Source organism: Micropruina sp. (assembly GCF_047606665.1).
In the GTDB taxonomy this organism is placed as follows: domain Bacteria; phylum Actinomycetota; class Actinomycetes; order Propionibacteriales; family Propionibacteriaceae; genus Micropruina.
The window spans coordinates 1-57189 of sequence record NZ_JASGEF010000021.1 but is presented as its reverse complement, the minus strand read 5'-3'; the positions used below and the strand labels follow the sequence as shown (position 1 = coordinate 57189).

General features: G+C 69.3%; 54 protein-coding genes, 1 other RNA gene and 1 pseudogene. 22 read left to right on the top strand and 34 right to left on the bottom strand.

The window, feature by feature from the left end; all coding sequences use genetic code 11:
- Positions 1–11 precede the first annotated feature (11 nt).
- Together argE and QM619_RS04920 are read left to right on the top strand one after the other, a co-directional pair.
- Positions 12–1184 (top strand): acetylornithine deacetylase, encoded by a 1173-nt coding sequence (gene argE, locus QM619_RS04925; protein WP_415104897.1) that lies wholly within the window; start codon positions 12–14, stop codon positions 1182–1184.
- 38 nt (positions 1185–1222) lie between these two features.
- The gene (locus tag QM619_RS04920; RefSeq protein ID WP_415104895.1) at positions 1223–2509 is read left to right on the top strand and encodes an MFS transporter; all 1287 of its coding nucleotides are present in this window, start codon (positions 1223–1225) and stop codon (positions 2507–2509) included.
- 186 nt (positions 2510–2695) lie between these two features.
- Here QM619_RS04920 and QM619_RS04915 read toward each other — a convergent pair whose 3' ends face one another.
- Positions 2696–3091: a helix-turn-helix domain-containing protein gene (locus QM619_RS04915; RefSeq protein WP_415104893.1), complete on the bottom strand. Its 396-nt coding sequence runs from the start codon at positions 3089–3091 to the stop codon at positions 2696–2698.
- 62 nt (positions 3092–3153) lie between these two features.
- Positions 3154–3539: RNase P RNA component class A (gene rnpB, locus QM619_RS04910), an RNA gene on the bottom strand.
- A 134-nt stretch (positions 3540–3673) separates the two neighbouring features.
- On the opposite strand from rnpB, the gene QM619_RS04905 reads away from it, so the two are divergent.
- Complete coding sequence (locus tag QM619_RS04905) at positions 3674–4234, top strand: calcium-binding protein (RefSeq protein WP_415104891.1); 561 nt, start codon at positions 3674–3676, stop codon at positions 4232–4234.
- Between the two features lie 39 nt (positions 4235–4273).
- Here QM619_RS04905 and QM619_RS04900 read toward each other — a convergent pair whose 3' ends face one another.
- The 3 genes from QM619_RS04900 to QM619_RS04890 all read right to left on the bottom strand — a co-directional run bounded on the left by QM619_RS04900 (position 4274) and on the right by QM619_RS04890 (position 8638).
- Positions 4274–5173, bottom strand: a complete 900-nt coding sequence (locus QM619_RS04900; protein ID WP_415104889.1) for an acyltransferase domain-containing protein — start codon at positions 5171–5173, stop codon at positions 4274–4276.
- A gap of 217 nt (positions 5174–5390) precedes the next feature.
- Positions 5391–6830, bottom strand: coding sequence for an RNB domain-containing ribonuclease (locus QM619_RS04895; RefSeq protein ID WP_415104887.1), 1440 nt, complete (start codon positions 6828–6830; stop codon positions 5391–5393).
- Positions 6831–6955: 125 nt separating this feature from the next.
- Positions 6956–8638 (bottom strand): alpha/beta hydrolase, encoded by a 1683-nt coding sequence (locus QM619_RS04890; RefSeq protein ID WP_415104885.1) that lies wholly within the window; start codon positions 8636–8638, stop codon positions 6956–6958.
- Between the two features lie 45 nt (positions 8639–8683).
- Here QM619_RS04890 and QM619_RS04885 point away from each other — a divergent pair, with 45 nt between their 5' ends.
- Complete coding sequence (locus QM619_RS04885) at positions 8684–8998, top strand: hypothetical protein (RefSeq protein WP_415104883.1); 315 nt, start codon at positions 8684–8686, stop codon at positions 8996–8998.
- 214 nt (positions 8999–9212) lie between these two features.
- Here the strand turns inward: QM619_RS04885 and QM619_RS04880 are convergent, their stop codons facing one another.
- Entirely contained in the window at positions 9213–9953 is a 741-nt protein-coding gene (locus tag QM619_RS04880; RefSeq protein ID WP_415104881.1) for a zinc ribbon domain-containing protein, read from the bottom strand.
- A 108-nt stretch (positions 9954–10061) separates the two neighbouring features.
- Here QM619_RS04880 and QM619_RS04875 point away from each other — a divergent pair, with 108 nt between their 5' ends.
- From QM619_RS04875 to QM619_RS04850, 6 genes are all read left to right on the top strand, one after another.
- Positions 10062–10631, top strand: a complete 570-nt coding sequence (locus QM619_RS04875) for a histidine phosphatase family protein (protein WP_415104879.1) — start codon at positions 10062–10064, stop codon at positions 10629–10631.
- 3 nt (positions 10632–10634) lie between these two features.
- The gene (locus QM619_RS04870; RefSeq protein ID WP_415104877.1) at positions 10635–12125 is read left to right on the top strand and encodes an aminopeptidase P family protein; all 1491 of its coding nucleotides are present in this window, start codon (positions 10635–10637) and stop codon (positions 12123–12125) included.
- Positions 12126–12168: 43 nt separating this feature from the next.
- A complete protein-coding gene (locus tag QM619_RS04865; protein ID WP_415104875.1) occupies positions 12169–13230 on the top strand; it encodes a magnesium and cobalt transport protein CorA in 1062 nt (353 codons plus the stop codon).
- A gap of 22 nt (positions 13231–13252) precedes the next feature.
- Complete coding sequence (locus tag QM619_RS04860; RefSeq protein WP_415104873.1) at positions 13253–14569, top strand: TrpB-like pyridoxal phosphate-dependent enzyme; 1317 nt, start codon at positions 13253–13255, stop codon at positions 14567–14569.
- 132 nt (positions 14570–14701) lie between these two features.
- The gene (locus tag QM619_RS04855) at positions 14702–14965 is read left to right on the top strand and encodes an AbrB/MazE/SpoVT family DNA-binding domain-containing protein (RefSeq protein WP_415104871.1); all 264 of its coding nucleotides are present in this window, start codon (positions 14702–14704) and stop codon (positions 14963–14965) included.
- Entirely contained in the window at positions 14962–15387 is a 426-nt protein-coding gene (locus QM619_RS04850; protein ID WP_415104869.1) for a PIN domain-containing protein, read from the top strand. The genes QM619_RS04855 and QM619_RS04850 overlap by 4 nt, the downstream gene beginning before the upstream one ends.
- A 74-nt stretch (positions 15388–15461) precedes the next feature.
- Here the strand turns inward: QM619_RS04850 and QM619_RS04845 are convergent, their stop codons facing one another.
- Complete coding sequence (locus QM619_RS04845) at positions 15462–15866, bottom strand: DUF2752 domain-containing protein (protein ID WP_415104867.1); 405 nt, start codon at positions 15864–15866, stop codon at positions 15462–15464.
- Positions 15867–15963: 97 nt separating this feature from the next.
- On the opposite strand from QM619_RS04845, the gene QM619_RS04840 reads away from it, so the two are divergent.
- Positions 15964–17106 (top strand): RDD family protein, encoded by a 1143-nt coding sequence (locus QM619_RS04840; protein WP_415104865.1) that lies wholly within the window; start codon positions 15964–15966, stop codon positions 17104–17106.
- 641 nt (positions 17107–17747) lie between these two features.
- Here the strand turns inward: QM619_RS04840 and QM619_RS04835 are convergent.
- From QM619_RS04835 to dapA, 7 genes and pseudogenes are all read right to left on the bottom strand, one after another.
- A pseudogene (locus tag QM619_RS04835) lies at positions 17748–18248 on the bottom strand (general stress protein); the annotation flags it as partial.
- Positions 18249–18561: 313 nt separating this feature from the next.
- On the bottom strand, positions 18562–19716 hold the full coding sequence (locus QM619_RS04830; protein ID WP_415104863.1) for an Mrp/NBP35 family ATP-binding protein: 1155 nt from the start codon (positions 19714–19716) through the stop codon (positions 18562–18564).
- Entirely contained in the window at positions 19611–20339 is a 729-nt protein-coding gene (locus QM619_RS04825) for a dTDP-4-dehydrorhamnose 3,5-epimerase family protein (RefSeq protein WP_415104861.1), read from the bottom strand. The genes QM619_RS04830 and QM619_RS04825 overlap by 106 nt, the downstream gene beginning before the upstream one ends.
- A gap of 71 nt (positions 20340–20410) precedes the next feature.
- Positions 20411–21001, bottom strand: a complete 591-nt coding sequence (locus QM619_RS04820) for a DUF1003 domain-containing protein (protein WP_415104859.1) — start codon at positions 20999–21001, stop codon at positions 20411–20413.
- Positions 20988–22259: a magnesium transporter MgtE N-terminal domain-containing protein gene (locus QM619_RS04815; RefSeq protein WP_415104857.1), complete on the bottom strand. Its 1272-nt coding sequence runs from the start codon at positions 22257–22259 to the stop codon at positions 20988–20990. Before QM619_RS04815 ends, QM619_RS04820 begins: the two co-directional genes overlap by 14 nt.
- A gap of 268 nt (positions 22260–22527) precedes the next feature.
- Positions 22528–22914: a sec-independent translocase gene (locus QM619_RS04810; RefSeq protein ID WP_415104855.1), complete on the bottom strand. Its 387-nt coding sequence runs from the start codon at positions 22912–22914 to the stop codon at positions 22528–22530.
- A 142-nt stretch (positions 22915–23056) separates the two neighbouring features.
- Positions 23057–23938, bottom strand: a complete 882-nt coding sequence (gene dapA, locus QM619_RS04805; RefSeq protein ID WP_415104853.1) for a 4-hydroxy-tetrahydrodipicolinate synthase — start codon at positions 23936–23938, stop codon at positions 23057–23059.
- 230 nt (positions 23939–24168) lie between these two features.
- Here dapA and QM619_RS04800 point away from each other — a divergent pair, with 230 nt between their 5' ends.
- A complete protein-coding gene (locus QM619_RS04800) occupies positions 24169–24738 on the top strand; it encodes an O-methyltransferase (RefSeq protein WP_415105069.1) in 570 nt (189 codons plus the stop codon).
- A gap of 165 nt (positions 24739–24903) precedes the next feature.
- Here the strand turns inward: QM619_RS04800 and glgC are convergent, their stop codons facing one another.
- Positions 24904–26121 (bottom strand): glucose-1-phosphate adenylyltransferase, encoded by a 1218-nt coding sequence (glgC, locus tag QM619_RS04795; protein WP_415104851.1) that lies wholly within the window; start codon positions 26119–26121, stop codon positions 24904–24906.
- Positions 26122–26282: 161 nt separating this feature from the next.
- On the opposite strand from glgC, the gene glgA reads away from it, so the two are divergent.
- A complete protein-coding gene (gene glgA / locus QM619_RS04790) occupies positions 26283–27467 on the top strand; it encodes a glycogen synthase (protein WP_415105067.1) in 1185 nt (394 codons plus the stop codon).
- 81 nt (positions 27468–27548) lie between these two features.
- On the opposite strand, the gene QM619_RS04785 is transcribed toward glgA, so the two are convergent.
- From QM619_RS04785 to dapE, 5 genes are all read right to left on the bottom strand, one after another.
- Positions 27549–27722 (bottom strand): DUF3117 domain-containing protein, encoded by a 174-nt coding sequence (locus QM619_RS04785; RefSeq protein WP_298131522.1) that lies wholly within the window; start codon positions 27720–27722, stop codon positions 27549–27551.
- Between the two features lie 127 nt (positions 27723–27849).
- Positions 27850–28188, bottom strand: coding sequence for a DivIVA domain-containing protein (locus QM619_RS04780; protein ID WP_415104849.1), 339 nt, complete (start codon positions 28186–28188; stop codon positions 27850–27852).
- Between the two features lie 13 nt (positions 28189–28201).
- Positions 28202–28942 carry a TIGR00730 family Rossman fold protein gene (locus QM619_RS04775; RefSeq protein ID WP_415104847.1) on the bottom strand — a complete coding sequence of 247 codons (741 nt, stop codon included), beginning with the start codon at positions 28940–28942 and terminating at the stop codon, positions 28202–28204.
- Between the two features lie 87 nt (positions 28943–29029).
- Positions 29030–29941: an LCP family protein gene (locus QM619_RS04770; protein ID WP_415104845.1), complete on the bottom strand. Its 912-nt coding sequence runs from the start codon at positions 29939–29941 to the stop codon at positions 29030–29032.
- A gap of 201 nt (positions 29942–30142) precedes the next feature.
- Entirely contained in the window at positions 30143–31198 is a 1056-nt protein-coding gene (gene dapE / locus QM619_RS04765; RefSeq protein WP_415104843.1) for a succinyl-diaminopimelate desuccinylase, read from the bottom strand.
- 57 nt (positions 31199–31255) lie between these two features.
- Between dapE and dapD the strand changes: the two genes are divergently transcribed.
- Together dapD and QM619_RS04755 are read left to right on the top strand one after the other, a co-directional pair.
- Entirely contained in the window at positions 31256–32185 is a 930-nt protein-coding gene (dapD, locus tag QM619_RS04760) for a 2,3,4,5-tetrahydropyridine-2,6-dicarboxylate N-succinyltransferase (protein WP_415104841.1), read from the top strand.
- Between the two features lie 4 nt (positions 32186–32189).
- A complete protein-coding gene (locus QM619_RS04755) occupies positions 32190–33035 on the top strand; it encodes a hypothetical protein (RefSeq protein ID WP_415104839.1) in 846 nt (281 codons plus the stop codon).
- Between the two features lie 53 nt (positions 33036–33088).
- On the opposite strand, the gene dapC is transcribed toward QM619_RS04755, so the two are convergent.
- Entirely contained in the window at positions 33089–34189 is a 1101-nt protein-coding gene (gene dapC / locus QM619_RS04750; RefSeq protein ID WP_415104837.1) for a succinyldiaminopimelate transaminase, read from the bottom strand.
- Positions 34186–34506 (bottom strand): ferredoxin, encoded by a 321-nt coding sequence (gene fdxA / locus QM619_RS04745; RefSeq protein WP_415104835.1) that lies wholly within the window; start codon positions 34504–34506, stop codon positions 34186–34188. The genes dapC and fdxA overlap by 4 nt, the downstream gene beginning before the upstream one ends.
- A gap of 72 nt (positions 34507–34578) precedes the next feature.
- Between fdxA and QM619_RS04740 the strand changes: the two genes are divergently transcribed.
- On the top strand, positions 34579–35055 hold the full coding sequence (locus tag QM619_RS04740; RefSeq protein ID WP_415104833.1) for a hypothetical protein: 477 nt from the start codon (positions 34579–34581) through the stop codon (positions 35053–35055).
- A gap of 24 nt (positions 35056–35079) precedes the next feature.
- Here the strand turns inward: QM619_RS04740 and QM619_RS04735 are convergent, their stop codons facing one another.
- The 5 genes from QM619_RS04735 to sppA all read right to left on the bottom strand — a co-directional run bounded on the left by QM619_RS04735 (position 35080) and on the right by sppA (position 40448).
- Positions 35080–35409, bottom strand: a complete 330-nt coding sequence (locus QM619_RS04735) for a hypothetical protein (protein ID WP_415104831.1) — start codon at positions 35407–35409, stop codon at positions 35080–35082.
- On the bottom strand, positions 35406–35657 hold the full coding sequence (locus tag QM619_RS04730; RefSeq protein ID WP_415104829.1) for a GNAT family N-acetyltransferase: 252 nt from the start codon (positions 35655–35657) through the stop codon (positions 35406–35408). Before QM619_RS04730 ends, QM619_RS04735 begins: the two co-directional genes overlap by 4 nt.
- Before the next feature lie 98 nt (positions 35658–35755).
- Entirely contained in the window at positions 35756–36616 is an 861-nt protein-coding gene (locus tag QM619_RS04725) for a bifunctional 5,10-methylenetetrahydrofolate dehydrogenase/5,10-methenyltetrahydrofolate cyclohydrolase (RefSeq protein ID WP_415104827.1), read from the bottom strand.
- Positions 36617–36741: 125 nt separating this feature from the next.
- Positions 36742–38463 carry a VanW family protein gene (locus QM619_RS04720; RefSeq protein ID WP_415104825.1) on the bottom strand — a complete coding sequence of 574 codons (1722 nt, stop codon included), beginning with the start codon at positions 38461–38463 and terminating at the stop codon, positions 36742–36744.
- Positions 38464–38729: 266 nt separating this feature from the next.
- A complete protein-coding gene (gene sppA / locus QM619_RS04715; protein WP_415104823.1) occupies positions 38730–40448 on the bottom strand; it encodes a signal peptide peptidase SppA in 1719 nt (572 codons plus the stop codon).
- Between the two features lie 140 nt (positions 40449–40588).
- Here sppA and QM619_RS04710 point away from each other — a divergent pair, with 140 nt between their 5' ends.
- Positions 40589–41209 (top strand): hypothetical protein, encoded by a 621-nt coding sequence (locus QM619_RS04710; RefSeq protein ID WP_415104821.1) that lies wholly within the window; start codon positions 40589–40591, stop codon positions 41207–41209.
- Here QM619_RS04710 and QM619_RS04705 read toward each other — a convergent pair.
- The 7 genes from QM619_RS04705 to QM619_RS04675 all read right to left on the bottom strand — a co-directional run bounded on the left by QM619_RS04705 (position 41187) and on the right by QM619_RS04675 (position 53269).
- Positions 41187–41672 (bottom strand): peptidoglycan-binding domain-containing protein, encoded by a 486-nt coding sequence (locus QM619_RS04705; protein WP_415104819.1) that lies wholly within the window; start codon positions 41670–41672, stop codon positions 41187–41189. The genes QM619_RS04710 and QM619_RS04705 overlap by 23 nt on opposite strands.
- A gap of 101 nt (positions 41673–41773) precedes the next feature.
- The gene (gene tkt, locus QM619_RS04700) at positions 41774–43846 is read right to left on the bottom strand and encodes a transketolase (RefSeq protein WP_415105065.1); all 2073 of its coding nucleotides are present in this window, start codon (positions 43844–43846) and stop codon (positions 41774–41776) included.
- Between the two features lie 182 nt (positions 43847–44028).
- Positions 44029–45351 carry an MFS transporter gene (locus tag QM619_RS04695; RefSeq protein ID WP_415104817.1) on the bottom strand — a complete coding sequence of 441 codons (1323 nt, stop codon included), beginning with the start codon at positions 45349–45351 and terminating at the stop codon, positions 44029–44031.
- Positions 45352–45542: 191 nt separating this feature from the next.
- Positions 45543–47813: a glycoside hydrolase family 3 C-terminal domain-containing protein gene (locus QM619_RS04690; RefSeq protein WP_415104815.1), complete on the bottom strand. Its 2271-nt coding sequence runs from the start codon at positions 47811–47813 to the stop codon at positions 45543–45545.
- Between the two features lie 195 nt (positions 47814–48008).
- Positions 48009–50693 (bottom strand): pullulanase-type alpha-1,6-glucosidase, encoded by a 2685-nt coding sequence (gene pulA / locus QM619_RS04685; protein WP_415104813.1) that lies wholly within the window; start codon positions 50691–50693, stop codon positions 48009–48011.
- Positions 50694–50782: 89 nt separating this feature from the next.
- Positions 50783–51175: a YbjQ family protein gene (locus QM619_RS04680; protein ID WP_415104811.1), complete on the bottom strand. Its 393-nt coding sequence runs from the start codon at positions 51173–51175 to the stop codon at positions 50783–50785.
- 285 nt (positions 51176–51460) lie between these two features.
- Entirely contained in the window at positions 51461–53269 is a 1809-nt protein-coding gene (locus QM619_RS04675) for an ABC transporter ATP-binding protein (RefSeq protein WP_415104809.1), read from the bottom strand.
- Between the two features lie 199 nt (positions 53270–53468).
- Here QM619_RS04675 and QM619_RS04670 point away from each other — a divergent pair, with 199 nt between their 5' ends.
- The 5 genes from QM619_RS04670 (at position 53469) to QM619_RS04650 (ending at position 57181) form a co-directional block, all read left to right on the top strand.
- Positions 53469–54740: a citrate synthase gene (locus tag QM619_RS04670; protein WP_415104807.1), complete on the top strand. Its 1272-nt coding sequence runs from the start codon at positions 53469–53471 to the stop codon at positions 54738–54740.
- Entirely contained in the window at positions 54737–55330 is a 594-nt protein-coding gene (locus QM619_RS04665; protein ID WP_415104805.1) for a GNAT family N-acetyltransferase, read from the top strand. The genes QM619_RS04670 and QM619_RS04665 overlap by 4 nt, the downstream gene beginning before the upstream one ends.
- Before the next feature lie 153 nt (positions 55331–55483).
- A complete protein-coding gene (gene ychF / locus QM619_RS04660) occupies positions 55484–56557 on the top strand; it encodes a redox-regulated ATPase YchF (protein ID WP_415104803.1) in 1074 nt (357 codons plus the stop codon).
- Positions 56558–56590: 33 nt separating this feature from the next.
- Entirely contained in the window at positions 56591–56872 is a 282-nt protein-coding gene (locus QM619_RS04655; RefSeq protein WP_415104801.1) for a type II toxin-antitoxin system RelE/ParE family toxin, read from the top strand.
- Between the two features lie 9 nt (positions 56873–56881).
- Positions 56882–57181 carry a HigA family addiction module antitoxin gene (locus QM619_RS04650; RefSeq protein ID WP_415104799.1) on the top strand — a complete coding sequence of 100 codons (300 nt, stop codon included), beginning with the start codon at positions 56882–56884 and terminating at the stop codon, positions 57179–57181.
- The last annotated feature ends 8 nt before the right edge of the window (positions 57182–57189 follow it).

Here is a 57189-nt window from a genome sequence, read left to right as displayed (position 1 = left end):
GAGCGAACACCGTGTCCCGTCTACCTACCGACGCCGCGCTGAACGAGGTCGTCCGGCTGATCTCGCTGGATACCACCAGCCGCAACAGCAACCTGCCGCTGATCGATCATGTCGTCGAGTTGCTGAAGGGTGTCGGGATCGAGCCGACATTGGTGCCGGACGCCGAAGGCACCAAGACCAACCTGCTGGCCAGCTTCCCGGCGGCGGACGGCAGCGTCCAGGGCGGCATCGTGCTGTCGGCGCACACCGATGTCGTCCCGGTCGACGGCCAGCCGTGGACCAGCGACCCGTTCGCCGCCGAGGTGCGCGACCAGCGGCTCTACGGACGCGGCAGCACCGACATGAAGTCGTTCCTGGCCGTGGTGCTGACCAAGCTGGCCGACTTCGTCGCCCAGCCGCTCAGCGAGCCGATCCACCTCGCGCTGTCCTACGACGAAGAGGTGGGCTGCGTCGGCGCCGTCTCGCTGGTCGACCGGATCGTGGAGCTCGGTCTGAAGCCCCGCGGCTGCATCGTGGGCGAACCGACCAGCATGCAGATCATCCGCGGCCACAAGTCGATGAACACCATGTCGGTCCACTTCCGCGGCGTCGCGGCGCACTCGTCGCTGACCACGGAGGGCGTCAACGCCATCGCCTACGCCGCCAGATTCGTCGACTTCGTCGAGCAGGTCGCCGCCGACTTCCGCGCGAACGGACCGTTCGACGACGCCTTCCCGGTGCCGTTCACCACCACCACCGCCAACATGATCAGGGGCGGCATCGCGATCAACACGATCCCGGCCGACTGCGTCGTCGACTTCGAGTTCCGTGGCCTGGTCGCGGTCGACCCGGACGAACTGATCGCCCGTTACCGGGCCGAGGCCGACCGCCTGGACGGCCTGATGAAGCAGGCCAACCCGGCCGCCGGCGTCGACTTCCAGGTGATGTCGTCGTCGCCGGGTCTGGACGGCGCACTCGACTCCGAGATCGTCCGGTTGGCCACCGACTGGGGCGGCGAGCCGAGCGAGGGAAAGGTCACCTACGGGACGGAGGCCGGCCTGTTCGCCCGCGCCGGCATCCCCACCGTCGTCTGCGGCCCAGGCGACATCGCCCAGGCGCACACGCCGAACGAGTTCATCGACCTCGAGCAGATCGCCCGCTGCGAAGACTTCATCGACCGGCTGATCGCGCACGCTCGCGGCTGACGACACCCCGCGCCACCCCACGCCCCAATGGAGGATCAGTGACCACAACCGCAAACCCCGACATCACCCCCGAACGCCTGCTGGCAGCCAAGAAGGCGGTGATCAGCAGTTCGATCGGCGCTGCGCTGGAATGGTTCGACGTGATCGTCTACGCGTCCTTCGCGACCGTGATCTCGAAGAACTTCTTCACCTTCGCCGACGCCCCGCCGGCGATCGGCTTGATCCTGACCTTCGCGACCTTCGCGGTCACCTACCTGATCCGGCCGATCGGCGGCATGGTGCTGGGCAGCTACGCCGACCGCAGCGGACGCAAGAAGGCGCTGACCCTGACCTTGACGCTGATGATGGTCGGCACCTTGATCATGGCGCTCGCCCCGACCTATGCCGCGGTGGGCTTCGCCGCACCGGTGATCATCCTGATCTCGCGGCTGATCCAGGGCTTCAGCGCCGGCGGCGAGTTCGGCACCGCCACCACGTTCCTGGTCGAGACCGCGCCGCACAAGAAGAACTTCTACGCCTCATGGCAGATCGTCAGCCAGGGCGCTTCGATGTTCCTGGCGTCCGCCTTCGGGTTCGCACTGAACACCTGGATGACGCCGGAGGCGCTGACCGCGTGGGGATGGCGGATCCCGTTCTTCGTCGGCCTGCTGGTCGGCCCGGTGGGCCTGTACATCCGCGCCCGGCTGGAGGAGACCGAGGAGTTCGTCTCGTCGGCCAAGGAGCACTCGCCGCTGAAGACCCTGCTGGCCCAGCACTACGGACGCGTGCTGGCCGGCAGCGCGGTGATCGGGGTCGCCACCATCACCACCTACATGATCCTGTACATGCCCACCTTCGCCGTGACCAACCTGCACATCCCGCCGACGGCCGCCTACCTGGGCGGCGTGGTCGCGGGCGTGATCAACATGGTGGCCGTGCCGTTCATCGGCAACCTGGCCGACCGGGTGGGTCCGGCCAAGGTGATGACCTGGGCCGCCGTGGCCGCCCTGGTGCTGGCCTGGCCGCTGTTCCAGATCATGGTGACGAACCCGACGGTGCCGGTCCTGGTGCTGGTGATCGCCGTGCTCGGCACCCTGATGGCGTTCTACTTCGGCCCGCTGCCCGGCATGATGTCGTCGCTGTTCCCGCCCGCGGTGCGCGGCTCCGGACTGTCGGTCGCCTACAACGTGGGCGTCACCCTGCTGGGCGGCATCGCGCCGCTGGTGCTCACCTGGCTGCTGAACGCCAGCGGCTGGCTGCAGGTGCCCAGCCTCTATTACATGGTGATCTGCGCGATCTCGCTGGTCGGCCTGTACGCGGCGCGGGTGCGGTACCGGCAGCCCTGAACCGGCCGTCGGGCATTGATGGTGAAGCGCCCGCGCACCGGCTGACAGGTTCCCGACAGCCACGGGCCGGGGGTGGTGCCGAGAAACGCGGCGATGGTCGGACCCACGTACCACCGATTCCGGGGAGTTCTCATGCAATAGTCATCCCCGATCAAAACTACAGAATAGGAGCACTCGGGTGTGGGATCATCGCTCTTCGCCGCCGTCGGGCCGCACAACCTTGACATCGCCGAAGACCGTAGCCCCGGCGATGTTCACCGACTGATCATCCGCGCTGGCGTCGCCGACCGTGCTCGACAGGCCGGTCACCTGCTTGTTCCCCTCCCCCAGGATCGCCTGCGTCACCGGACCGTGCGTCCAACCCATGATCTGCTCCTGCCGACCGATCAAGTAGCCGACCGTGCAGTTGAGCGCTGTGGCGAAGACCCGCAGCCTCCCCAGGGATGGCTCGACCTCGCCGCGGAGGTACTTGCCCAGGCTGTCGGCGGACACACCCATCACGTCGGCCAACTCCTTGCGTGTCAACCCGTTGGCGACCATCTCGGCCTCGATTGCTCGTCCGAGCGCTTCCGCGTCGTTCATCACGATCTCCTATCGACGACGGCTGATTCTTCCATGACGCTCCGACAACCATCTTCAGATGGGGGACGAGCCGGCCTGTAAGCCGGATTCTGTGGTCCGAAGACCGGTGATCATCCATCTGCGACCGCCGTTGCCGGCGGCCTTCGCCCCTGATGGGGCGTGCAACCTACCCGGACGCCTCGCGCGGGCAACGCTCGAACGGCGTCCGCGAGCCGCCCGGAGACGGCCCTTCTTGGTCTTGCTCCGGGTGGGGTTTGCCGAGCCACCCCAGTCACCTGGGGTGCTGGTGGTCTCTTACACCGCCGTTTCACCCTTACCGCCGTCGCCGGCGGCGGTCTGTTCTCTGTGGCACTTTCCCGCGGGTCACCCCGGGTGGGCGTTACCCACCACCCTGCCCTGTGGAGTCCGGACTTTCCTCAGCTCTCGCCGCGATCACCCGGCCGACTCGTCCGGGGCAATGGTAGACCGCGTCCTGCGGATGAGGCGATCCTCATAGAGGAGTCACCGAGGTCTCATCGGCGCTCGATTGACTGGTCGCAGCAGACGGGCACTCGGCCCGTTCCCCGAGCAGAGGAGCACCTCATGTCCGACTCCACCATGTTGAAGCGAATCGGTCGCTGGGCCGTCCTGCCCATCGCCATCGGAATGGGCCTCAGCCTGAGCGCGTTCAGCGCCTCGCCCGCCGAGGCCGCCGCCTACTACTGCAACGGCTACAAGGCCACCATCGTCGGCACCAGCGGCCACGACGACATCGAAGGCACCAGCGGACGGGACGTCATCGTCGGCCTGGCCGGCAGCGACGAGATCGACGGCAACGGAGGCAACGACATCATCTGCGCCGGCTCGGGCAACGACGAGGTCGACGGCGGCTCGGGCAGCGACTACATCCACGGCGGCTCGGGCCATGACTCGATCGAGGGCGGAAGCGGCAGCGACCGGATCTACGGCTCCAGCGGCAACGACCACGTCGAGGGCGAGAGCGGCAACGACAAGGTCTACGGCAACTCCGGCCACGACCTGGTCGAGGGCGGACCGGGTTCCGACAAGGTCAGCGGCGGTTCCGGCAACGACACGGTCAAGCAGCGCTACGCCAGCGAGCGCGAGGAGGACCGCTGGGAAGACCGCTACGGGTACGACGACTGATCCACTATCACCTCAGCACGCCTTCTCGGGCGGTCAGCGCTACGGCTGGCCGCCCGAGAAGCTCGTTTGAGCGATCCGGCCGCGTCGAATCGTCCAGTGTTCGCCGAGTTCCAACCGGGACGCCACCGCCCGCTCGAGCCTGGTCGTCCGGGGTAGCCGGCGCGGATCGTAGGGCGGACGCCGAGCGAAAGTAAAGTACACCGCGTCGTCATCGCCGTCATCGACCTGGTCGTCGATGTCCCAGCGCTGCTGGAACGCCGCGATGTTGGAGCCCGGAAGCGCCGCGGCGAGTTCCGGCGCCAACAGCCAGCTGCGACACCAGAAATCCGTCGTCGGCAGATCGGGAAAGTGCTCCGCGTAGTAGCGGGCGGCCTGCGCGAACGACTCGTCCACTGCCTCTGGGGTGAGCGCACCGGAGCCCTCAGAACCGCGGCGCGGAATGTGCGTCGACAACACCCACTCGCCGCCGCGCAACCGCTGCAGGTTGAACTGCAGGCGCCCGATCCAGGCGAACGCCCCGGACCAGACGATCCGGAGCCAGCCCTGGTTGTGCAACCCGAAACGGCCATGGACAAGCCGGTGCACCCACACCTGCTGACCGAGGTCGGCGAGATTGCGCCACGCCTGTTCCTCGGCGACACCGCGGCCGACCTGGTAAGCCACCACTTCGGGAGCGACGACGAGCAGCGCCAGCAACGGCAGCAGCCCGTCATCGGACACATCGGGACGGTCCGCCCAGGGATCCGGTCCATCCACCGCCGGGCGTCCGATGCCTGCCCGCAGCCGCTCGCCGCACTCGGCCAGTTCAGCGGACCGGCCGGCATCGGCCAGGACATCCGCCGCCACCGGAGCAAGGTCGAGCAGATCCGCCTCGCGAAAGCTCAGCCGACGGGCATGTCCCACCACGGTCGCCACGACGTCCTGGAGATCGTTGCCCACCCGGCCACCCTAGGAGTTCCTGACGGCCGTGTATTGCGGCGTGCAATCGCAGGGCTACTCGGCAGGAGTCTGAAATCGGCACCAGAGTGGTGAGGAAACCGGCCCAAAACGGCAGCGCTCCGCCGAGAGCACCTCGGCACGCTTCACCACTGTGGTGTCGATATCAGACTGTCCGTCGATATCTCGCCCGTAGGTATCCCACTCGACTCCGACCGGCTCACCCCGCGAAGACGCGGAAGTCGACTCGGCCGTTGACCAGGTCGGCGGCCACCAGGGTGGCGGTGATCTCGGTACCCAGCCGCAGCCGGCGTCCGCCCTTCACCCGCGCTTCCACGGCCGGGTCGGCCAACTGCAGCCGTCCCGCGTGCCGATCGGGGTCGACGTCGATCAGCAGGCCGGTGAACTCCTGCCCGATCCGCGGCGCCAGCAGCATCGCCTCGACCAGATCGACGATGCCGCGCTCGTAGCGGCCGGCCCGTCGCGACGACCCTTCCAGCTCGGACGGCAACGCCTCCAGAGCGGTCAGCACCCAGTCCGGCACCGGTTCGCCGGCGCACAGCGCGACGCAGATCTCGCCGGCGTAGCGGTCGACCAGCCGCCGCAACGGGGCGGTGACATGGGCATACGGTGCGGCGATCGCGGCATGGTCGGCGTCCCGCGGCGCGCCACCGGTGAACGAGTCGTAGCCGGCGCCGCGGAACAGCGTGGTGCAGGCGTTCAGCATCGCCGCCTCGCGCGGCACCGCGGCGTCCAGGCCACGGACGAAGTCGGGATAGCCGACCCGCCGCGGCCACGAGATGCCGAGCCCTTGCGCGGTCCGGCGCAACCGCTCGATCGCGTGGTCCTCGGCCGGCGGCAGGGTGCGCAGAATGCCGACGCCGGCGTCCAGCATCATCCGGGCGGCCACCATTCCGGTCAGCAGCGAGATCTGCGCGTTCCAGCCCTCGCACGGCAATGTGGTGCGGTACTCCAGCGTCCAGGTGCCGTCGGCGGCGACACAGACCTCCTGTTCGGGGACGCCCAGGTTGATCCCGCCGCGAGCCACCTCGGCCGCCTCGCGGAGGCGTCCGACCTCGGCCAGCAGCACCAGCACCTCCTCGGCCTGGCCGGCGTCGAGCAGGCGTTGCACCTCGCCGTAGGAGTGCCGGCGCCGGCTCTGCACCCGCGCACGGGCGACCGAGGCGGCGGTGGGCGCGCCGGCGGCGTCCAGCCGGATCTCCCACACCAACGCCGGCCGGACCACGTCGGGCAGCAGGCTGGCCGCGGCCTCGCTGAGCACCTCCGGGTGCAGCGGCGTCCGCTGGGTCGGTGCGTACAGGGTCTCCACCCGCTGGTGGCATTCGACGTCGATCGCCCCGCCCGGAGCGACGAACGCGGCCACGTCGGCGATCGCGTACCGGACCAGGTAGCCGTCGCCGTCCCGCTCGATCTGCAGCGCCTGGTCGAGATCCATCGAGCCCTCGGGATCGATGGTGACGAACGGCACGTCGGTCAGGTCGCGATCAGGCAGCCGAACACCGGCCACCGCGGCCTCGGCGGCGGCGATCACCGACCCGTCGAAGTCGTCCGGGACGCCCAGCGACTCGCGCAACTGGGCGATTCCCTGCCGCAGCGCCGCGGGCACCCGGTCGAGGAAGGCAATGGTGCGGCCGGGCATCGGTGACCTCCGTTCGTCGTTCGACTCACCCTAATGGCCGCACCCCGCTCCCCCGTGCAACCCTCGTGCTCCCCGAACTTGGCCGAGTTCAGCGAGCGCCGAATGGTTCGGGGGAGCGCGAGAAATCAGGATGCCGAATTGCCCGAGCCGGTGAGGCTATTGGACGCCTTCAGTCCCTCGACCGAGGCGCGGATGGCGGCGGTGATCGTGGTGATCGGGGCATCGGCGCGGCCCAGCACCGCGGCCCAGGCCGGTACCAGTTCGTCCTCGTAGATGTGTCCGTGACCGGCAGGGGTGTCGAGGCTGGTCAGCATGTCGGTGGTGATCTGGAACCAGGTGACCAGCGGCCACCAGCGCAGCGAGGTGTTGACGTCGCTGCCGGCCCGTTCCCGCATCCAGTCCGGCTCGCGCCAGGCCAGTTCGGCGTTGAACCGGCACATCGGGTCGGACGCGTGTTGCAGGTAGACGACCCGCGGGACGTCCCACTCCCCCAACGGACGCCCGTAGGCGTCCGCCACCAGTTCGGGGGGCTTGGTGGCGAACCGGATGTGCCGGCCGTTGTCGATCACCGGGGTGATCTCGGGCGAGCCGCGCATCCGGGAGCGGGCGATCGTGCGGGCCAGCTCGGTGATGCCCGGCGTGCCGATCCACAGCGCGCCGTCCACCTTGGCGAGCATGTCATCGGCGTCCGCGAACGCGCCATGGCCGCCGTAGGCGCCGAGCGATTCGCCGCTGGCGTAGATCTTCGGACGCCGCCCGGCCGGCAGATCGTGAATGGCCTCCTCCAGCGCCGCGAACAGAGCCCGCGCACAGGCCCGCGGCGTCTCCGGGTCGGCGAGGAAGACAAAGGCGCTGGCCAGCTTCGAATATTGCACCGACACCGTCGCGCAGTCGCCGCCGGTCAGGTATTCGACGGCCTGGACGGAGAACTCGTCGACCCAGCCCCGTCCCGCCGGCGTGTCGATCACCAGCGTGCCCCGGTCGAGGGCCCCGGTGCGGCGCACCTCGGCCATCGCCATCTCCACCGCCGCCTCGATGGCGCCGTCGCCCAGTGACGCGTACACCCGGATCGGCTCCGCGGACGGCCCGCCAAGCACCGCAGCGATGTCGGCGGCGGACGGCCCGCAGGAGGTGAAGATCTGCCCGCGCCGGCCCAACTCGGCCCAGGGCTGGCCAGAGCCGGCCGAGCCGCTCCGGGTCGGCAACTGCGGAGGCTGCAGGTTGCGCGGACGCCGCCGGTCGAGCTTGTCGGCCTGCCGCGAGATCCGCTCCAAGGCTTGCTGGAACACCATCCGGTTGACCATCCGCACCACCGCGAGAGCGATGATCAGCGCCACGACCACCGACAGCACCGACGGCAGGAACAGGTCCAGGCCCTGGCTGACCCAGGCGGTAAACAGCACCACGGAACGGATCAGCACCATCAGCAGCACCATGGTGGCCAGGGCGACCGCGGTCGCGGCGATGTCCCGCCAAGGCGGCTGCTCGGTCATGCCGACCAGCCGGGCGGTCTCGCGATGCTCCCGCACCGACCACCACCAGCCGACGATCACCACCACCACGCCGAGCATCGCGAGAATCCAGATGCCGCCCGGCAGATGCCAGCTGACCTGCACATCCAGATCGACCAGCCGCATCACCGCGTCCACGGTCATCTCCAGCAGGAAGCCGACCAGGTAGCCGGTGGCGGCGCTGAAACCGCCCACCAGGCCCTGCAGCAGCCAGCGGCGCGGCAACAGGCTGGGTGCGAAGCTGACCAGGAACATGACCAACCCCAACACCAGACCCACCGCGGACCAGGCGCCCATCGGGACTCCTCTCGCCGGTTGCGGAATCACCCTACGCTTGGCGGTATGAAGCCCGCCAAGGACGTGAACACCGCAGCAGTCACCGCCGTCGGCCTGATCGGCGGCTGGTTGACCGCCCGCGAATCCGGCATCCGCCCGCTGGGTGGCGTGCTGCTCGGCATCGCCGGCGGCTGGGCCGCCCGGACCTGGTACGTCCGGCACGGTCTCGGCACCGCCGCCGGGCTGTCCGCGCTGTACCTCGCCGCCTTCGGCGCGTCCCATCCGCTGGCGAAGCGGATCGGCGCCTGGCCGTCGGTGCTCGCGGTGACCGCCGTGGTGACGGGCACCGCCCACCTGGTCTCGGACGCCGAGAGGGAGTAGTGCCGCTATGCAGATCCCGGCGTTCGCCGGGATGACGTTTGTCCACCGTTGCTCTCGTCAGATTACGTCCGATTTGAGGGGGGACTCGCCTCCGGTGCCTCAGACTCCTCCGGATCGGACGTAATCTGGCGGACGCCGGTGGCGTCCTCGGTGCTCGGACGGCTCCGATCCTCCGGCCCACTGCCCTGGAGCGGCCTCTGCGACAGCCGCGCCGTCACAGCCCGGATTCGGCGGTGCGGACCAGGATGCGGTTGCATTCCTCGCAGCGCAGCACCTCGTCGGGCGGCGCGGCCCGGTAGCGGGTAAGGTCGGCTGCCGTCGCCTCCAGCTGGCAGCCGGAGCAGCGGCGGCGGACCAGCGCGGCGGCACCGGAACCGCTCTTGGCCCGGATCCGGTCGTACAGCGCGAGCAACTCCGAGGGAATCTCGGACGCCACCCCGGCTCGTTCGGCGTTCCGCTCGGCGAGTTCGGCGTCCAGCACCGTCAGCTGCTCGTCACGGGCAGCCAGCAGAGCACGCAGCTCGGTCTCGCCCTCGGCCCGGGTGGCGACGACTTCGTCGCGGGTGGCGGTTGCCTGCTCCAGGCTCTCCATCAGTTCCAGCTCGACATCTTCGAGGTCGCCAATCCGGCGCTTCAGGTGCTCGATCTCCTCCAGCAGCGCGTTCAGCTGCTTGGGGTCGGTGACCGCCCCGGAGTTCACCCGCTGCTGGTCGCGCTCCAGGCGCTGGCGCACCGGCACCAGGTCGTCCTCGGCCTTGGCCACCTCGAGCTCCAGGTCGCTGACCGCGGTGTTGGCGGCGATCAACTGCTCGCCCTGCCGGCGCCGCACCTGCTGCTTCTCGGCGATCTGAGCGAGCTCTGGCAGGCTGCGACGGCGATGCTCCAGCTGGGCGATCGCCGTGTCGACGGACTGCAATGCCAGCAGCCTCGATTGAGCGGTGGCAGCAGCCTGCATGGCGACCTCCTGGAGTTGTGGCCTCCGACTCTAGTGGACCATCTCTGTGCGCGGGCACGACGGCGTCCGGACTCCCCACACCGGCGCCGGACACGGTTAGATGGCGGCATGACCATGACCCAGCTGTACCTCGTCCGTCACGGACAGACCGAATGGAGCAAGTCGGGCCAGCACACGTCCTACACCGACATCGACCTCACCGCCCAGGGCGAAGAGCAGGCCAAGGCGTTGCGTCCCCGACTCAATCCCGAGGAATTCGGGCTCGTGCTGTCCAGCCCGCGGCTCCGCGCTCGCCGCACCGCCGAACTCGCCGGCTTCACCGACTACGAGGTCACCGATGACCTCCAGGAATGGAACTACGGCGACTACGAAGGCATCACCTCCCTCGACATCCGCGCCCACCACCACCCCGGCTGGCGGCTCTGGTTCAACGGCGTCCCCAATGGCGAGACCGCCGACCAGGTCCGCGAACGTCTCACCCGCGTCGTCCACCGGGTCCGCGAATCGGGGGTCGAGAAGGCCATCTGCTTCGGCCACGGGCACGCCTCCCGCGTCCTGGCGCTGTGCTGGCTCGACTTCCCGCTGATCTTCGGCCAAGCCTTCCCGGTCGAGACCGCCAGCCTGTCGATCCTGGGCCGCGAAAAGGAATCCTGGGCGGTTCTACGCTGGAACAGCTGAGCCATGGCAGACGCCGCAACTCCCGCGGACAAGCGGCTGCCGAACCGGCAGACCCCGTTCTCGGAGCCGTTCAAGGCGTTCATCCCGCAAGGATGGGCGCCGTACTCCGACGAACTTCCGGACGCCCTGCCGGCGACCGCGTTCACCGCGGCTCGCCGGGCGGCGATCAGCGCGGAGTTCCCCGGCGACCGGCTGGTCATCCCGGCCGGTGAGTTGAAGCCTCGATCCAACGACACCGACTACCGGTTCCGGCCGCATTCGGCGTTCGCGCACCTGACCGGGCTGGGCACCGACCGGGAGCCGGGGGCGGTGCTGGTGTTGGAACCGACCGACGACGGCCACGACGCCACGCTCTACTTCAAGCCGCGGGCGCCGCGCACCGATCCGGAGTTCTACGCCGACGCGCGGTACGGCGAGATGTGGGTGGGCCGGCGCGAGTCGCTGGCCGAGATGGAGGCGCTCAGCGGACTGCACTGCGCGCCGATCAGCCAACTCGGCGACGCCCTGGCCAAGAACGCCGGCGCCACCCGTGTCCTGGTGGTGGCGGACGCCGATGCCGAGGTAACCGCGACGATCCAGGCACAGCGGGCCGAGGTCGGCGCCGAGGCTGATGCACTGGCCGACGAGCGGCTGAGTGTCGCTTTGAGTGAATTGCGGCTGGTCAAGGACGCCTTCGAGGCCGACGAGTTGCGTGCGGCCTGCGATTCCACCGCCGACGGCTTCGAGGCGGTGGTCGCCTCGCTGCCCGAGGCGGTGCGCCGGGGCCGGGGCGAGCGCTGGGTGGAGGGCGTGTTCGGGCTGTACGCCCGCCACGCCGGGAACGCGGTCGGCTACGACACCATCGCGGCGTCCGGCGATCACGCCAACACGCTGCACTGGATCGACAACGACGGCGATCTGCGGCCCGGCGACCTGCTGCTGCTGGACGCCGGGGTGGAGCGGGACAGCCTCTACACCGCCGACGTCACCCGCACCCTGCCGGTCTCCGGACGGTTCTCGCCGGCCCAGCGGAAGGTGTACGACGCCGTCCTGGCGGCGCAACGGGCCGGCGTCGAGGCGGCTCGTCCGGGCGCGAAGTTCGCCGACGTCCACGCCGCGGCGATCCGGGTGATCGCCGAGCACCTGCACGACTGGGGGCTGCTGCCGGTGTCGGTCGACGAGTCGCTCGACCCGGAGACCGGCGGCCACCACCGGCGGTGGATGGTGCACGGCACCTCCCACCATCTCGGCATCGACGTCCATGACTGCGCCCAGGCCCGCCAGGAGAATTACCGCGGCGGCCCCCTGAAACCAGGCATGGTGATCACCGTCGAACCGGGGCTCTACTTCAAGTCCACCGACCTGCTGGTACCCGAGGAGTTGCGCGGCATCGGCGTCCGGATCGAGGACGACGTGCTGATCACCGCCGACGGCTGCGAGATCCTCTCGGCGCGATTGCCGCGCGATGCGGACGCCGTCGAAGCCTGGATGGCGGCACTGCTTTCGTCGGGCTGAGCAGCGACGTAGCATTGCGGCGGCTCGGACAAGGAGGACCGCCATGACATCAGCCCCGAGCAACTGGGACCCCCCGGCCGCCGCCGTCGGCAGCACTCCCGCTGAGACAGGTTATGTTCCGCCGGAATGGACGTGGGCGCGCTACCACGCCGGACGCCGGCTGCCCTCGCCCGATCTGGAATCCGCAGTGGCGTCCGCCCGCGCCGGCGACGGCTACCTGTGGCTCGGCCTGCACAACCCGTCGCAACAGACCATGTCGAGGTTCGGCGAGCACCTGGGACTGCACGAACTGGCCATTGAGGACGCGGTCCACGGTCATCGGCGCTCGAAGCTGGAACGCTTCGACGAGCATCTGTTCTTCGTGGTGTCGACCGTCGCCTACCAGGAGCGGGACGCCGATGCGCCGCCCGAGATCGTCACCACCGGCGAGCTGATGGTGTTCCTCGGCGACTGGTTCGTGATGACGTCGCGGCACAGCGGACCATCCCGGATGCCCGAGGTCCGTGCCCTGGTCGAGCAGGAGTCGGACGACATGCCCCGCGGCCCGTCGCGGGTGCTGTACGCCTGCCTGTCGGTGGCGATCGACGACTTCGAGCGGGTCGCCGAGCAGATGGAGGACGACGTCGAGGACTGCGAGCAGCTGATCTTCGGCGACCGCCGCGAGCCCGATCTGGAACGCACTTACCAGATCAAACGGGAGCTGATCGAATTCCGGCGCCGGGTAGTCCCGCTCTGCGCGCCGCTGACCGCGCTCTACACCCGCGATTTCGGCCGGATTCACGCCAACGCCAAACCGTATTTCCGCGAGCTCGCCGATCGCGTCCAGGCCGTCCGGGAAACCGTGGTGGCCCTGGAGGATCAGCTCAGCAACATCATGCAGACGGCGCTGGCACGGGCCGGCTTCGACGACAACCGGGACATGCGGAAGATCTCCTCGGCGGTGGCGATCGTCGCGGTGCCCACCACCCTGGGCGCGATCTACGGCATGAACTTCGACAACATTCCCGAACTGCACTGGGGTCAGGGCTACTACGTGGTGATGGCGATGAACGTGATCGGCATGACCGTCCTGTACTTCCTGTTCCGCAAATTCAAATGGCTGTAGCGCGTCCGCTAGTGTCGCAGGAGTGACCGCACCTACGAAGACGAAGGTGGTCCTCGACGAGTCGAAGATCCCCACCCACTGGTACAACATCGTCGCCGACCTGCCCGAGGCACCGCCGCCTCCGCTGCACCCCGGCACTCGCGAACCGCTCACCCCGGACGACCTCGCCCCGCTGTTCCCGATGGGGCTGATCGCGCAAGAGGCCAGCACCGAACGGTGGATCGAGATCCCGCAGGAGATCCGGGACATCTACCGGTTGTGGCGTCCGTCGCCGATGGTCCGGGCCTGGCGGCTGGAGCAGGAACTGGGCACCACCGCGCGGATCTACTACAAGTACGAGGGCGCCTCGCCGGTCGGTTCGCACAAGACCAACTCGGCGGTCGCCCAGGCGTATTACAACAAGCAGGCCGGACGCGCCAAGCTGACCACCGAGACCGGTGCCGGCCAGTGGGGCTCGGCGCTTGCCTTCGCCTGCGACGTGTTCGACCTGGAGTGCGAGGTCTGGCAGGTCCGCTCGTCCTACGAGGGCAAGCCGTACCGGCACGTGCTGATGGAGACCTTCGGCGCCACCGTGCACTCGTCGCCGTCCGAGCTGACTCAGGCCGGACGCGCGCTGCGCGAGCGCTTCCCGGACACCACCGGCTCGCTCGGCATGGCGATCTCCGAGGCGATCGAGGTGGCCGCCGGCGATCCGAACGCGTCCTACTCGCTGGGCTCGGTGCTCAACCATGTGCTGCTGCATCAGTCCGTGATCGGCCAGGAGGCGCTGGTGCAGCTGGCCGAGTTCGGCGAAGCGCAGGCGGACGTCGTCTACGGCTGCGCCGGCGGCGGCTCGAACCTGGGCGGGCTGGCGTTGCCGTTCCTGCACGAGAACCTGGACGGCCGGACGACCACCCGGCTAGTCGCCTGCGAGCCGAAGGCGGCCCCGTCGCTGACCGAGGGCGAATACCGCTACGACTTCGGCGACACCGCAGGGATGACCCCGCTGCTGAAGATGTACACCCTCGGCCCCGATTTCGTGCCCGACCCGGTGCATGCCGGCGGTCTGCGCTACCACGGCATGGCACCGCTGCTCAGCTTCGTCAAGCACCTTGGCCTGATGGACGCGATCAGCATCAGGCAGCGCGAAGCGTTCGCCGCAGGCGTCCTGTTCGCCCGGACCGAAGGCATCGTGCCGGCGTCCGAATCGAACCACGCCATCGCCGGCGCCCTGCGCGAAGCCCGGCAGGCCGCCGAGGACGGCACCTCCCCGGTGATCGTGATCGGCGTCTCCGGCTCCGGCCAGCTCGACCTGCCCGCCTATTCGGAGTTCCTCTCCGGCGACATGCCCGACAGCTAACCCAGGGACGGTTCTCCCAGTCACCAGGGACGGTTCTCTTGATCACGCTGCGGCCGCTTTGGTAAGGAAGGCGATCCCTTGCCTTACGAACGGCTTCAAAGTAAGCTCCGAACCCCGATCGGAAGGGCGGTCATGTCAACGGCAACGCTGAGCAGCAAAGGGCAGGTCACCATCCCCAAGGACGTCCGCGACGACCTGGGCCTCACCACGGGCTCGAAGGTGATGTTCGTCAAGCTGTCCAACAACCAGTACCGGATCGTGCCCCGCACGGGCCACGTCAGCGATCTAATCGGCATGCTGCACGACCCCGGCTCCCAACCGCTCACTCTTGCTGAGATAGACGAGGCGATCGCGGACGGCGGCGCAGCCAGCGGCATGCGGGGGCTACGGCAGTGACAGCGGTAGCCGAACCACGGTCACGGCTCACCGGGATCGACACCAACGTCCTGCTTCGTGTGCTGCTGCAAGACGATCCAGTGCAGGCACCGATCGCCGCGCGGGTGTTCAGCGGCTTGACGCCCGAATCCCCCGGCTTCGTCACACAGGTGACTCTCGCCGAGACATACTGGGTGCTTGCTCGTGCGAAGCGGCTGCCGCGAGCGACCTGCCTCACTGTCATCCGCCGCCTCGTGGAGACCGACGCTCTGGAATTCGACGACGGAGAAAGCGTTGTCCGCGCACTCACCCTCGCCGAGGCGGGCGCCGACTTCGCCGACGCCCTCATCCAGGGCGCCATGGAACTTTTTGGAGTCGACGAGACCGTGACCTTCGACCGCGACGCCGCCGAACGCCTCGGCTGGACGTCACTGGACGCCTGACCGCGGGTCGCGGCGTCCGCACCGACGGCATGTGCCTTGCCTCACCCGAGAACGGACGCCGGCAGCCGTGCCGGCTATAGGTTGCGCCAGACGGCGAATACCAGCGCCACCGCGCCGATCAGCGTCCACCAGAGTCCCGGACGCCCGCGCAGGCCGCGCGGCGGACGGACGGTGCGTCCACCGAGCGCCTCCACCGTCCAGAGCAGCCCGAGGACCGTCAACACCCCCAGTCCGACGACCACGAACTGATTGCTGATCCAAGCGGCCGCCAGATCGCCGTGCAGCAGCGCGACACCTACATGGGTGCCGCCGCACAGCGGGCAGAGCAGGCCGGTCAGCGACCGAAACGGGCAGGGGACACCGATGCCCGCGGTAGCGGAGAGCACGCTCAGCCCGACTCCGGCCGCGCCGAAGGCCGCCAGCGAGCGCAGTCCGCGCCGGGCATCGAATGCCTTCACGGCGATCGTTTCGGACGACACAGCGCCATTATCTCCATCGGTACCCGGCGAGACGGCGGCGGCGGACTCGCATCGCCGTAGGATCGGGGCACCTGTTTTCAAACTCAGGAGCAACACCGTGAGCAATCAGACCTGGAACAACGACCCCAAGCCCGAGGACGCCGGCGATGGCCAGAACCCGGGCGGCTACACCCCGCCCGATCAGGCGGCCGCAGACCAGGGCGGCCAGGCGCCGGGCTACGCACCGCCCGGCTACCAGGCCCCGGCATCCAGCGGTGCCAGCGGCGCGGACGCCCCTGGCGGCTACCAGCCGCCCAACTGGGGCGCCGGTCAGCCGACCGCTCCGAGCGGGCAGAGTGCCTCGGACGCCCCGCAGGGCACTGGTTACACCGCACCCGGCTACAGCCAGGGCTATTCGGCCCCCAGCGGCAACAACCCTGCCTCCGGCTACACCACACCCGGCTACGGCCAGGGCTACTCCGCGCCCAGCGGCAGCAACCCGGCGTCCGGATACTCGGCGCCGGGCTATGGTCAGGCGCCGAGCACTCCCGACCAGAGCTTCGGCCAGACCCCGTCCTACGGCGCCCCGACGCAGGATCCCTACGGCCAGCCGCCCTACGGCAACGCGCCGCAAGGCGGCTATGGCCCGAACGCGGGCGGCTACGGCCAGTCGCCGTATGGCACACCGCCAGGTGGGTACGACCCGAGCGCCGGCGGCTACGGCCAGTCGCCGTATGGCACACCGCCAGGTGGGTACGACCCGAACGCGGGCGGCTACGGGGCATCGGGTCCGTACGGCACGCCCACCCCTTACGGCGGCTATCAGCCCAACCCGTACGCTCCGGCTGGCCCGGTGCTGGCCGGATGGGGGCAGCGTGCGCTCGGCGGTCTGATCGACTTCGTCGTCCCGGCGATCGTGGTCGCGATCATCGTCGGCCTGATCATGCCGAACGGTGGGTACGGCTCCAATGCGCTGTCCACACTGCTCGCGGTCGCATGGTGGGTGTACAACACCGGCTACCGGGTCGCCACCACCGGCTACTCATTCGGCCACAAGATCGCCAAGGTGCGCGTGGTGATGGAAGAGTCCGGCCAGACTCCGCCGCAGAACACTGCGATCGTGCGAGCCGTCGCACACCTGCTCGACGAGCTCATCTGCCTGATCGGCTTCCTGTTCCCGCTCTGGGACGCCAAGAAGCAGACCCTCGCCGACAAGATCGCGAAGACCGTCGTGATCGATGAGAAGAACGTGCAGCGCTGACCACGCTGACCGAGCTGCGATGGGCCGTCCCTGAGGGCGGCCCATCGCTGCGTCCGGAGACCTGGCGCCCGAAGACCCTTGATTCAGTACGGACGCCGTGAAACAGCGACCGATTCCGGTCGCGTTCCGCCTCAGCCGCCTCAGACCGTCACTGAATCGGTCGCCAGTTGACGAGACGGGACGCCAAGCGCAGACCTGAGAACTCGACGCGATCAGTTATCGCCGCGGGGCGTGCGTCCGTCCTGTTCGGACTGTGGTGCCTGGCCGATGCCCTCGTCGGCGTCGTAGTCGCCGTAGAGACGGTCGCCCTGATCGACGGACGCCTCCTCGGCATCGGGTTGGGCCGCGGGCTGTGGGGCCTCGGGATGACCAGGGACACCGTACGGCGGCTGCTGCACCGGATAGGGCGACGTGGCACCCGGCGCCGGCTGACCGGGATAGCCGGCCTGCGGATCGGGATACGGCTGACCGGGGTATTGCGGGACGCCCGGCTGACCGGGGTATTGCGGGACGCCCGGCTGACGGGGGTATTGCGGGACGCCCGGCTGACCCGGGTACTGCCCGGCCCACGGCTGCGCCGGATACGGCTGGGTCGCATACGGCTGCCCGCCATAGGGCATCTGGCCGGGCAGGTTGCGCGGATCGAAGGCGGCTGCCCGCGCACCGGGCATGGTGGCCAGCAGTTCGCGGGCCTGCGCGGCCACCTTGTGTTCGCACAGCACCTCGTAGCGGGCCGCGACCGTCTGGCTGATCGAGTTGAAGTCGCGCTTGCCGCGGCTGGCCGCGTAGCCGATCCCGGCGAATGCCATGCCGATCAGAATGCCGATCAGCAACGCGCCGGGCAGCAGCACGAGCGGATTGGCCTGCGGCTGCACGAACCACAGAATGAAGGTCACCATCAGACCGGTGGAGATGCCGCTCTGCGCGCCCCGCACCAGCACCGTCCGCCAGTTGCGGCGTCCGGTGACCCGCTCGACCGACTTCAGGTCGGTGCCGACGATCGCCAGGTTCTGCACGGCGAATTTGGCGTCGGCCAGGAAGTCCACGGCGGCCTGCGCCAGCTCGTAGCTGTCGTAGATGCCCACCGACTGCGGGTACTCCAGTTCGAACAGCGAACTGAGCCGGGGGTTGGGCTGGGTCATCGAATTCCTTCCATTCGCCGGGCGCCGAGTGATCGCCGGTGGGGACGCCGTCACCATTGTGAGCGCTAGGGAAGCGCTGATCAATGCTGTTCCGAGCGAGGACGTTCCCGGCGGGATGAGCTGCGACCCCCGAATCTTGTGGCCGTACTGGACGTACGGCGCAAGATCTGGGGACCGCAGATCGCCCGTCGGGTGCGCCGCAGCCGGGACATGATCGATCAGCGGTTCCCTAGGGCCACCGTAGTCATTCCCGGCGACATTCGAACCTATCCACCGCGGCTGTGCACCGGCTGGGAGGTTCCGCGGGAATCTCTTACCCCACCAGCGTCAGGTTCAGCGTGCGTCCGGCCAGCGACCGCCTGCGCGCGGCCAGCGTGCGTGCCAGTTCGGTGAGCGCCCGCGCACTGGGCTTGCTGGCGTCCGTGACCACGACCGGCATGCCGTCGTCACCGCCGATCCGCACCGCGGGGTCGAGCGGCACCTCGGCCAGCAGCGGAATCGCGTAGCCCAGCCGCATGGTCAGCGTGGACGCCACCTCGGCGCCGCCGCCGGTGCCGAAGACGTCCACCCGGTGGGTGCCCCCGCAGTGCGGGCATTCGGCGTCCAGGTAGCTCATGTTCTCGACCACCCCGATCACCTTCTGATCGAGCATGGAAGCCATCGTGCCGGCGCGCTCGGCGACCTCGGCGGCGGCCTGCTGCGGGGTGGTCACCACCAGCACCTCGGCGTTCGGCAGCTTCTGGCCCAGCGACAGCGCCACATCGCCGGTGCCGGGCGGCAGATCGAGCAGCAGGAAGTCCAGGTCGCCCCAGAAGACGTCCGAGAGCAGTTGGTGCAGCGCCCGGTCGAGGATCGGACCACGCCAGGCGATCACCTGGTCGCGGCTGGCCTTGAGCATGCCCATCGAGATCACCTTCAGGCCCATCGTGGGCACCGGCAGGATCATCCCGTCCAGGGACGTCGGGCTGGCGTTGGCCAGGCCCAGCATCTGCGGGATCGAGTGACCGTAGATGTCGGCGTCCAGCACCCCGACCGATTTGCCCTGCTCGGCCAGCGCCATGGCGAGGTTCACGGTCACCGACGATTTGCCGACGCCGCCCTTGCCGGACGCGACCAGGATCACCTGGGTGAGGTTGTTGGCGTCCGCGAACGGGATGGCGCGCTCGGCGATGCCGCCGCGCAGCTGACGCTTCATCTCGGCCCGCTGCTCGTCGGTCATCGCACCCAGGGTCAGGTTGATGCCGCAGACGCCGGGGACCGAGGTGACCGCGGCGGTCACGTCGTGCTCGATGGTGCTCTTCAGCGGACAGCTCGCGATCGTCAACAGCACGGTGAGCGACACCACGTCGTCGTCATCGACGGTCAGCGACTCCACCATGCCCAGCTCGGTGATCGGACGCTTGATCTCGGGGTCCACCACCCCGGCCAGCGCCTCCTGGACGGCGGCGAGCAGTTCGTTGTCGGGCATGCCGAGAACCCTACTCCGAGGCTCGCATGCGGCCGTCCGAGTATCGCGTCAGGCGCTCGCAGCGCCGCCAGCGTCTCGGCCAGGGTTGGCGCGGCGGCGTCCTTGGCGGACAGCTGGGCACGGTCGTCGGGGTCGACCGGGATGGGCCAGTCGATGCCCAGGGCCGGATCGAGCGGGTTCACCGAGCAGCCCGGCATGCCGGGTCGCCATTCGTTGTCGAAGCAATAGAGGTATTGATTCACGCCGTCGCCGGTGGGCTGGAACCCGTTGCACACCCCCTTCGGCACGAGCACCTGGACGCCGATCTCGATCGGCACGGTGACCACGGCGCCGACGGTCGGGGAGTCGATGCGGACGTCCACATAGGCGCCGAATACCGATCCCTGCACGACCGAGACGAGCTTCGTCATGTCCTCGCCGTGCAGACCGCGGACGGCGCCGCGCGCGGTCTCCGTGAGGTTCAGCTGCTGCCATGGACCGGCGTGCAGGCCCGCCTGCCGCATGGTCGAAGCCCGAAAGAACTCACGCACGGTGCCGCGCTCGTCATGGATCTGCTTCATGCGCACAACGAACAAGCCGGCGATAGCGGTGGTCTCGATGGTGAACTCGTCGATGCGAACCATGTGCTCACCGTACTGAGCACGGCCGGTACGAAAGGGACCGTCCCTTCGTACCACCCGCCCACTCGGACGGCTCAGCGAGGCGGGTGGGAACCGTCCCTACCGGCCGGACGCCCATCGCGGCCCCGGCCGGCGTCCCGGCTCGAGGAACGCCCGGCGTCCCTGGACGAGCCGCGGGGGCCCTCCTCGGCATCCTCCCCCTTGTCGAGTTCCTCGAGCAGATCGCGCAACTCGCCGCGGATGAAGTCGCGGGTGGCAAGGTCGCCGATCCGCATCCGCAGCGCGGCGATCTCGCGGGCCAGGAAGTCGGTGTCGGCACGTGCCTGGGCGGCCACCTCGCGGTCGTGCTCCAGGCTGACCCGCTCGCGGGCCTCCTGCCGGTTCTGCGCCAGCAGGATCAGCGGCGCCGCATAGGACGCCTGCAGCGACAGCAGCAGGGTGAGGAAGATGAACGGGAACGGGTCGATCCGCCAACTCCCGGTGGTAACCATGTTCCAGCCGATCCAGGCCACGATCAGCACCGTCATCCAGATCAGGAAGCTGGCGGTGCCCATGAACCGGGCGAAGCCCTCGGCGAAGCTGCCGAACACCTCGGCGTCCATCCGCACCCGAGGCAGCCAGCGGCGCTCCCGACCGGGCGTGTTGAGCCGATCACTGGTGGACACCGGTCACCCCCTCGCGCAGTTCGTCCAACTGAATCCCGCGCCAGTCGTTGGGCAGGATGTGGTCGAGCACGTCGTCCACGGTCACCGCACCCAGCAGCCGGCCCTCGGCGTCCACGACGGGCGCGCAGACCAGGTCGTAGGTGGCGAAGTAGCGCGACACCACGGCGATGTCGGAGTTCGGACTGAGCGGGGTGATGCCCTTGTCGACCAGGGACGCCGCCAGCGTCGACGGTGGCTCGCGGAGCAGCCGCTGAATGTGGACGCCGCCCAGGAAGCGTCCGGTCGGAGTGTCCAGCGGCGTCCGGCAGACGAAGGCCAGGCAGGCCAGCGCCGGCGGCAACTCCTCGTTGCGCATCCTCGCCAGCGCGTCCGCGACGGTGGCGTCTGGGGCGAGGATCACCGGCTCGGGGGTCATCAGGCCACCGGCGGTGGACGCGTCGTAGCTGAGCAGCGAGCGGACGTCCTCGGCCTCTTCGGGCTCCATCCGCTCCAGGATGTCCTCGGCCACCTCGGGGGCCAGTTCGGCGATCAGGTCGGCGGCGTCGTCGGGATCCATCTCCTCCAAGACGTCGGCGGCCCGCTCGGCCTCCAGCGACTGGATCACCTCGACCTGCTCGTCCTCGGGCAGCTCCTCCAGCGCCTCGGCGAGCAACTCGTCGTCCATCGCCTTGACCACCTCGGCGCGGCGCTGCGGGTCCATGTCGTGCAGCTCGCGGGCCACGTCGGCCGGCTTCATCTCCTGCAGCTCGGCCAGGATCTGGTCGGCCCCCTGACCCGGGCTCAGGGTGAAATCGGGCACCTCGTCCCACGGCACGATGGTGATGTGCGGCTTGGCGAACGGACGCCGCCGCGCCTGGTCGCGCAGCGCCACCTCACTGAGCTCCCAGTCGCGCTGCCGAGCCCGGCGAATGGCCAGGTCGTAGATGGTGAACGGCTCGGCGTTGCCGCGCCGGAACACGGCACGGTCGAACAGATCCTCGATGGCCAGGTTCTCCTGGTCGCGGCGCTCGAACCGGCGGGTGTTGACCACACCGGAGATGATCACCTGATTGACGTCGATGGAGTGCACCCGCTCCATCGGGAAGAAGATCCGGCGCAGCGCGAACAACTCGATGACCAGCCCCTTGACCCGCGGCGCCCGTTTACCCGAACGGTTCTGCAGCACCACATCGCGCACCTTGCCCACCTGGTCGCCACTGGCGTCCAGCATCGGCAGCCCCTTGATCCGGGACACGAAAATCGATGAGCTGGAGGTCACTGTGGGAGGTTACCCCGTCGGCCCCACGGACGTCCCGCACCTGCCGCACGTCGTCCTGGCGACCCTCGTCATCCCGGCGACCCTCGTGATCCTGGCGAGCCTCGTCATCCCGGCGACCCTCGTGATCCTGGCGAGCCTCGTCATCCCGGCGAACGCCGGGATCTCATCACGTGACGTCCCATCGAGCACCCGTGTCGACTCACGCCCGTGATCCCGGATCAAATCCGGGACGACATGCGAGTCCCATCCGGGCAAGATGGGAGCGAACCTACGTGGCCTCGGGGTCGAAGGGAGTCGGTGGGAGTTCCGTCGCCGGCTCGTCGGTCTCAACCGGGTCGGCCGAATCGGCGGCGATGGCGTCGTCCAGGCTGGTCCGGGCGCCGCGCACCTCGGCCGCGACCTCGTCCAGCTCGGCGGTGGCGTCGGCACCCAGATGCTTGGCGATGAAGGCCTTCGGGTTCAGATCGGACAGCTGCAGGTCGGCATATTCCGGCCCCAGCTCTTCACGCAGCCGGCCCTGGGCGTCGTTGGCGATCCTCCGGATATAGTGCAGCACCCGAGCCGCCTTGCGGGCGAGTTCGGGCAGTTTTTCGGGGCCGAACAGAACGATTGCCAACACGAGCAGCAGGACGATCTCGCTCGCGTTGAAATCCATGACTCACAGGGTAGTTCGCGCGGACCCGACTCAGCGCCCGGTGAGAATGGTGAGAGCAACGACCCGGATCGGGCCGGTCAGTCCCAGCCCGATCCGGATCCTTGTTCGCATAGTCATCACCCACCGCGCCGAGTGACTCAGTTCAGAGACCGGCGGCGTCCAGCAACGCCACGAATGCTGCTGCCTGGGCCTCGGACGCCGGCAGCAGCGGCGCGCGCAGCACCGCCGGGGTGAAGCCGCGGGCCGCGAGGCCGGCCTTGACCAGCATGCAGCCCTGTGTGGCGAAGACGCCCGTGAACACCGGCAGCAGCGCGGCGTTGTCGGCGATCGCGCCGGCCAGATCGCCGGACAGGAACCTCTCGATCATCACCTTCGTCCGCGCCCCGGTGAAGTGCGTCGAGGTGCCGACCACGCCGACACCGCCGACGGCGAGCAGCGGCAGCGTGTAGCCGTCGTCGCCCGCGTAATAGTCGAGGCCCGTCGCGGCGATCACGGCCGCCGACGCGACCGGATTGCCCTTGGCGTCCTTGACCGCGACGATCCGCGGATGGGACGCCACCGCGATCAGGGTCTCGGTCTCGATCGGGACGCCGGCCCGGTGCGGAATGTCGTAGAGCATCATCGGCAGCTCGGTGGCGTCCGCGACCGCGCGGAAGTGGGCGGCCACGGCGTCCTGCGGGGGCTTCGAGTAGTACGGCGTCACGACGAGGAGCCCGGACGCGCCGGCCTCCGCCGCCTGCCGAGCGAGCTCGATGGTGTGCCGGGTGTCGTTGCTGCCGACGCCGGCCACCACCAGGGCCCGGTCGCCGATCTCGTCGACCACGGTCGCCACCAGCTCGGCCTTCTCGGCGTCGGTGGTGGTCGGCGACTCGCCGGTGGTGCCGTTGATCACCAGCGCGTCGTTGTGCTGCTGGTCGACCAGGTGGGCCGCGAGCTTTCGGGCCTCGGCCAGGTCGATCACGCCGTCCGCGGTGAACGGGGTGACCATCGCGGTGAGCAGGCGACCGAAGCGAGGCTGGGACATGGCGGCAGTGTACTGGGGGTGTCTCGTCGGCCTACACACAGCGAGGGCTCCCGTGTCGCGGGCGGCCGGCTCGACGGCGCGCTCCGGGGACGTCCCGGCATGCCTTCGAGTCCTGGCGTGCCTTCGATAGGGTTGGGCCCGTGAGTCCTGCATCGCGTTCGGTCGCCAAGGCGACCACCCCATCCCCTTCCTGGGCATTCTCGGAATCGTTCGTCCCCGACGACGACATCATGCGGCTGGCTCGCGCGGCCAGTCGCCAGTTGGCCCTGACCCCGGCCAGCCAGGGCGTCACCTCCGCGCTGACCTTCCTGGCGCGCCTGATCGGGGCGCGCGCCGTGGTCGAGATCGGCACCGGCGCGGGCGTTTCCGGCCTCGCGCTGATCCGCGGCATGGCCCCGGACGGCATCCTGACCAGCATCGATCTGGAGACCGAGCACCAGGTCGCCGCCCGGCAGATCTTCGCCGCCGAGAGCGTCCCGCCACGGCGCGCCCGGCTGATCGCCGGATCGGCGCTCAACGTGCTGCCGAAGCTGAGCGACGGAGCCTACGACATGGTCGTGGTGGACGGCGACCCGCTGGAATACGTCGAGTACGTCGATCAGTCCCAGCGGTTGCTGCGCGGTGGTGGCCTGCTGGTGCTGCACCACGCCCTGTGGAAGGGGCAGGTCGCCGACACAGCCAACGAGGACGACGAGACCGTCATCATCCGCGAGGCGCTGCAGGCCGTCCAGGACATGCCGGAGTTCACCGCGACCCTGCTCCCCATCGGCGACGGCCTGCTGGTCGCCGTCAAGGCCTGACCACACCGCGAGGCGTCCGCCCGCTCCACGAGGCTCCGTCCGCCCGAGCCGCAAGGCCCTGCCTAACTACTTCTGCCCTCCCACATGTGGGAGGGCAGAAGTAGTTAGGCAGGGCTCTTTTCCAGCCGTGACAAGCCTGGACGCCGAACGGCCCTGTCCGAGGGATTACGGGCTGGGGATCGGGAAGCTCTTCGGCACCACGGTCAGACCGTCCTCGACGAAGAAGCCGCGCGCCCTGTCGTGTTCGGCGTCCACGCCGATCTCGACGCCGTCCGGCACGTGCACGTTCTTGTCCAGGATGGCCCGGCGGACTACCGCGTTGCGGCCGATCCGGCAACCCGGGAAGACGATCGACTCTTCGACCTTGGCCCACTTGTCGACGATCACGTTAGGCGACAACACCGACCGGTCGACGTCGCCGCCGGAGATGATGCAGCCGGCGCTGACGATCGAGTCCTCCGCCGTACCGCGCAGGGTGAACTTCGCGCCCGGAGCCTGCACCTGGTCGGTGAACATCGGCCACTTGCGGTTGTAGAGGTTGAAGTCCGGATCGACCGAGATCAGATCCATATGGGCGGCGTGGTAGGCCTGGATGGTACCTACGTCGCGCCAGTAGTTGATGTCGCGTTCGGTGGCACCCGGCACCGCGTTCAGGGTGAAGTCGTACACCCCGGCACGCCCGGCGTTGACGAAATCGGGGACGATGTTGCCGCCCATGTCGTGCTTGGTGTCGGACGCTGCATCGTCGTTGAGGGCCTCGACGAACGCCCTCCGGGTAAACACGTAGTTGCCCATCGAGGCGAACGACTCGTCGGGGCTGTCCGGCAGGGCCGGCGGGTCGGCGGGCTTCTCCAGGAAGGTCTTGATCTTCGCGTCGGCACCGGCATCGATCACACCGAAGGCGGACGCCTCCGAGCGCGGTACCCGGATGCCTGCCACGGTGCAGTCCAAGCCGGAATCGATATGCGCCCGCAGCATCTGCGAGACGTCCATGCGGTAGATGTTGTCCGCCCCGAAGACGACCACGTAGTCGGGATCTTCGTCGTTGATCAGGTTCATCGACTGGTAGATGGCGTCGGCGCTGCCCTGGAACCACTGCTTGCCGGTGCGCTGCTGCGCCGGCACCGAGGTGACGTAGCTGCCCAGCATCGGGGACAGTCGCCAAGTGACCGCGATGTGCCGGTCGAGAGAGTGCGACTTGTACTGGGTCAGCACGCAGATCTTGGTCAGGTCGGAGTTGACGAGGTTGGAGAGGACGAAGTCGATCAGCCGGTAGGTGCCACCGAACGGCACCGCAGGTTTGGCTCGATCGGCCGTGAGAGGCATCAGGCGCTTGCCCTCACCGCCCGCCAGGACGATGGAGAGAACGGTCGGGTTGCTCATGCTCCGAACATAGAGCCCGTTGCACCTCCGGGACAGCCCCGCGGGTGAAATTTCTTCGGCGCGTCGCCCGCCCGCTTGGGGAGACGCCGACGATTGTCGCGGACCCGCGAGCCCAGGACTCCCCTGGCGCGGGTGCGGTGTGCAACGATCCGTTCATGTCACTGCGTGTATCCATCCTCACTCGTGAGTATCCGCCGCACATCTACGGGGGCGCCGGCGTCCATGTCGGTCAGCTGGTCCCGCAACTACGCAAGTTCACCGAGTCCGTCGACGTCCAATGCATGGGAGAGCCGCGCGACGGCGCGACGGCGCATGCCGAGGACTACCCGGCCGGAGCCAACGCGGCCCTGCGCGTCCTGGGCGCCGACGTCTCGATGGCGGCCGCCATCCCCGAGGTCGACGTCATCCACTCCCACACCTGGTACGCCCAGTTCGCCGGTATCGTCGCCGGCCACTTCCAGGACGTGCCGCACGTGGTCACCGCCCACTCCCTGGAGCCCGACCGGCCCTGGAAGGTCGAGCAGCTGGGCGGCGGCTACCGGGTCAGCTCATGGATCGAGAAGACCGCCTTCACCCAGGCCGATGCCGTGATCGCGGTCTCGGCGGCGATGATCACGAACATCACCAACGCCTACCCGTCGATCGACCCGGCCCGCATCCATGTGGTCAAGAACGGCATCGATCCCGAAGAGTTCAAGCCGGACGCCAACACCGACGTGATCGACTCCCTCGGCGTCGACCGCGACAAGCCGATCGTCACCTTCGTCGGCCGGATTACCCGTCAGAAGGGCCTGATCCACCTGGTCCGGGCGGCCCAGCAGTTCGACGCCGACACACAGGTGCTGCTGCTCGCCGGCGCCCCCGACACCCCGGAGATCGCCGCCGAGTTCGACGGCGCGTTCGCCGAGCTGAACAAGACCCGCAGCGGGGTGAAGTGGGTGCAGGAGATGCTGCCGCGGGCGTCCGTGCGCCAGGTGCTGACCCATTCGACGCTGTTCGCCTGCCCGTCCATCTACGAGCCGCTGGGCATCGTGAACCTGGAGGCGATGGCATGCGAGATCCCGGTGGTGGCCTCGGCCGTCGGCGGCATCCCCGAGGTGGTCGTGGACGGCGAGACCGGCCTGCTGGTGCCCTACGACCCGGCGCAGGCCGGCGACCCGGAGTTCGTGAAGGGGTTCGAGGAGAAGTTCGCCGAGAACGTCAACACACTCACCCGCGATCGCGACCGGGCGCGCCGAATGGGCCTGGCCGGACGCCAACGCTGCATCGACGAGTTCAGCTGGGAGAAGATCGCACAGGAGACCGTCGAGGTCTACGAGAAGGCGATCGCCACCCACGACAGCTGAGTCCTCGGGCCTTCGCCCGGTCGACATGGCGAAGGCCCCCGGTGTGTCCGGGGGCCTTCGCATTCGCCAAGACGGTAGCGCTCAGGCAGGGTTGACGACGCCCGTCAACGCCTCCAGAAGCTCCGCCGCCTCGGCCGCGTTCATCTCGATGACCAGACGGCCGCCGCCTTCGGCTGGGATTCGCATGGCGATCACGCGCCCTTCCTTGGCCACCTCGATAGGCCCGTCGCCGGTCCGCGGCTTCATTGCTGCCATTGCTCACCCTCGTTCTGGTTGGGGACTTCCCAGCCCATTATTCCAGAACGAGATGGTCGATGCCCGGAAGCGGCCGTGGCCCGCCGCAAGGAACTCCAGGCTGCGCAACCGGGTCGTAGCATCGCTCTCAGGACTGCGGTTCCTCGGCGTCCGGGGCCCGCGTCGCCGCTGGGCCGGGGTCGGACGGCGTGACTGCGTCCGGAACCGAGCCGGGCATCACCGCGGACGCGGCATCCACCTGCCGGGCCAACCGGTCGAGCAACTCGTCCACCTGGTCCATCGAATAGCCGCGGGGGACGACGGCGAAGCGCAGCCCGCGCAGATCGTCACCGGTCAGCACGCCGGCCGGCACATGCGGCCGTGGCGTGTCGGTCACCGTGCCGGGCAGTTCGCCCAGTCGACCGGACGCCGCCACGGCCGCCAGGCCGAGCACCGCCACGGCGATCATCCACAGCACCCACTGCATGCTTGCGCTCCTCTCACGTCCCGTTGCTGGCCAAGCCGGCGCCGGTGACCCAGCGGATCGCCTCCGGGACGCTGTCGGTAATGGTCAGCAGGTCGAGATCGTCCTCGGAAATGTAGCCGTCGGTCAACACGGTGGAGCGAATCCAGTCCAGCAGCGGTGCCCAGAAGGCGGTGCCGAACAACACGATCGGGAACGAGGTCACCTTGCGAGTCTGGATCAGGGTGAGCGCCTCGAACAACTCGTCAAATGTGCCGAAACCGCCTGGCATCACGATGAAACCTTGCGAATATTTGAGGAACATCACCTTCCGAGCGAAGAAATAGCGGAAGTTGATGCCGAGCGTGACGTGCTTGTTGAGGGCCTGCTCGAACGGCAATTCGATGCCGAGACCGACCGATGTGCCGCCGACCTGGGCGGCCCCCTTGTTGACCGCCTCCATGATGCCGGGGCCGCCTCCGGTGATCGCGCTGTAGCCGGCCCGGGCCAGTGCCCGTCCGATCTCGACCCCGGCCTGCCAGGCCGGGGTGTCCTTCGGCGTCCGGGCCGAACCGAACACGCCGATCGCCGGGCCGAGTTCGGCCAGCGTGCTGAACCCCTCGACGAACTCGGCCTGAATGCGGAGAATGCGCCACTGATCGCTGTGGATCCAATTGGCGTCGCCCTTGCCGGACAACAGTCGCTGGTCGGTGGTGGTGTGCTGAACTTGGCCCTGACGCCGGATCACCGGGCCCTGGGTGCGTACGCGCTTGCTCACCTCCGTCAGCGTAGCTGGCCGGGCCCGCCGGACGCCGAACCCAGAGGTCCCGCGGGGCGGGCGAAAGCCGGTCGGCCGCGAAACCTCTCAGCGGACCCAGGCGTCCAAAGTGTCGGTGTTCAGCGCCCGCCCCAGGTCGGCGACCCGGCCGGAGTCGGGCAGCACATACCCGGTGCCGTCGGCGGCTATGCCACCGCCCGCTGTCGGGAGCTTGATACTGGCCGGACTGCCCTGGCTGGAGCGCAGCCGCAGGTCGACGAACAGTTCGATCATCGCGCGAGCGTCCAGGCTGGAATCCACCTCGATCTCGCCGGCCAACTGGCCCAGCACCGCCTTCACCGTGCCGGGATTGAGCAACGCCTTGCTGGTAAGCAGTCGCTCGACGATGCCCTGCAGGACCAGCCGCTGACTTTCGGCACGGTCCAGGTCGCCGGGGCTCGTGCCGCCCTGCCGGACGAAGGCGAGCGCCTCTTCGCCGCTGAGCGTGATCGGGCCCTTGGGGAACCGGAAGCCTTGGCTGGTCGCTTCCACCGGATTGTCGACCGAGATGCGTCCCAACAAGTCGATCAGCCGCGACATGCCCTCCAGCCAGGTCAGCGCCACATGGTCGATGCGAATGTCGAGCAGACCCTCGACCGACTTCACCACGGCCGCCGCGCCCCCCTCGGCATAGTGCCGGCTCAGCCGGCGGAGGCTCCCGTCGGCGGCCGTCACCATCAGGTTGCGCGGCAGAGACACCACATCCACCCGATTGCGGCCACCGTTGACGTGCACGATCAGCAACACGTTGGCTTCGCTTCCTACCGCATGCGAGTCGGTCCCGATCAGCAGCAGGTTGAGCGACCCCGGCACACCCGTGCTGACGATGGCGTCCCGCGCCGGCAGCAACGACGGGTTGCGCGCGATGCCGGACACCGAAAGCCACAACGAGCCGATCGCGGCACCCGCCACGATGGCAGCGGCAAGCAGGCCTGCGAGCACCCCGGTGCCCACACGCATAAGCAGTCGGACTATCGGCCTGCGCGGCCGCGTCCGGGAATAGACAAGAAGTTCGCTGATGGTCCGATCCCCCCGGCTCGGCTCATTCGTTACGCCATGGTTCCCACCCCCGAGGGAACCTTGATGAGGGCCAGCCTACACGGTGCGCCGGAAATGCGCGGAACCGGGCGGGGTAAGAGGTTCCGCGCGTGCCCCGGAATGTCAGTTCAGCCAGCGCAGCAGGGCGTCGCGGCAGGTGAACAGGTCGGCGACCGGACAGAACTCATCGTCGGCGTGCGCCTTGGACGGGTTACCGGGGCCGAAGTTCACCGCCGGAATGCCGAGGGCGGAGAACCGGGCGACGTCCGTCCAGCCGAATTTGGCGGACGGCTCGCCGCCCACCGCGGCCAGGAAGGCGGCCGCGGCGGGACGGTCCAGGCCGGGCCGGGCGCCGGCGGCGGCATCGGTGAAGGTGAGCTGGTAGCCGTCCAGCACCTCACGGCAGTAGGCCTTCGCCTGCTCGACACTTCGATGCGGCGCGAACCGGTAGTTGACCGTGATGGTGCAACGGTCGGGAATCACGTTGCCGGCGATGCCGCCCTCGATCGCGACCGCATTGAGCCCCTCGTGGTAGCGCAATCCGTCGACCTCGGGTTGCTCGGGGACGTGGTCGCGGAGCCGCTCCAGGACGTCCGATGCGTCGTGAATGGCGTTGTGACCCATCCAGGCGCGCGCCGAGTGCGCGGCGCGTCCAGTGGTGGTCACGGTGAACCGCAAGGTGCCCTGGCAGCCGCCCTCGACGGTGGCGCTGGTCGGTTCCATCAGGACGGCGAAGTTGCCGGCCAACAGCTCCGGCCGGGTGGCGGCGATCCGGGTCAGCGAGTTCGCCGCGGATTCGACCTCTTCGTGGTCGTAGAAGATCCAGGTGAGGTCGCTGGACGGCGCGTCGAGCGCGACCGCGCAGGCCAGCATGACCGCCACCCCGCCCTTCATGTCGCAGGTGCCCCGGCCGTAGACCAGATCGTCCTCGACCCAGGACGGCAGGTTGCCGGCGATCGGCACGGTGTCCAGGTGGCCGGCGATCACGACCCGTTGCCGGCGGCCGAGGTCGGTGCGGGCGATCACGGTGTCGCCGTCGCGCAGCACGCTCAGGTGCGCGCACCCCCGCAGCGTCGCTTCGATCTGGTCGGCCAGTTCGCGCTCGTTGCCGCTGACCGATTCGATGTCGACGATGGCACGGAACAGGGCGACCAGGTCGCCGCGGGCATCGAGGGTCATGGGCCGAGCGTACCGGTGGCGTCCGACGTGTCGGAGGGCCCCGCTAGGCTGGCCGCCATGACCGACACCCGCTCCGCCTGGGGTTGGGGGCTGGCCAGTGTGCACGCCTCCGGCCAGGTTCTCGACACTTGGTTTCCCGACCCGCAGCTCGGCCCCTCGTCCGGCGCCGCCGCACCCGATCGGCTGGTGGCCGCCCAGACCCAAGACGCCGACCGTGGCGTGCGCACCGAGACCGTGCTGGTCGAGATCGACCTGGACGCCCCACCCACGTCGACCCCGGACGCCTATCTGCGGCTGCATCTGCTCAGCGCCCGGCTGGTCCGGCCCCGCGAGCTGAATCTGGACGGCATCTTCGGCGTGCTGCCGAACGTGGTGTGGACCTCGGCCGGCCCGTGTGCGGTGCAGGGCTTCGAGCAGGTCCGGCTGACGCTGCGCGTCGGACGCGGCCAACTCACCGTCTTCGGAGTCGACAAATTCCCGCGGATGGTCGACTACGTGGTGCCGTCCGGGGTGCGGATCGCGGACGCCGACCGGGTCCGGCTGGGTGCCCATCTGGCGTCCGGGACCACGGTGATGCACGAGGGCTTCGTCAACTTCAACGCCGGCACACTCGGTGCGTCCATGGTCGAGGGCCGGATTTCGGCTGGGGTGATCGTCGGCGACGGCAGCGACATCGGCGGCGGGGCGTCCATCATGGGCACCCTGTCGGGCGGCGGCAAAGAGATGGTCACCATCGGCGAACGCTGCCTGCTGGGTGCCGAATCGGGGCTGGGCATCTCGCTCGGCGACGACTGCACCATCGAGGCCGGTCTGTACGTCACCGCCGGCACCAAGGTCACCCTGCCGGGCGGCGCGGTGGTCAAGGCGCGCGAGCTGTCCGGACGCTCCGGGCTGCTGTTCCTGCGCAACTCGCTGACCGGCGCGGTGCAGGTGCGTCCGAAGGCCGGCGGCAGCTTCGAGTTGAACGCCGCGTTGCACGCGAACTGAGCCGATGCGACCCAACTGGCCCCGGATCGCCCTCGTGCTGGTCGCCATCGCGGCGCTGGTAGGCGGGTTGGTCTGGGGCGGTGCCGTGGTCTGGTCGAACGCCACCAAGCAGCCACTGCCGATGGACGACCAGTGCCGCGCCACCGCCGACGGAGCCACCGTCACGCTCACCCCCGAACAGGCGGTGAACGCGACGCTTATCGCCTCGGTGGCGCTGTCCCGCGACCTGCCGGCGCGCGCGGTGACGATCGCCCTGGCCACCGCCTATCAGGAGTCGGGCATCCGCAATCTCGACTACGGCCATGCCGACTCGATCGGCCTGTTCCAGCAGCGGCCGAGCAAGGGCTGGGGCACGGTCAAGCAGATCATGGACCCGTTCTATTCGTCGGGAAAGTTCTACGACGCCCTGGTGCGGGTGAAGAATTGGCGGACCAGCGACATCAACGACGTGGCCCAGGCGGTGCAGCGGTCCGGCTACCCGGACGCCTACCGCAAGCATGTCGACAAGGCGCAGGTGTTGTCGTCGGTGCTCGCCGGCGCCACCGCGGCCGGCTTCAGCTGCACCGTCGACTCACCCGACAAGGCCGATGCGGCCGACCTGACGGCGTTGATCGCCAAAGCGCTGAAGTCGCGGGTCGAGGTGCGGATCAGCGGTTCGACGGTGATCGTGCAGGCCAGCAGCGAGCGGATCGCCTGGGCGGTGGCGTCCCTGGCCATCGCCCACACTGAGGCCTACGGCGTGACTCGGGTCAGCGTGGGCGCCGCCGACTGGGTGCACGACCCGCACACCGTGGCGTCCTGGACCGGGATCGGCGGTGGCCGCAACGTCACCATCGCGGTGAAGTCCTGACCCGTTGGTCGAGCTTGTCGAGACCCTGCAAGCGGACTCAACCAGCGAACCGGTCAGCTCGCGGTGAGCCGGCTGGCCGCCGCCTCGATCCGCTCATCGCTCGCGGTCAGCCCGACTCGGACGAAGTCGCCCGACTCGGGACCGTAGAAGTCGCCGGGAGCGACCAGGATGCCGCGTTCGGCCAGCCAGTCGACGCTGGCCCGGCCGTTCTCGCCGCGGGTGCACCACAGGTAGAGCGAGCCCTCCGAATGCACCACCCGAAATCCGGCGGACTCCAGGGCCGGGCGCAGCAGGGCGCGCCGTCGGCGGTAGCGTTCCCGCTGCTCGGCGACGTGTTCGCCGTCGCCCAGCAGCGCCACCATGGCGGCCTGCACCGGTGCCGGGACGATGCCGCCGGCGTGCTTGCGGAGTTCGCGCAGCCCACTGACCAGTTCGGCGTCCCCGGCCACGAACCCGGCCCGATAGCCGGCCAGGTTCGAGCGCTTGGACAGCGAGTGCACCGCCAGCAGGCCCTCCAGGGAACCGCCGTTGACGTCCGGATGCAGCACCGAGACCGGCTCTGCGTCCCAGCCGAACTCGCCGTAGCACTCGTCGGAGGCCAGCACCGCGCCACGTTGGCGGCAGTACCGCACCCACGCCGCGAGCTGGGCGGCGGACAGGATCTCGCCGTGCGGGTTGGCCGGCGAGTTGATCCAGACCAGCGCCGGACGCAGCGCGGCGATCTCGGCCGGATCGTCGCACGGCACCACCTCGGCACCGGACAGCCGTCCGCCCACCTCGTAGGTCGGGTAGGCGACTCGCGGAATGACGATGGTGTCGCCGGCGCCGAGACCGAGCAGATACGGCAGAGCCGCCACGATCTCCTTGGTGCCGATCACCGGCAGCACACCCTCGTCCGCGATCGGGACGCTGCCCCAACGCGTGCTCAGGTGGTCGCGGATCGCGGCCCGTAGCGTCGGCGTCCCCCACACCGTGGGGTAGCCAGGTGCGTCGGACGCCGCGGCCAGCGCCTGGCGTCCCAACTCTGGGGTGGGGTCGACCGGCGTACCGACCGAAAGGTCGACAATGCCGTCCGGGTGTGCCAGTGCGCGGGCCTTGGCAGCCGCCAGCGAATCCCAAGGGAAATCCGGCAGGCTACGGCCGCGAACCTTCACTCGCCCTGCGGCGGCAGGCCGAGCACGTAGTCGTGGTCGGCGTCGATTGGGCCCATCTTGGCCGCACCGCCGGGCGATCCCACGGTGTCGAAGAACTGCACGTTGACGTCATAGAAGACCTTCTGGTCCGACGGGACGTCGTCTTCGTAGTAGATGGCCTCCACCGGGCAGACCGGCTCGCAGGCACCACAGTCGACACACTCGTCCGGCTGGATGTACAGCATTCGGTTGCCCTCGTAGATGCAATCCACGGGACACTCCTCCACGCAAGCCAGGTCTTTAACGTCGACGCAGGGCTGCGTGATGATGTACGTCATCTCGATCCTCTCCGAACCTTGTTGAATCGTGGAACACTCTAGCGCGCACGGCTGACAGGAGGCATGGTGCCCATGGCCGCGATGGACCGGCTGAACCCCCCGATCCGGGTCGGCGAGCGGGTCACCCTGCGGCTGGTCGACCCGGCCCGCGACCTGATCGGATTCGTCGTCGCGCTCGACCCGCTGACGCTGGAAGACCGGCATGGACGCGCCCACGTGGTGGCGGCCGGAACGGTGCAGGCGGCCCGTCGCGTCGGCGTCTCGTTGGGACGCGATCCGCGGTCCGCGCCACGGGATCTGCTGGACGCCCTCGCCGTCCGTGCCGGAGTCGACGGGGAGCCCGAGCTATTCCGGATCAGCGACCTGCTGGCCGGACGTCCAGTGCCCGCGGCGGTGTTCGCCGGACGCGGCGAGTGGTCCGAGGGCGAATGGCGGGCCCGCGTCGAGGGCGAATGGCTGACCACGAACGTCACCGATCCGGCGTTGCTGATAGAACTCGCCTGGTGGGCGACCCGGCAGAATGCCCGCAGCGTCCAAGTGCGCCGCTGAGGCTCTCGTGCTGCCGACGAAAGGTCAGCCCTGCTTGCGACGGCTCCGCGCGTAGATCAGGTTGACCATGACGATGCCGATCCAGGCGATCAGGAGTCCAGGCAGGCCGGCCGCGCCGGCACTGATCGCGGTCAGTGGGACGCCGATCGCCAGCGAGACGACGGCCAGCACGAACACCGTCTTGTCCTGACGGGGCTGCTGCGGCGCCGGCGGGTACGGATGGTGCGGCGCGTGCTGCGGAGGCGGGGCCGGCTGCGCGGGAAGCATGCCACCCCCTTGCTGGGTCGGGGCGCCGGCCGGCGGCTGGCTCCACAGCTGCTCGTTGGTCGGCTCACGAAAGTCCGCGCTGCTCATGCCGGCAAGGGTAGTCCGGTCGGATCGACCTTGCCGCCCTGGTTGTCCACCGGGTAGCCCTCGATCGCGAGGGCTCCCTGCTCCTCCGCGAACGCGACGGCACCGGTGAGCAGTTCGCGGGTGACTCCCTGTCCTCGGTAGCCGGGCCGGACCCGGAAGCACCACACGCTCCACACGTCGAGGTCGTCCACGTGTGGGATCGTCCGGTTGGTGGCGAACGCCGTCGCCGGGCGTACCTCGATGGCCATGCCATCAGCCTGCATCACCCCGCCTGACCCCGGCAATGCTCGTCGTCGGCGAGGCTCGGAACGGCCCGAGTTGCCAGGCGGAGGCGTGCTGCTGCCGCTCAGCGAGCAGCGCGCCGCTCGGCGGCCTCGACGGTGTTCCGGAACAGCATGGCGATGGTGGTCGGGCCGACCCCGCCGACCCGCGGGGTGATCCAGCCGGCCACCTCGTTGCAGGACTCGTCGACGTCAGGGAGCAGCCGTCGTCCCTCGTAGCGGACGCCGCCGCCTACCACCACCTGGCCGGAGCCGAGGTGTTCGGGCCGCAGGATGCCGGGCACCCCGGCCGCGGCGATCACGATGTCGGCGCGCCGGGTGTAGTCGGCCCAGTCCGGGACGCCGGTGTGCACCACGGTGACCGCGGCGTTGCCGCCCGGCCGCTTCAGCGACAGCAGCATCGACAGCGGCCGACCCAGGGTGAAACCGCGGCCGAGGACCACCACGTTGCGTCCGGAAACCGGGATCTCGTAGTGCAGCAGCAATGCCTCGATGCCGGCCGGGGTGCAGGGCAGCGGGCCCGGCATGCCCAGCGCCAGGCGTCCCATGTTGAACGGGTGGGCGCCGTCGGCGTCCTTGTCGGGGTCGAGTTCGGCGAGCGCCGCCTCATAGTCGAGGTGGCCGGGGATCGGGTGCTGGATCAGCACCGCGTCCACCCCGTCGTCGGTGTTGAAATCGCGGATCGCGGCGATCAGGTCAGCCTGGCTGGCGTCGCCGGGCAACTGCACGTGGCGTCCGCCGAAGCCCAGGGACGCCGCGCGCTCCTGCTTCATTCTGATGTAGCCGGCGGACGCCGAATCGTCGCCGACCAGGATCGTGCCCAGCCCTGGATTGTGCCCGGCGGCACGCAACGCCGCGATCCGCGGTTCGAGGTCGGCGAAGACAGCATCGGCAACCGGTTTGCCCGGCATCAGCACAGCACTCACAAGAGATCAGCCTATGCCGTCGATGAGTGGAGGCGGACCCGAGAACCGTCCCCAGTGACCAAGAGAGCCCATTCCGCGGAGACAAACGCAACCCGAGAAGGGGCCTCGGCAACGTGCCTGTGGCGTCAGGGTTTCTTGCCGCAGACCACCGGGGTGAGGGTGTTGTAGCGCCAGAAGAACGGCTCGGTCTTGACCAGCTTCTTGCCCTGGTAGAACAGCCGGTTGAACCGGACGTCGAAGCCGCTCATCGCGCTCTGCGACACGCAGCCGGGCGACGGGTCGTACTGGGTCGGGCCGGGTGAGCGGTAGTTGCTGCGGACCGCGGTGGACGCCTTCACGGTGTAGCGCTTGGTCGACCAGACCCGGACCGTGACCGAACCGGTCTGGCCGACCTTGCCGGTCGTCCAGGCCTGCAGCACCACACCGTAGGGCGAGTCGTTGCGGAACTTCATGTCGACGCTGACCCAGTCCAGGGTGGCCTCCCGGCCGACCGGGTAGCGGTCGAAGTACAGCGAATGCGGCTTGTGGTAGATATCTTCGAGGCCGGCGAAGAAGATCGCATTGAACGTGGTGGTGGTGGCCTGCGAGATGCCGCCGCCGTAGATGTTGGGATCGATCTTTCCGTTGGCGATGCCGCCACCGCGCATCCAGCCGGCCGCCGCCGTCCGCTTGCCCAGGGTGGCGTTCATGCTGAACGTCTCACCGGGCTTGAGGAAGGTGCCGTTGATCATCCGGGCCGCTTTTCCGATGTTGTTCACCCGGTAGGCCGAGCCCGGATAGTAGGTGGTGAACGCTCCGGTGATCTCCTTGACCCCGAGCTTCTTGGCGTCCGCGGTGGTGAACTTGGCCTTCTGCACCGTCGCCTCGACGGTGATCGAACGTCCGGCGCCCTGGTCCAGCACGCTCGCCGCACCGCTCGCGAGCGCCTTCGGCTCGATGCCGATGCCGTCCACGGATGCGACGATCTTCGGCTTGCCGCCCGCGATGGTGATGGTGGCGTCCTTCGGCCGCTTCAGCCCGAGGCCCTTGATCTGCCTGGCCGCCGCCTTGGTCAGCTTGTCGGCGTCCAGATCGGCCTTCAGGGTGCCGCCGTCCGGTTCGAACCGCAGCGCCGCGGCGATCATCGCCGGCGTCAGCTGGAACGATCCGGACGACCCGGTCCGGACGGCGATCGGCGACCCCAGTGCGGCCGTGCCGACGGTGTTGGCCACCTGGTCGGCCTCGGCGGTGCTGATCTCCGGCTCGATCTCGGCGACGACGGCCGCCACGGTCGTGCTGTCGATGAAGGCGCCGGCGATGGCGTCCGCCGTCTGCGGCTGCTGGACGGCCACGCCCGGCTTCCCCTCGGAGCGGACGATGGTGGTGCCCTTGACGCTGAGCCCGGCGTTGGTGGGCTTGCTCTCGGCCTTGGCGGCCAGCCCGCTCACCGCGGCGGTCAGCGTGGCCTCGTCGCGGGTGACCACCGGCCGCTGCTCGCCGCCTCCGGTCAGCACAGTGACGATGTCGGCCGGGTTCCAGGTGCGGCCGGCGCCCGAGCGCGCCACGGTCGCGGCGTAGTCGATGCCCAGCCCGAGGTCGGCGGCGGCGGTCCGCAGGGTCTGAGTGCCGGCGGTGACGGTCAATTCCCGGCTCAGCCGCGGACCCAGCTCAGCCTGCAGCGTGGCTGCGGCCGCGTCGGCGCTCATCCCGCCGATGCCGATGCCAGCCACGGTGGCGTTGCGGGGCGTCTTGTCGCCGGCCAGGGCATGGCCGGCGACGTAGCCGCCGCCGAGCACGACCAGGGCGCCTCCGGTCACCCACAGGGCGAGTCGACGGCCGCGCCGCACTGGCTTGTCGGTGGTGGACACAGAGGCTCCTGACGGTCTGCAACAGGTGTCGGCTCAGCCTCAATCCATCGACCGGGTGCCGCAGCGAGCGGCACCGGATGACTGCGATGGCACACCGGATAGCCGACAGCGTACCGGGTCGTCCGGCGAGCCTCACTGGCGACGTCCCTCGCCCAGGAGCAACCGGAGTTTCCCGAAAATCCCGGAGTCGATTCCGAATCAGCGGGCGACACGCCGGCGGAGAGCAATCGACCCGTGGGTTTTCGGGATCGCCGGCCTCTACTGGGTTACCGGCCCAGGCCGGCGTCCACCTCGATCGCGAACGGCAGGCTGAGCACGCCGGTCGCGACCAGGCCGAGCCGCTCGGCCGCGGCACTGATCAGCGAGTCCAGGTCGAACCGGGCAGGCGCGAAGGTCGTCGCGGCCATGATCGACTCGCTGGATTCGGCCGGCCGGAGCTGCTTCAGGAAGCCCAGCATCGACGCCGGCCGGACGACGGCGTCGTCACGGCTCAGCCCGGCCAGTGCGCAGGCCCGGTCGATCGCCGTCCCCATGCCGCCGAGGTGGTCGACCAGGCCGCGCTGATGGGCGTCGATCCCGGTCCAGACCCGGCCGTGGGCGAGCGGCTCCAGGACGTCGAGCGCCATGCCCCGGTCGGCGGCGGCCTTGCCGGTGAAGTCGGCGTAGATGGCGTCCAGCCGGCGGTCCAGCGCGGCCCACTGTTCGTCGGTGAACCGGCTGTTGGACGACATGAACGACGCCCAGGCGCCGGCGGTGACGTCGCTGAGCACCAGGCCCAGCTTCTCTTTGAGCTCGGTGGTGACGAATTTTCCGGCCAGGACGCCGATCGAACCGGTCAGCGTGGTGGGTTGCGCCACGATCTCGTCGGCCGGCATCGCCACGAAGTAGCCGCCGGACGCCGCGACGTCGGCCATGCAGGCCACCACCGGACGCCCGGATTCGCGCAGCCGGAGCACCTCGCGGCGGATCGCGTCCGAGGCGATGTAGGAGCCACCGGGCGAGTCGACCCGCAGCACCACGGCCTTGACCTGTTCGTCGGCGGCGACCGCCCGCAGATGCTGGCAGACCACCTCGGACGCCGCCGTCGGCTGTCCGCCGGCCTGGCGCTGCGGGCGTCCGGTGACGATCGCGCCACGCACTTCGACGACCGCTACGGCCGGCTTGAACCGGGCCTTGACCAGGCTTTTGGCGGCGGACACCTTGGCGTACCGGTGCACGAAGCGCAGCCCTCCGTCGGTCGCGGCCCAGGCCGCGCGGGCCTGGGCGTAGACCTCGTCGCGATAGCCGATCCGGTCGACCAGGCCCCGCTCGACGGCTTGCTCGGCGGTGAGGGTGCCGGCGTCCGCGGTGGACCAGACCTGCTCGGCGGTCCGGCCGCGGCGCTGGGCGATCGTCTCGACGGCCCAGTGCGCGATCGAATTGGCGATCTGCTGCGTCATCTCGGCGTTGGCGGCGCTGATCTCGTGGGCGGCGTAGCTGTCGGCCGCGGTCTTGAACTCCTTGCGCTGCCCGAACTGCGGCTCGACGCCGACCTTGTCGAAGACGCCGCGCAGCAGGGTGATCTGCGCCCGGACGCCGCCCAGCCCGAGTTCGCCGGAGGGCTGCAGCCACACCTGGTCGGCGTGCGCCGCCAGGGTGTAGGGCAGCAGGCCGTTGCTGAACTCGCCGAACGACTCGGTATAGGCCCAGACCGGCTTGTGCGTGCCGAAACCGGCGACCAGATCGGCCAGTTCGCAGCACTGCGCGGCGGTGATCGGACAGGTGCCGAGGTGCAGGATCAGCCCGGCCACCGCCGGGTCGCCGGACGCCGTCCGCAGACCGTCGCGCAGCGCCCGCATGGTCGGGGCGTTGATCAGCTTGAACGCCTCCAGCGGATTCGCCGGCGCATTGCTGAGCACCGAGTGATCGAGGTCGAGCTCGAGGATGACCTGGTCGCCGACCGGGGATTTGCGCAGCAGCGAGGACAGCATGCCGAGAGGATCCATGCCGCCCAGCGTATGCCGAGTGAGCCCGCGTCCACCGTTCCCGGCACCGCGCCTCGCCGTGGGCGGACACCGGAAATCGGTCGCCCATGCCGTGGCGCGTCGGGTCGCCGACCGGCGCGGCCCGGTCCAGCATGGACGATGTGACACGACACGATGGGCGCCGTGCCGGGCGCCGGTGGGCAGCAGCCGCGGTGACCGTGGCCCTCGGGGTCGACGCGGCACTCACCGGCTGCGCCAAGACACCGCCGGTTCCCGTCCCGACGCCGGGCGCACCGTCGGTCTCGGAGACCGCGTCCGAGAGCGCTTCGCCGTCCGGGTCGAGCACGACCGCGACCACCGGCACCCCGTCCACCAGCGAGACGCCGTCTCTCGCCCCGGTGGCGAAGGCGACCGGTTCGCTCACGCTCTACAGCGAGGCCAGCACGAAACTGGCCGGCACCTGCCGGACGGCCTCCGGAGCACCCACCCTGGCGGTGGCCGACCGGTCCAACGAGTTCTTCGGCACGATCGACGTCACCCTGGTGCTGAACGCGCGGAAGAACGCCGTGACGAGGCTGACGATCGCCCTGGGCGAGGACTCCGACCAGGTCACCCGCACGCTCGCCTACCGGGCCGAGCCGCAGGCCGAGGGCACGTCGGCGAAGCTGACCGGCAGCGGCTCCGGCTTCGCGGTGACCGGAATGCTGGCGAACACCGAGAACGGCAAGGCGTCCGGCCCCGTTCCGGTCACCCTGAAGATCACCTGCGCCGGCGAGTGGTGACGCCGGGCGCCGGCGTCATGTGGCGACGGAGACCGTGACCTTCTTCTCGGCCGCCGTGTAGCCCGGCCTTGCTGCCGCGGACCGCGACGCTGATCGCCATGCCCTTGTCCTTCGAGGTCAGCCGGTAGGTCGCCTTGGTGGCACCGGCGACGGCGGTCTCGCCGCGGTACCACTGGTAGGCGAGCCCGACCGAGCCCGGACCCCACGAGCCGGCGGCGGCGGTGAGCTTCTGGCCGACCTGAGCCCGGCCGGTGACCTTCGGCGTTGGGGCGTCCAAGGTCATGAACAGGGCGGCCCAGGTGCGGTCGTCCAGCTTTCCGGTGACCGGACGGCCGGCGACCTTCTGGAATGCCTTGACCGCCTCCGCGATGGCCCCGGTGAAGCCGGACGCCGTTTCGACGTTCTGTTCGGCACCGGCCAGCAAACCTGTCAATGCCCGGACGGCGTCCCGGGCGGAGATCACATCGATGGCATTTCGGCGACCACCTGACAGGGACCGGACGGCAGCGATCCGGGCACCGCCACGCGGTGCCCGGATCGCCGGTGAGGATGAGGAGCCGGGCCTCAGCCGATCAGGGCCTTGGCCTTCGCGGCGGCCGCGTCGGCGGTCACGCCGTACTTCTCGAACAGCAGCGCGCCATCGGCGGACGCGCCGAAGTGGTCGATGCCTATCGCCTCGGTGTTGGCGCCCAGCAGGTCCTTCCAACCCACCACCACGCCGGCCTCGACCACGACCTTCGGGGTGCCGGACGGCAGCACCTGCTCTTGGTACTCGGCGTCCTGGGCCTTGAACCACTCCACGCACGGCAGCGACACCACCCGTGCCGCCACACCGTCGGCCTCCAGCGCCTCGGCCGCGGCCAGCGCCACCTGCAACTCGGAACCGGTGCCGATCAGGATCGCCTGCGGTTCGGACGAGGCTTCCTTCAGCACGTAGCCGCCCCGCACGGTGTTCTCGGCTCCGGCCAGCCCGGAGCCCTCGGACCGGTCCAGGGTCGGCACGTTCTGCCGGGACAGGATCAGCGCCGCCGGACGGTTCTTCGTCCGCAGGATCTGGGCCCAGGCGTGCGCGGTCTCGTTGGCGTCGCCCGGACGGACCACGTCGATGTTCGGCATCAGCCGCAGACTCATCACGTGCTCGACCGGCTGGTGGGTCGGGCCGTCCTCGCCCACACCCACCGAGTCGTGGGTCCACACGAAGGTGGTCGGGACGTGCGACAGCGCGGCCAGCCGAGGCGTCGTCCGCATGTAGTCGGAGAACACCAGGAAGGTGGCGCAGTAGACCCGGGTGAGGCCGTCCATGGTGATGCCGTTGGCGATGTTGCCCATGGCGTGCTCGCGGATGCCGAAGTGCAGCGTGCGGCCGCCGGGGGCGCCGGTGAACTCATGGCTGGATCGCTCGGCGGGGATGAACGAGTTCACCCCGGCCATCGTGGTGTTGTTCGAGCCGGCCAGGTCGGCCGAACCGCCCCACAGCTCGGGCACCGCATTGGCCAGCGCCGACAGCACCTTGCCGGACGCGGCGCGGGTGGCCATCGAGCCGGGCTCGAAGACCGGCAGCGCGGCGTCCAGGTCGGCCGGCGCCTCGCGGGCGACGACCCGGTCGAGCAGTTCGGCCTTCTCGGGGTTGGCGGCCCGCCAGGCCTCGTAGCGCGGGTCCCACTCGGCGCGCAGCTCCTTGGCGCGGGCCGCGGAATCGGCGCGGACGGCGTCCACCAGCGCGGTGTCGATCGCGAACGGGGTGTCCTCGAAACCGAGCTTCTCCTTCAGTCCGGTGATCTCGGCGGCGCCCAGCTTGGAGCCGTGGACGCTGTGGTCGCCCTGCTTGTTCGGCAGCGGCCAGCCGATGATGGTGGTGACCTTGATGAAGTGCGGCTTGTCGGTGACCTGCTTGGCCTGCTCCAGGACGTCGTAGAGCTCGGCCACCTTCTCTTCGTAGGTGGTGAAGCCGTTGGTGAAGTCGACGTGGTAGGTGTCCCAGCCGTAGGCGGCGTAGCGGGCCTGGACGTCCTCGGAGAAGGCGATCTTGGTGTCGCCCTCGATCGAGATCCGGTTGTCGTCGTAGATCAGGAACAGGTTGCCCAGGTTCTGGGTGGCGGCCAGCGAGGACGCCTCGCCCGAGACCCCCTCCTGCATGCAGCCGTCGCCGGCGATGCAGTACACGTTGTGGTCGAACACCGAGGTGCCCGGAGTCGCCTCGGGGTCGTACAGCTCGCGCGAGCGGCGGGCCGACATCGCGAAGCCGACGGCGTTCGCCACGCCGGCGCCCAGCGGACCGGTGGTGCACTCGATGCCCTTGGTCAGACCGAACTCGGGGTGGCCGGGGGTCAGCGAGTCCCAGGTCCGCAGGCTCTCCAGGTCGCTGAGCTCCAGCCCGAAGCCGTGCAGGTAGAGCTGGGTGTACTGGGTCAGCGACGAGTGCCCGGCCGACAGCACGAAGCGATCGCGGCCCAGCCAGCGCGGGTCGGAGGGATCGGACTTCATCAGCTTCGCGTACAGCAGGTAGGCGATCGGTGCCAGCGAGACGGCGGTCCCCGGGTGGCCGTTGCCAACCTTCTCGACGGCGTCGGCGGCCAGCACGCGGGCGGTGTCGACCGCCTTCGCATCCCGCTGGGTCCACGTCAGATTGCTCATCAGGTCTTCCTCTCGGATGTCGCGCCTCACTGCGCGGGAGACGACGGAGAACGAACACGCCAACCCTATTGGCTGGGTGGCCGGGTTGGGGAGGCGCCCTCGGCAGTCTCGCATTTTGCGTGGAAACTCACGCTGGTAACCACGGAACGGACGCCTCCCCCGTCGCCCCGGCTCGACAGAACCTCTCAGGCGTCCAGTGCGCGACCGGTCTGCTCGGGCAGCGCCAGGGACGCCCCGGCGGCGAGCAGGAAGGCCACCCCGAAGACGCCGAAGAGCAGCACCGGGCCGCCGGCACCCAGCATCAGCGGGACGCTCAGCGGCGCGATCATGGACGCGATCCGTCCGAACGCGGCCGCGGCGCCGGTGCCCTTGCCGCGCACCCCGGTCGGGTAGATCTCGGGTCCGACCGCGTACAGCGCACCCCAGGCGCCGAGGTTGAAGAACGACAGTGCGCAGCCGGTGACGATGATCATCGTCTCGGTGGTCGCGAAGCCGAACGCGGCGGCCGCGATGGCCGAGCCGGCCAGGAAGGTGGCCAGCGTCGCCCGGCGTCCCCACTTCTCGATCAGCCACGCGGCGGCCGCGTAGCCGGGGACCTGGGCGAGGGTGATGATCAGGGTGAACTCGAACGAGCGGACCAGCGGGAAGCCGCGCTGCACCAGCAGGGTGGGAATCCAGATGAACGCGCCGTAGTAGGACAGGTTGATGCAGAACCAGACCGCCCACAGCGCGGTGGTGCGGGCCCGGTAGACCGGTGACCAGATCGAGTCGGTGGCGGCAGCGGACGCCGGCGCCACGTCCGGACTGGGCACCGGGGCGACGCCGGCCGACTCCTCGAAGCTGCGGACGGCGTCCTCGGCCTCGGCGACCCGCCCCTTGGCCTCCAGGAACCGGACGGATTCGGGCAGCCCCCAGCGCACCGCCGCAGCGTAGATGGTCGGGACGATGCCGACCGCCAGAGCCCAGCGCCAGCCGTCGGCGGAGGCCGGGACGACCAGGTAGCCGATCAGCGCGGACAGGATCCAGCCGAACGCCCAGAACGCCTCCAAGGCCACCACTACCCGGCCGCGGATCGCCTTCGGCGCGTACTCGCTGACCAGGGTGGACGCCACCGGCAGTTCGGCACCCAGACCGATGCCGACGACGAAGCGCAGCACGATCAGCAGCGCCACGCTGCCGGCCAGCGCGGATGCCCCGGTGGCGATGCCGTAGACCAGCAGGGTCAGCGCGAACACCTGGCGGCGTCCGACCCGGTCGGCGAGCAGGCCACCCAGCGAGGCGCCGATGGCCATGCCGACGAAGCCGATCGAGCCGATCCAGGACAGCGTGCCGGCGTCCAGTTTCCAGTGGGTGGCCAGCGCAGCCATCACGAACGAGATCAGCCCGACGTCCATCGCGTCCAGGGCCCAGCCGATGCCCGAGCCGACCAGGAGCTTGCCGTGCTTGCGGGTGAACGGCAGTCGGTCGAGGCGCTCCGAGCGAGTCAACCCGGTGTCGGTGACGGCCATTATTGGTCCCTCCTGCCAATAAATGTGGTCAGGAGTCTAGACAGTCGGCAATGCCTCGGCCATCAACGTTCGCCCTGGCGGGCGGCGTCCGGTCGGATGCCTCGCAACGCCGGCGAGGGAGTCATATCAGGAGAACGCAGCGAGGCGCCGTCCGGGCGCCGCGCAGCGGGCGAAGGTTGGTGGCCGATGCACTAGGCCGATGCCGAGAGCCGTTCCACTGCCGCGTCCAGTCGGGTCAGGTCGACGCCGAGGCTGGGGAAGGCGGCAATGCTCTGCATCGGCTGGGTGCCCATGCCCTGGATGGTGTCGGGCTCGAGCAGCCGGCTGCTGCCCTGGTCACCGCTGATCATGGCCAGCAGGTCGCGTCCGGCGGGGTCATCGGCCCACTCGAACAGGGTGGAGAGCCGGGTGAGCGGGGCGGCGACCCGTGGCGCCTCGATCTGGATCGACTGGCTGAGCACGATCTCGCGGGAGTGCCGGCCGACCTCGACCACGAACTCGCCGGCCTCGATCACCCAGCGGCCGAACCGTTGCGAGAAGAAGGCGAAGGCACGGGCGCCCAGCTCGACGCTGACCTGGCTCGACTCCCCCGCCGCGATGGCGACCCGAGCGAAGCCACGCAGCTCGCGCAGCGGCCGCTCGACGCTGCAGACCGGGTCCCGCAGATAGACCTGGACCACTTCGACGCCGTCGCGGTCGCCGGTATTGGTGATGGTGACCGCCACGGTGGCAGCCAGCGTGTCGTCAGCGGCCGAGCCGATGACATCGACGGTCAGATCGTGGTGCGCGAAGGTGGTGTAGGAGAGTCCGAAACCGAACGGGAATGCCACGTCGACGTCGACCGCGTCGTAGCCGCGGTAGCCCACGAAGATGCCTTCGCCGTAGTGGACGACGTGTTCCGAGCCGGGGAAGTTCAGCTGGGCGGGATTGTCCCGCAGCCGCCACGGGATGGTCTCTGCGAGCCGTCCAGCCGGGTTGACCCTCCCGGTGAGCACGTCGGCCAGACCGGCGCCGGACGCCTGCCCGCCCAGATAGGCCTCGACCAGGGCCGCCGCGTGCGGCATCACCGGACGCAGATCGACCGGGGCGCCGTTCACCAGCACCACGACCAGATTCGGATTGACCCCCGCCACCTCGGCCAGCAACGCCAGCTGATCGGCGGGCAGATCGAGGTGGGTGCGGTCCCAGCCCTCAGATTCGGCCTGGTCGGGCAGCCCGATCAGGACGATCGCCACGCCGGCGGCGCCGGCGGCGGCGACGGCGTCCGCGATCAGGCTGGCGGCACCGGCCGAGTTGTCGGGCTGCTGACCGGGCAGGGTGTAGCCAGGAGCGAAGAGCAACTCGGGGAATTCGGCGCGCAGGGCGTCCAGCGCGGTGTCGACCCGGGTCGGGTTGACCTCGGACGATCCGGCGCCCTGGAAGCGAGGGGTGCGGGCGAACTCACCGATCAGCGCGAGCCTGGTGCCGGACGCCAGCGGCAGCAGGCCGGTGTCGTTGCCGAGCAGCACGATCGACTCGGCCGCCGCCCGGCGGGCCAGGGCGTGGTGGGCGTCGGCATCGAAGGTCTCCTCGGCGTGCAGCACCCCCATGCCCTTGGCCACCAGTTCCAGCATGGCGCGGGCCCGCGCGTCGAGCAGCGCGGCGTCCAGCGCACCGGATTCGACGGCGGCGACCAGGGCGTCCGGGCTGTGCGGCAGCAGCGGCGGCATCTCCAGGTCGGTGCCGGCAGCCAGGGCCGCGACCCGATCGTAGACGGCGCCCCAGTCAGAGACCACGACGCCCTCGAAACCCCACTCGTCACGCAGCACCTCGGTCAGCGCCCAGCGATTCTGCGACACGGGCTGGCCGTTGACGCCGTTGTAGGAGCACATCACCGTCCATGGCTTGGCGGCGGTGATCACCCGCTCGAAGCCGGCCAGGTACAGCTCGCGGAGTGCCCGCTGGGAGACCTGGACGTCGATCCGTTGCCGGTCGGTCTCGGAGTTGTTGGCCAGGTAGTGCTTCACCGAGGCGCCGATGTCGCCGCCGGCCTGGATGCCCTCGACCATCCCGATGGCCAGCTCGCCGGCCAGCAGCGGATCCTCTGAGAAGTACTCGAAATTGCGTCCGCACAAGGGGGAACGTTTGAGGTTGAGGCCCGGGCCGAGAATGATCGAGAGCCGCCTGCAGCGAGCCTCCTGGGCCAGCGCGGCGCCGATCTCGCGCAGCAGCGCCGGGTTCCAGGTGGACGCCAGCGCCGACGCGGTCGGAAAGCAGGTGGCGGTCAGGTCGGCCTCATTGGCGAAACCGGTGCCGCCGGCGGACTGGCTGCGCAACCCGTGCGGACCGTCGCACATCATGATCGCCGGCACGCCGAGCCGCTTGATCGGCGCCGTCCACCAGAACCCGGAACCGCTGGTCAACGACGCCTTCTCGGCCAGCGTCAACTCGGCCAGGACGGCGTCCACATCGAACCCGGTCATGGCGTGACAACGATCGGGACGCGACCCCGCGATCGACGACCTGGTGGCACCACCGACCTCACCGCAGCCTCCTCGCGTCCGGGAACGATCAGTGTATGACCGCCTGTCGGAGTCGATGGACGATGCGGACACTGGACCCGGCTCGTGGTCGAGCGCCTGATTGCGCAACGGAAAGTGAGCGGCCGGCAAGCCCGACTATCTGGGCTTGACGAAGACCGCGTAGCTGCGGGCCGGAACCCGTGCCCATTCGCCCTCGACCCGTGCACCCTTCACCACCATGTCGTGACCGCGGGCCTGTACCGGGTGCAGCACATGTCGGCCGTCCAGACCGGGTACCGGCAGCCGGACCGCCAGCGGTGTCGCGTTGAACACCGTGACCAGGCTGCTCCATTCGTCCTGGCTCGGCGCGCCCACCGTGTCGTCGATGCGCATCGCGATCGCACCCGGCACCTGGTGGGCGGTGTTGGAGACCGGGAAGGTCAGCTTGGTGCGGACCTCATGGCCGGCCGCCAGCCGGAACAGCCGGATGGAGGCCCGCAGTCGCAGCAGATCCAGAGCCTGCGCATGCGCCTCGGCGATGTCTGCCGGCGTCGGCTTCAAGGTGGCGTCGGCCAGGAACGGCCGGAAGAAGTCCCACTTCGGGCCGTTGTCGTCCTCGGGCGGCAGCCCGGCGCCGAAGCCGTTGTCGGTCATCGTCCAATCGAGGAAGTTGAACCAGTCGCCGGAGTTGTAGGAGTTCCGGTCCAGGCTCTTGCTGCGCAGGATGTCGGCGCCGGCGTGCCACATCACCGGTCCCTGGCCGAGCGTGGCAAGTGCCAGGCACAAGGTGTTCAGCCGCACCCGGTCGGCCATCGGGGTGCCGATCGGCAGCTTCAGGGTGAGCGCGTCGAAGAGGGTCTCGTTGTCGTGGGCGTCCACGTAGGTGATCACCTCGTCCGGCTCGGACGCGTAGCCGGCCGGCTGGCCGTTGTATTCGAGTTCGTCCCCGCGGACGAACAGCCGGCGGCTGTTGGACGGCAGCCAGTAGTCGCGCAGATTGCCGGTCAGCCCCAGCTGGATCAGGTCGGTGTCGAGCAGCAGCTGGTCGCGCTGCCGGTAGCCGTCGCCGTTGATCGGGGCATCGTTGGACGCGGTGAACAGCCCGGTGCCGAAGCCCTGCCCGCGCGGATCGTGGTCGAACGGTCCGCCGCCGCGGACGGCGTCCCGCAGCCGGTCGTTGAAGGTGCCGATGCCGGTGCCGGCCAGATTGCCCTGCCGGGCCTGGACGAAGCGGGCGTCGTTCGCCACCTCACCGAAATTCCAACCCTCGCCGTAAAGCGTGACGGCACGCCCGTCGACCCCGTCGCGCTCCGGCGTCAGGGCGTCCAGAGCGGCCCGGACGGCGAGCATGTTGTCGCGGCTGTGGTGCCCCATCAGGTCGAAACGGAAGCCGTCCACCTTGTAGTCGCGCGCCCAGAGCAGCACCGAGTCGACCATCAGCTTCTGCGCCATAGCGTGCTCGGTCGCCACGTTCGGGCAACAGGTGGACTGCTCGGTGTGCCCCAGCGGGGAGAGCCGGTGGTAGTAGCCGGGGACGATCCGGTCCAGCACCGATTTGGTGTTCTGCCCGTGGCCGGCGGTGTGGTTGAAAACCTGGTCGAGCACCACCCGCAGGCCCAGCCCGTGCAGCGCCCCGATCATGGCGCGGAACTCGTGGACCCGTCCGGAACCCTCGGCGCTGGCCAGGCTGGAGCAGTAGGAGCCCTCGACGGCCTGGTAGTGCCACGGGTCGTAGCCCCAGTTGTAGGGGCTGTTCGCGACGGTCAGGGCGATCAGCCGTTGCTGGCGCGGGCTGTCGGCGGGCGCCGCCCGCAACTCGGCCTGGGCCGGACGCCGCTGTCGTTCCTTGGCCTCCTCGACGCTGGCGTTGTCGAAGGTCGGCAGCAGCTGGACGGTGTTCAACCCAGCCTCGGCAAGGCGTTTCAGGTGCCGGGTGCCGAGGCTGTCGCGGGTGAAGGCCAGGAAGCTGCCGCGCTCGTCGGCCGGCACCGATTTGTCGCTGATCGAGAAGTCGCGGACGTGCAGCTCGTAGATCACTTGGTCGACGGCGTGCCGCAGGCGCGGCTGCGGGGTCGTCCGCCACTGCTCAGGGGCCAGCGCGGGGTCGTCCAGGTCGACGATCACCGAATGGGTGGAGTTGACGGTGAGCGAGATCGAATAGGGGTCGGTGACCTGGTTGGTGACCAGGCGGCGTCCGCTGGGGGCGTAGACCGTGACCTCCCAGCGATACCGGGCGGCCTTCCAGTCCCGCGCGCCGGCGATCGACCAGCAGCCGTCCGGTTCGCGGTTGGCCGGCAGCGCCTGGCCGGGGTCGTGCAGGTCGTCGTCCGGACGCCAGATTCGCAGCCGGACGTCCTGCGCGGTCGGCGCCCACAGCCGCAGGGTCGGCGTCCGGTCCTGCCAGCTGAGACCGAGCCGGGCCTCGGTGGCGGCGGCGTAGATGTCGTCCAGGACGCCGGGCAGTTGCAGCGCGCCGGCGTTGACGAGGCGTCCGGACGCCTGATGCAGGCTCAGCACCACCTGGCCGCGCAGGATCCGCTCGGCATCGGACGCGGTGGGCTCGGCCAGCCGGAGGCAGAGGTAGCCGCGCAGGTGCGGACGCTCGGCGAGCACGTCCTCGGGCAAACCGGCCGGGTCGAACTCCACCTCGTCGGTCTCCCAGCTGACCGGCTCGCGTGCGGCCGGGTCGATGCCGCCGTCCGGGGACCAGTGCAACCGCCAATCGAGCCCGGCCGGGTCGACGCCAGTTGGGACACCGTCCGCGGGCCAGGCGATCAGGCCACGCCGCACCCAATGTCCGGGCGCCAAGGTCAGATCGGGAGACCCTTGCAGACCGCGCATCACAGCAACCTCATCGTCGACAACTCAGCGCATCCATCGTGCCTCGTCACGGGGGTTTCGGCGGCGATATCCGGCCGCCCGGCGTGGCGTCAGCGGATCGGCTGCTGGCCGCGCGCCCTGGCGTCCGCAATCGATTGCGGGGTGGCGCCGGGTTCGCCCTCGGGAATCGGCACCACAGCCACCGCGGTGCCGTAGCAGCAGACCTCGGAGAACTGGGCGGCGATCTCGCCGGTGTCGAAGCGGCAGGCGACGATCGCGTTCGCGCCGCGCTGGGTGGCCTGCTCCCACATCCGGGCCATCACCTGCTGTCGCGAGTCGTAGACCAGCTGGGTGTATTCGTTCACCTCGCCGCCGCCGATGGCTCGGAAGCTGGCGACGAAGTTCGCGCCGATGTTGGCGGAGCGGACGGTCATGCCCATCACCTCGCCGAATACGGCCTCGATGCGGTAGCCGGGAATGTCGTTGGTGGTGACGATCAGCATTGCCGCATCGTATTGCGCGCCGAGCGCCGCTTTCGTCCGTCGAGACTGCCGCCGGTGCCCGTCGAGACCCGTGGTTCCTCGTCATCCCGACCGGAACGGTCCCTCGTCCGAACGGAAAGTCCTCGTCCGCGTGAAAAGGTCCCTCGTCATCCCGGCGGACGCCGGGATCTCGACACCGAACCGAACACCCGCCGCAAGATCCCGCGTCGAGCACGGGATGACGAGATGGCGGGATGACGGGTAGCGACCGGTATGACAGACCAACCGGCGGGCTTGGTCCACGCGTCACTGGTCGTCGGCGAGCGCGCCCTCACCGAGCAGATGGGAGTACCGACCGCCGGCGGCTCGCAGCGCGGCCTCGGTGCCACGCTCGGCGATCCGGCCGCGATCGAGCACGACGATCTCGTCGCTGTCGGCCACCGTGGAGAGCCGGTGCGCGATGGTCAGCGTCGTCCGTCCTTGGGCCAGCATGTCGAGGGCCGCCTGCACCTCGCGTTCGGTGTCGTTGTCGAGGGCGCTGGTCGCCTCGTCGAGCACCAGGATGCGCGGGTTCCGCAGCAGTGTCCGGGCGATGGCCAGCCGTTGCCGCTCGCCGCCGGAGAAGCGATGGCCGCGGGCGCCCACCACGGTGTCCAGTCGGTCCGGGAGCTCGCTGACCAGGTCAGCGATCCGGGTCGCCCGCAGCACCCGCCACAGCTCGTCGTCTGAGGCGTCCGGCCTGGCCAGCAGCAGATTGGCCCGGATCGTGTCGTGCACCAGATAGGTCTCCTGGGAGACCACGCCGATGAATCGGCTGCGGTCGGCGGCGGCGAAGTCGCGCAGGTCGATGCCGTCGACGGTGATCCGGCCGGCGGTCGGGTCGTCCAGCCGGACCAGCAGGGACGCCAGCGTCGATTTGCCCGAACCGGTCTCCCCGACCACGCCGACCGAGCCACCGGCCGGAATGGTCAGGTCGATCCCGGCCAACACGTCCCGATCGCCGTCCGGGTAGCGGAACCGGACGCCTTCGAATCGCACCTCGCCACGGATCTCGGCCGGGTCGATCGCCACCGGGTCCACCGGCTCAGGGACGCCGATCGGGAGGTCGAGGTAACCGAAGATGCGGCTCAGCAGGGCCATCGACGACACCCATTGGGCACCGATGTTGAGCAGACCCATGATCGGCCGGAAGATCGACACCTGCAGGGTGGTGAAGGCGATCAGGGTGCCGACGGTGAGGCCGGGGGTCAGCGCCGGAAAGCCGGCCACCAGGTAGATCAGGGCCGGGATGGCGGCGAAGACGATCTGCATGGTGGCCATCCGCCAGCGGCCGGCCAGCTGGGAGCGCAACTCCAGCTGGACCAGTTCCTCCGAGGTGGCGGAGAACTCGATCAGCCGGGGTTCGGCCAGGCCGAGGGTGCGGTTCAGGGTCGCCCCGTTGATGCCCATCGACTCCTGGACCTCTTCTTGCAGCTCGGCCAGCGCGTGCTGCCGGCGGGTGGTCAGGTCGCGACGGACCAGTGCGACCCGGCGGGTGGTCCAGATCGCCGGCGGCAGCACCAGGGCGGTGAGCAGGGTGAGCTGCCAGCTCAGTGCCAGCATCGCCGCCGCCGTCGCCACTGCGGTGGTCAGATTGGACGCCACCGAGGTTGCCGTGGAGGTGATCACGGATTGCAGCCCGGCGATGTCGTTGGTCAGCCGCGACTGCGCTTCGCCGCCGCGGGTGCGCTTGAAGAAGTCCAGTGCCAGCGCCTGCAGATGGTCGAACACTCCGACCCGCAGCCGGTGCATCACCCGTTGTCCGACCTCGGTCGCCAACCAGGTCTGGGCCACCCCGAGCAACCCGGTGACCGCGGCCACCGCGACCATGCCGATCACGCACCAGACCAGCAGTGCGGTGTCCCGCCGAGGCAGCGCGGTGTCGATCACCTCGCGGACCAGGAAGGGCTGGGCCAGACCGGCCACCGACGTCGCGACGATGGTCAGGGTCAGCACCATCAGGCGTCCCCGGTCGCCGACGAACAGGCTGAGCACCCGCCGCGCGGACACCGGCGATTCGGCCAGTTGTGCGCGGTCGGCGGGGTCGATCCGGGCCGGTCCACGTTCGATCGCCATTTGCATGACTGCCCCTTTCGCCGGTGCACGGCGAGGCTAGCCGCCTACCCGTGTACGGTTCCCTTGGTCACCAGGGACGGTTCCTTGAACCGGAAGGAACCGCCCCTTGTGGTTCACAGCACCTCGGCGTCCGGTCCGGACGCGGTCTCAGACTCCGGCGTCCGGGACCGCCCTCGCCGCACCTACATAAGGTGCGACCATGGCCGATTCGTTGCACATCAGCGCTGGTGACTACGCCGGCAACCTACCGATCGCGGAGGGCACCATTCGCGCGACGGGGCTGTCCGCCATCCCCACCGACCGCGGGCCGCTGTCGTCCTACGACCCCGGTTTCGTCAACACCGCGGCCTGTCGCAGCGCCATCACCTACATCGACGGCGACGCCGGCATCCTGGAGCACCGCGGCTACCCGATCGAGGAGTTGGCCGAGCATTCGACCTTCCTCGAGGTCGCCTACCTGCTGATCAACGGCGAGTTGCCGACGGCGTCCGAACTCGAAACCTGGGACGAAGAGGTCAACCGCCACCGCCTGGTGCACGAGAACGTGCACGAGATCATTCGCGCCTTCCGCTACGACGCGCACCCGATGGCGAAGCTGATGGCGTCTGTGGCCTCGCTGATGACCTTCTACCCGTCGTCGCGGCGAATCGCCGACCCGGAATCGCGGGAGATCAACTCGTTCCGACTGCTCGGCAAGATGCCTACGCTGGCGGCGACCGCCTTCCGGCACTCGATCGGACGCCACCCGGTCTACCCCAACGAGGAACTCGGCTATGTAGAGAACTTCATGGCCATGCTGTTCCAGTCGCAGCAGCGCATCTGGCGGGCCGATCCGCGGCTGACCCGCGCGCTGGAGGTGCTGTTCATCCTGCACGCCGACCACGAGCAGAACTGCTCGACCACCGCGGTGCGCACGGTCGCCTCGTCCGGCAACGACCTGTACACCTCGTGCGGCGCCGGCATCGGCGCGCTGTTCGGACCGCTGCACGGTGGCGCCAACGAGGCCGTGCTGCGGATGCTGCGCGAGATCGGCACCCTCGACCGGGTGCCCGAGTTCATCGACGGCATCAAGAACGGACGAGGCCGGCTGATGGGCTTCGGGCACCGCGTCTACAAGAATTACGATCCGCGAGCCAAAGTGATCAAGAAGGCCGTGGAGGACGTGTTCGAGGTGCGCGGCACGAGCCCGCTGCTCGACATCGCCCTCGAGCTGGAGAAGATCGCCCTCAACGACGAGTACTTCGTGTCGCGCAAGCTGTACCCGAACGTCGACTTCTACTCGGGCCTGATCTACGAGGCGCTCCACTTCCCCAGCGAGATGTTCACGGTGCTGTTCGCGGTGCCCCGGACGGCCGGCTGGATCGCCCATTGGCAGGAGCAGCTGACCGATCCCGATCAGCGGATCATCCGGCCCAAGCAGATCTACACCGGCTACCAGCGGCGTCCCTACGTGCCGCTGGACCAGCGTTGAGCCAGGCTCAGTCCTGGGTGCGGCCGGTCACGCTGACCGGTTGGGGCGTCCGGCTGGTGCCGCTGGCCGTCGGGCACGCGGCAGGGCTGGCCGCCGCGGCGTCCGACGGTGAGCTGTGGAGGCTGCGGGTGACCAGCGTGCCGGCACCGGGCGAGGAACTCGGCTACATCGAGACCGCCCTGGCCGAGCCGGACCGGGTGCCGTTCGCGGTGCTCGACGACGCCACCGGCCTGGTGCTGGGCAGCACCAGCTACCACGACATCGTCGAGACGGTGCGCCGGACCGAGATCGGCTACACCTGGTACGGCCGCAGCGTGCAGCGCAGTCACGTCAACACCGCGTGCAAGGTACTGCTGCTCAGCCACGCCTTCGAGACGCTGGGCGCCGCCGTGGTGGGCTGGCGCACCGACCACGAGAACTACGCCAGCCAGCAGGCGATCGAACGGCTCGGCGCGCACCGCGACGGGGAACTGCGGCACCATAAGCTGCGGCGGGACGGCTCGGTACGCAACACGGTGATGTACAGCATGCTGGCCGACGAGTGGCCGCCCGTGAAGGAGCGGCTGACCGCGCGGTTGCGGGAACACTGACTGCCGCTCGTCCCGACCGCTGGTCGAGCTTGTCGAGAACCATCCGCGGACACCCCCCCGGCACCGACCCTGAAATTCCCTGCGGGACGGTAGTGATTCCCGTATCCAGGCTCCCGCACAGCGACCAGCGGACGCCCCACTACGCTGTCCCGCGTGGCTTTGACAATCGGCATCGTCGGGCTGCCCAACGCGGGCAAGTCCACCCTGTTCAACGCGCTCACCCGCAACGAGGTGCTGGCGGCGAACTACCCGTTCGCGACCATCGAACCCAACGTGGGGGTGGTCGGGGTGCCGGACGAGCGGCTGGGGCAGCTGGCGAAGCTGTTCGGCTCCGAGCGGATCGTGCCGGCCACGGTGAGCTTCGTCGACATCGCCGGCATCGTGAAGGGCGCGTCCGCCGGTGAGGGCATGGGCAACGCCTTCCTGGCCAACATCCGAGAGGCGGACGCCATCTGCCAGGTCACCCGGGTGTTCCGCGACCCGGACGTCACCCACGTCGACGGCGCGGTGAACCCCGGCAACGACATCGACACCATCACCACCGAGCTGATCCTGGCCGACCTGCAGACCGTCGAGAAGGCACTCCCCCGGCTGGAGAAGGAGGCCCGGCTGAACAAGGACCGCCGGGAGACCCTCGAAGCGGTGCAGGCCGCGCAGCAGATCCTCGATTCCGGACGCGGCATCTACGCCGCCGGCGTCGACCGCGAGCCGCTGCGGGAACTGTTCCTGCTCACCGCGAAGCCCTACATCTACGTCTTCAACTGCGATTCGGACGAACTCACCGACACCGCTCTGCTGGACCGGATGCGCGAACTGGTCGCGCCGGCGGAAGCGATCTTCCTGGACGCCAAGATCGAATCCGAACTGGTCGAGATGGAGCCGGACGAGGCCCGCGAGTTCCTGGTCGAGATGGGCATCGACGAGCCGGGGCTGGATGTCCTGGCCCGGGTCGGCTACGAGACCCTCGGTCTGCAGAGCTACCTGACCGCCGGCCCCAAGGAAGCTCGGGCCTGGACCATTCGCAAGGGCGCCACCGCCCCCGAAGCGGCCGGAGTGATCCACACCGACTTCCAGAAGGGCTTCATCAAGGCCGAAGTGGTCTCCTTCGACGACCTGATCCGGCTGGGCGGCATGCAGCAGGCCAAGGCCGCCGGCAAGGTCCGCCTGGAAGGCAAGGACTACGTCATGGCCGACGGCGACGTCGTGGAGTTCCGATTTAACGTCTAGCGTTATTGACGAACTGCGTTATACACTGGCGACGTGATTCGATCGTTCGCTGACCGCGACACCGAACTGGTCTGGCGTCGTGAACCGGCGAAGCGGATCGATCCACGAATCCACAAGACGGCGAATAGGAAGCTACATCTGCTCGACGCGGCGACTGTGTTGGACGTGTTGCGCGTTCCGCCCGGCAACCGCTTGGAGGCACTCAAGGGCGATCGGGTGGGGCAGCACAGCATCCGGATCAACGACCAATGGCGGATTTGCTTCCGCTGGAGTGACGGCGGCGCCGACGACGTGCAGATCGTGGACTACCACTGAGGAGGGATGATGACCGAGAAGATCTACTCGCCGATCCACCCAGGCGAGGTCCTCATGGAGGACTTCATCGAGGGGTTCGGCATCACACAGAACAAGCTGGCGGTGTCGATCGGCGTGCCGCCGCGCCGGATCAACGAGATCGTGCATGGCAAGCGCGCCATCACAGCCGATACGGCACTGCGCCTCGGGCGCTACTTCGGGGTGCCCGCGCAGTTCTGGCTCAACCTGCAGACGCGCTACGAGTTGGAGCTCGCGGAGGATCGCGTGGCCGATCAGATTGCGGCGATCACACCGCTGCAGGTCGCATGACGAGGCTG

Coding starts and splice junctions, on each gene's coding strand:
- QM619_RS04915 (WP_415104893.1), bottom strand. CDS start 3,091: ATGAACGACGCGGAAGCGCTCGGACGAGCAATCGAGGCCGAGATGGTC.
- QM619_RS04905 (WP_415104891.1), top strand. CDS start 3,674: ATGTCCGACTCCACCATGTTGAAGCGAATCGGTCGCTGGGCCGTCCTG.
- QM619_RS04895 (WP_415104887.1), bottom strand. CDS start 6,830: ATGCCCGGCCGCACCATTGCCTTCCTCGACCGGGTGCCCGCGGCGCTG.
- QM619_RS04890 (WP_415104885.1), bottom strand. CDS start 8,638: ATGGGCGCCTGGTCCGCGGTGGGTCTGGTGTTGGGGTTGGTCATGTTC.
- QM619_RS04885 (WP_415104883.1), top strand. CDS start 8,684: ATGAAGCCCGCCAAGGACGTGAACACCGCAGCAGTCACCGCCGTCGGC.
- QM619_RS04880 (WP_415104881.1), bottom strand. CDS start 9,953: ATGCAGGCTGCTGCCACCGCTCAATCGAGGCTGCTGGCATTGCAGTCC.
- QM619_RS04875 (WP_415104879.1), top strand. CDS start 10,062: ATGACCATGACCCAGCTGTACCTCGTCCGTCACGGACAGACCGAATGG.
- QM619_RS04870 (WP_415104877.1), top strand. CDS start 10,635: ATGGCAGACGCCGCAACTCCCGCGGACAAGCGGCTGCCGAACCGGCAG.
- QM619_RS04865 (WP_415104875.1), top strand. CDS start 12,169: ATGACATCAGCCCCGAGCAACTGGGACCCCCCGGCCGCCGCCGTCGGC.
- QM619_RS04855 (WP_415104871.1), top strand. CDS start 14,702: ATGTCAACGGCAACGCTGAGCAGCAAAGGGCAGGTCACCATCCCCAAG.
- QM619_RS04830 (WP_415104863.1), bottom strand. CDS start 19,716: ATGCCCGACAACGAACTGCTCGCCGCCGTCCAGGAGGCGCTGGCCGGG.
- QM619_RS04825 (WP_415104861.1), bottom strand. CDS start 20,339: ATGGTTCGCATCGACGAGTTCACCATCGAGACCACCGCTATCGCCGGC.
- QM619_RS04810 (WP_415104855.1), bottom strand. CDS start 22,914: ATGGATTTCAACGCGAGCGAGATCGTCCTGCTGCTCGTGTTGGCAATC.
- dapA (WP_415104853.1), bottom strand. CDS start 23,938: ATGTCCCAGCCTCGCTTCGGTCGCCTGCTCACCGCGATGGTCACCCCG.
- QM619_RS04800 (WP_415105069.1), top strand. CDS start 24,169: ATGCGGCTGGCTCGCGCGGCCAGTCGCCAGTTGGCCCTGACCCCGGCC.
- glgC (WP_415104851.1), bottom strand. CDS start 26,121: ATGAGCAACCCGACCGTTCTCTCCATCGTCCTGGCGGGCGGTGAGGGC.
- QM619_RS04785 (WP_298131522.1), bottom strand. CDS start 27,722: ATGGCAGCAATGAAGCCGCGGACCGGCGACGGGCCTATCGAGGTGGCC.
- QM619_RS04780 (WP_415104849.1), bottom strand. CDS start 28,188: ATGCAGTGGGTGCTGTGGATGATCGCCGTGGCGGTGCTCGGCCTGGCG.
- QM619_RS04770 (WP_415104845.1), bottom strand. CDS start 29,941: ATGCGTGTGGGCACCGGGGTGCTCGCAGGCCTGCTTGCCGCTGCCATC.
- dapE (WP_415104843.1), bottom strand. CDS start 31,198: ATGACCCTCGATGCCCGCGGCGACCTGGTCGCCCTGTTCCGTGCCATC.
- dapD (WP_415104841.1), top strand. CDS start 31,256: ATGACCGACACCCGCTCCGCCTGGGGTTGGGGGCTGGCCAGTGTGCAC.
- QM619_RS04755 (WP_415104839.1), top strand. CDS start 32,190: ATGCGACCCAACTGGCCCCGGATCGCCCTCGTGCTGGTCGCCATCGCG.
- fdxA (WP_415104835.1), bottom strand. CDS start 34,506: ATGACGTACATCATCACGCAGCCCTGCGTCGACGTTAAAGACCTGGCT.
- QM619_RS04740 (WP_415104833.1), top strand. CDS start 34,579: ATGGCCGCGATGGACCGGCTGAACCCCCCGATCCGGGTCGGCGAGCGG.
- QM619_RS04735 (WP_415104831.1), bottom strand. CDS start 35,409: ATGAGCAGCGCGGACTTTCGTGAGCCGACCAACGAGCAGCTGTGGAGC.
- QM619_RS04730 (WP_415104829.1), bottom strand. CDS start 35,657: ATGGCCATCGAGGTACGCCCGGCGACGGCGTTCGCCACCAACCGGACG.
- sppA (WP_415104823.1), bottom strand. CDS start 40,448: ATGGATCCTCTCGGCATGCTGTCCTCGCTGCTGCGCAAATCCCCGGTC.
- QM619_RS04695 (WP_415104817.1), bottom strand. CDS start 45,351: ATGGCCGTCACCGACACCGGGTTGACTCGCTCGGAGCGCCTCGACCGA.
- QM619_RS04690 (WP_415104815.1), bottom strand. CDS start 47,813: ATGACCGGGTTCGATGTGGACGCCGTCCTGGCCGAGTTGACGCTGGCC.
- pulA (WP_415104813.1), bottom strand. CDS start 50,693: ATGCGCGGTCTGCAAGGGTCTCCCGATCTGACCTTGGCGCCCGGACAT.
- QM619_RS04680 (WP_415104811.1), bottom strand. CDS start 51,175: ATGCTGATCGTCACCACCAACGACATTCCCGGCTACCGCATCGAGGCC.
- QM619_RS04675 (WP_415104809.1), bottom strand. CDS start 53,269: ATGGCGATCGAACGTGGACCGGCCCGGATCGACCCCGCCGACCGCGCA.
- QM619_RS04670 (WP_415104807.1), top strand. CDS start 53,469: ATGGCCGATTCGTTGCACATCAGCGCTGGTGACTACGCCGGCAACCTA.
- QM619_RS04650 (WP_415104799.1), top strand. CDS start 56,882: ATGACCGAGAAGATCTACTCGCCGATCCACCCAGGCGAGGTCCTCATG.